General features: G+C 75.6%; 53 protein-coding genes (2 of these 53 running past the window's edge). 26 read left to right on the top strand and 27 right to left on the bottom strand.

From position 1 onward, the window contains the following. The 3 genes from OG335_RS11050 to OG335_RS11040 form a co-directional block, all read right to left on the bottom strand. On the bottom strand, nt 1-302 hold the 5' end (the start) of the coding sequence (locus OG335_RS11050) for a hypothetical protein (protein WP_405010902.1). The gene continues 460 nt to the left of window position 1, outside the view; the window shows 302 of its 762 coding nt (coding positions 1-302); its start codon is at nt 300-302; the stop codon falls past the left edge of the window. A gap of 82 nt (nt 303-384) precedes the next feature. Next, nucleotides 385-1170 (bottom strand): hypothetical protein, encoded by a 786-nt coding sequence (locus OG335_RS11045; RefSeq protein WP_405010901.1) that lies wholly within the window; start codon nt 1168-1170, stop codon nt 385-387. 134 nt (nt 1171-1304) lie between these two features. Continuing rightward, a complete protein-coding gene (locus OG335_RS11040; protein WP_405010900.1) occupies nt 1305-2714 on the bottom strand; it encodes a family 2B encapsulin nanocompartment shell protein in 1410 nt (469 codons plus the stop codon). A 368-nt stretch (nt 2715-3082) separates the two neighbouring features. Between OG335_RS11040 and OG335_RS11035 the strand changes: the two genes are divergently transcribed. The 7 genes from OG335_RS11035 to OG335_RS11005 all read left to right on the top strand — a co-directional run bounded on the left by OG335_RS11035 (nt 3083) and on the right by OG335_RS11005 (nt 13454). Beyond that, complete coding sequence (locus tag OG335_RS11035) at nt 3083-4270, top strand: 4-hydroxybenzoate 3-monooxygenase (protein ID WP_405010899.1); 1188 nt, start codon at nt 3083-3085, stop codon at nt 4268-4270. 38 nt (nt 4271-4308) lie between these two features. Then, nucleotides 4309-6009 (top strand): methyltransferase, encoded by a 1701-nt coding sequence (locus OG335_RS11030; RefSeq protein WP_405010898.1) that lies wholly within the window; start codon nt 4309-4311, stop codon nt 6007-6009. Between the two features lie 185 nt (nt 6010-6194). Then, complete coding sequence (locus OG335_RS11025) at nt 6195-6641, top strand: DUF6325 family protein (RefSeq protein ID WP_405010897.1); 447 nt, start codon at nt 6195-6197, stop codon at nt 6639-6641. Between the two features lie 36 nt (nt 6642-6677). Next, nucleotides 6678-6968, top strand: a complete 291-nt coding sequence (locus OG335_RS11020; protein WP_405010896.1) for an SHOCT domain-containing protein — start codon at nt 6678-6680, stop codon at nt 6966-6968. A gap of 317 nt (nt 6969-7285) precedes the next feature. Then, nucleotides 7286-11467 (top strand): molybdopterin-dependent oxidoreductase, encoded by a 4182-nt coding sequence (locus tag OG335_RS11015; protein WP_405010895.1) that lies wholly within the window; start codon nt 7286-7288, stop codon nt 11465-11467. A gap of 75 nt (nt 11468-11542) precedes the next feature. Next, nucleotides 11543-12034 carry a nucleotidyltransferase domain-containing protein gene (locus OG335_RS11010; RefSeq protein ID WP_405010894.1) on the top strand — a complete coding sequence of 164 codons (492 nt, stop codon included), beginning with the start codon at nt 11543-11545 and terminating at the stop codon, nt 12032-12034. A gap of 163 nt (nt 12035-12197) precedes the next feature. Beyond that, nucleotides 12198-13454 carry an SLC13 family permease gene (locus tag OG335_RS11005; protein ID WP_405015356.1) on the top strand — a complete coding sequence of 419 codons (1257 nt, stop codon included), beginning with the start codon at nt 12198-12200 and terminating at the stop codon, nt 13452-13454. Between the two features lie 20 nt (nt 13455-13474). On the opposite strand, the gene OG335_RS11000 is transcribed toward OG335_RS11005, so the two are convergent. Together OG335_RS11000 and OG335_RS10995 are read right to left on the bottom strand one after the other, a co-directional pair. Further along, complete coding sequence (locus OG335_RS11000) at nt 13475-14398, bottom strand: LysR family transcriptional regulator (protein WP_405010893.1); 924 nt, start codon at nt 14396-14398, stop codon at nt 13475-13477. A 73-nt stretch (nt 14399-14471) separates the two neighbouring features. Next, nucleotides 14472-14906 (bottom strand): hypothetical protein, encoded by a 435-nt coding sequence (locus OG335_RS10995; protein WP_405010892.1) that lies wholly within the window; start codon nt 14904-14906, stop codon nt 14472-14474. 194 nt (nt 14907-15100) lie between these two features. On the opposite strand from OG335_RS10995, the gene OG335_RS10990 reads away from it, so the two are divergent. Continuing rightward, nucleotides 15101-16486, top strand: a complete 1386-nt coding sequence (locus OG335_RS10990; protein WP_405010891.1) for a glutamate decarboxylase — start codon at nt 15101-15103, stop codon at nt 16484-16486. A 98-nt stretch (nt 16487-16584) separates the two neighbouring features. Further along, a complete protein-coding gene (locus OG335_RS10985) occupies nt 16585-17304 on the top strand; it encodes a pyridoxal 5'-phosphate synthase (RefSeq protein ID WP_405010890.1) in 720 nt (239 codons plus the stop codon). A 51-nt stretch (nt 17305-17355) separates the two neighbouring features. Here the strand turns inward: OG335_RS10985 and OG335_RS10980 are convergent, their stop codons facing one another. The 3 genes from OG335_RS10980 to OG335_RS10970 form a co-directional block, all read right to left on the bottom strand. Next, the gene (locus OG335_RS10980; RefSeq protein WP_405010889.1) at nt 17356-19362 is read right to left on the bottom strand and encodes a fructose-specific PTS transporter subunit EIIC; all 2007 of its coding nucleotides are present in this window, start codon (nt 19360-19362) and stop codon (nt 17356-17358) included. Between the two features lie 99 nt (nt 19363-19461). Further along, nucleotides 19462-20406, bottom strand: a complete 945-nt coding sequence (pfkB, locus tag OG335_RS10975) for a 1-phosphofructokinase (RefSeq protein ID WP_405010888.1) — start codon at nt 20404-20406, stop codon at nt 19462-19464. Next, nucleotides 20403-21164, bottom strand: a complete 762-nt coding sequence (locus OG335_RS10970) for a DeoR/GlpR family DNA-binding transcription regulator (RefSeq protein ID WP_405010887.1) — start codon at nt 21162-21164, stop codon at nt 20403-20405. The genes pfkB and OG335_RS10970 overlap by 4 nt, the downstream gene beginning before the upstream one ends. Before the next feature lie 176 nt (nt 21165-21340). Between OG335_RS10970 and OG335_RS10965 the strand changes: the two genes are divergently transcribed. Beyond that, the gene (locus tag OG335_RS10965; RefSeq protein WP_405010886.1) at nt 21341-21619 is read left to right on the top strand and encodes an HPr family phosphocarrier protein; all 279 of its coding nucleotides are present in this window, start codon (nt 21341-21343) and stop codon (nt 21617-21619) included. 20 nt (nt 21620-21639) lie between these two features. Here OG335_RS10965 and OG335_RS10960 read toward each other — a convergent pair whose 3' ends face one another. The 6 genes from OG335_RS10960 to OG335_RS10935 all read right to left on the bottom strand — a co-directional run bounded on the left by OG335_RS10960 (nt 21640) and on the right by OG335_RS10935 (nt 25373). Further along, nucleotides 21640-22278, bottom strand: coding sequence for a hypothetical protein (locus OG335_RS10960; protein WP_405010885.1), 639 nt, complete (start codon nt 22276-22278; stop codon nt 21640-21642). 82 nt (nt 22279-22360) lie between these two features. Continuing rightward, on the bottom strand, nt 22361-23314 hold the full coding sequence (locus OG335_RS10955; protein ID WP_405010884.1) for a pentapeptide repeat-containing protein: 954 nt from the start codon (nt 23312-23314) through the stop codon (nt 22361-22363). Nucleotides 23315-23364: 50 nt separating this feature from the next. Further along, nucleotides 23365-23538: a hypothetical protein gene (locus OG335_RS10950; RefSeq protein WP_405010883.1), complete on the bottom strand. Its 174-nt coding sequence runs from the start codon at nt 23536-23538 to the stop codon at nt 23365-23367. A gap of 63 nt (nt 23539-23601) precedes the next feature. Then, on the bottom strand, nt 23602-24132 hold the full coding sequence (locus OG335_RS10945; protein WP_405010882.1) for a DUF4240 domain-containing protein: 531 nt from the start codon (nt 24130-24132) through the stop codon (nt 23602-23604). 42 nt (nt 24133-24174) lie between these two features. Next, nucleotides 24175-24591, bottom strand: coding sequence for an HIT family protein (locus tag OG335_RS10940; protein WP_405010881.1), 417 nt, complete (start codon nt 24589-24591; stop codon nt 24175-24177). Beyond that, nucleotides 24588-25373, bottom strand: a complete 786-nt coding sequence (locus OG335_RS10935; RefSeq protein WP_405010880.1) for a sterol desaturase family protein — start codon at nt 25371-25373, stop codon at nt 24588-24590. Before OG335_RS10935 ends, OG335_RS10940 begins: the two co-directional genes overlap by 4 nt. 222 nt (nt 25374-25595) lie before the next feature. Between OG335_RS10935 and OG335_RS10930 the strand changes: the two genes are divergently transcribed. Continuing rightward, the gene (locus tag OG335_RS10930; RefSeq protein ID WP_405010879.1) at nt 25596-26855 is read left to right on the top strand and encodes an MFS transporter; all 1260 of its coding nucleotides are present in this window, start codon (nt 25596-25598) and stop codon (nt 26853-26855) included. Nucleotides 26856-26879: 24 nt separating this feature from the next. Here the strand turns inward: OG335_RS10930 and OG335_RS10925 are convergent, their stop codons facing one another. From OG335_RS10925 to OG335_RS10895, 7 genes are all read right to left on the bottom strand, one after another. Next, complete coding sequence (locus OG335_RS10925) at nt 26880-27758, bottom strand: helix-turn-helix domain-containing protein (protein WP_405010878.1); 879 nt, start codon at nt 27756-27758, stop codon at nt 26880-26882. 203 nt (nt 27759-27961) lie between these two features. Beyond that, the gene (locus tag OG335_RS10920) at nt 27962-28804 is read right to left on the bottom strand and encodes a class I SAM-dependent methyltransferase (protein ID WP_405010877.1); all 843 of its coding nucleotides are present in this window, start codon (nt 28802-28804) and stop codon (nt 27962-27964) included. Continuing rightward, nucleotides 28801-30270 carry a 4-hydroxyphenylacetate 3-hydroxylase family protein gene (locus tag OG335_RS10915; protein WP_405010876.1) on the bottom strand — a complete coding sequence of 490 codons (1470 nt, stop codon included), beginning with the start codon at nt 30268-30270 and terminating at the stop codon, nt 28801-28803. Before OG335_RS10915 ends, OG335_RS10920 begins: the two co-directional genes overlap by 4 nt. Next, a complete protein-coding gene (locus OG335_RS10910) occupies nt 30267-30806 on the bottom strand; it encodes a flavin reductase family protein (protein ID WP_405010875.1) in 540 nt (179 codons plus the stop codon). Before OG335_RS10910 ends, OG335_RS10915 begins: the two co-directional genes overlap by 4 nt. Beyond that, complete coding sequence (gene asnB / locus OG335_RS10905) at nt 30803-32632, bottom strand: asparagine synthase (glutamine-hydrolyzing) (RefSeq protein ID WP_405010874.1); 1830 nt, start codon at nt 32630-32632, stop codon at nt 30803-30805. The genes OG335_RS10910 and asnB overlap by 4 nt, the downstream gene beginning before the upstream one ends. After that, complete coding sequence (locus OG335_RS10900; RefSeq protein ID WP_405010873.1) at nt 32632-33420, bottom strand: hypothetical protein; 789 nt, start codon at nt 33418-33420, stop codon at nt 32632-32634. The genes asnB and OG335_RS10900 overlap by 1 nt, the downstream gene beginning before the upstream one ends. Nucleotides 33421-33751: 331 nt before the next feature. Next, entirely contained in the window at nt 33752-34666 is a 915-nt protein-coding gene (locus tag OG335_RS10895; RefSeq protein WP_405010872.1) for a LuxR C-terminal-related transcriptional regulator, read from the bottom strand. An 822-nt stretch (nt 34667-35488) separates the two neighbouring features. On the opposite strand from OG335_RS10895, the gene OG335_RS10890 reads away from it, so the two are divergent. From OG335_RS10890 to OG335_RS10855, 8 genes are all read left to right on the top strand, one after another. Then, nucleotides 35489-36439 carry an ABC transporter permease gene (locus tag OG335_RS10890; RefSeq protein WP_405010871.1) on the top strand — a complete coding sequence of 317 codons (951 nt, stop codon included), beginning with the start codon at nt 35489-35491 and terminating at the stop codon, nt 36437-36439. Further along, nucleotides 36436-37278 (top strand): ABC transporter permease, encoded by an 843-nt coding sequence (locus tag OG335_RS10885; protein WP_405010870.1) that lies wholly within the window; start codon nt 36436-36438, stop codon nt 37276-37278. Before OG335_RS10890 ends, OG335_RS10885 begins: the two co-directional genes overlap by 4 nt. Continuing rightward, nucleotides 37275-38054 carry an ABC transporter ATP-binding protein gene (locus OG335_RS10880; protein WP_405010869.1) on the top strand — a complete coding sequence of 260 codons (780 nt, stop codon included), beginning with the start codon at nt 37275-37277 and terminating at the stop codon, nt 38052-38054. The genes OG335_RS10885 and OG335_RS10880 overlap by 4 nt, the downstream gene beginning before the upstream one ends. Next, entirely contained in the window at nt 38051-38929 is an 879-nt protein-coding gene (locus OG335_RS10875) for an ABC transporter ATP-binding protein (RefSeq protein WP_405010868.1), read from the top strand. The genes OG335_RS10880 and OG335_RS10875 overlap by 4 nt, the downstream gene beginning before the upstream one ends. A gap of 59 nt (nt 38930-38988) precedes the next feature. Then, nucleotides 38989-40617, top strand: coding sequence for an ABC transporter substrate-binding protein (locus tag OG335_RS10870; protein ID WP_405010867.1), 1629 nt, complete (start codon nt 38989-38991; stop codon nt 40615-40617). A 72-nt stretch (nt 40618-40689) separates the two neighbouring features. Then, entirely contained in the window at nt 40690-41715 is a 1026-nt protein-coding gene (locus tag OG335_RS10865) for an LLM class F420-dependent oxidoreductase (protein ID WP_405010866.1), read from the top strand. An 87-nt stretch (nt 41716-41802) separates the two neighbouring features. Beyond that, nucleotides 41803-42897: an LLM class flavin-dependent oxidoreductase gene (locus tag OG335_RS10860; protein WP_405010865.1), complete on the top strand. Its 1095-nt coding sequence runs from the start codon at nt 41803-41805 to the stop codon at nt 42895-42897. A gap of 150 nt (nt 42898-43047) precedes the next feature. Continuing rightward, complete coding sequence (locus OG335_RS10855) at nt 43048-44016, top strand: PfkB family carbohydrate kinase (protein WP_405015355.1); 969 nt, start codon at nt 43048-43050, stop codon at nt 44014-44016. 40 nt (nt 44017-44056) lie between these two features. On the opposite strand, the gene OG335_RS10850 is transcribed toward OG335_RS10855, so the two are convergent. Beyond that, the gene (locus tag OG335_RS10850; protein WP_405010864.1) at nt 44057-44434 is read right to left on the bottom strand and encodes an HGxxPAAW family protein; all 378 of its coding nucleotides are present in this window, start codon (nt 44432-44434) and stop codon (nt 44057-44059) included. A gap of 113 nt (nt 44435-44547) precedes the next feature. Here OG335_RS10850 and OG335_RS10845 point away from each other — a divergent pair, with 113 nt between their 5' ends. Together OG335_RS10845 and OG335_RS10840 are read left to right on the top strand one after the other, a co-directional pair. Further along, the gene (locus OG335_RS10845) at nt 44548-45030 is read left to right on the top strand and encodes a MarR family winged helix-turn-helix transcriptional regulator (RefSeq protein ID WP_405010863.1); all 483 of its coding nucleotides are present in this window, start codon (nt 44548-44550) and stop codon (nt 45028-45030) included. Between the two features lie 104 nt (nt 45031-45134). Continuing rightward, nucleotides 45135-46481: a serine hydrolase domain-containing protein gene (locus OG335_RS10840; RefSeq protein ID WP_405010862.1), complete on the top strand. Its 1347-nt coding sequence runs from the start codon at nt 45135-45137 to the stop codon at nt 46479-46481. A 66-nt stretch (nt 46482-46547) separates the two neighbouring features. On the opposite strand, the gene OG335_RS10835 is transcribed toward OG335_RS10840, so the two are convergent. Further along, nucleotides 46548-46913 (bottom strand): hypothetical protein, encoded by a 366-nt coding sequence (locus OG335_RS10835; protein WP_405010861.1) that lies wholly within the window; start codon nt 46911-46913, stop codon nt 46548-46550. A gap of 95 nt (nt 46914-47008) precedes the next feature. Here OG335_RS10835 and grpE point away from each other — a divergent pair, with 95 nt between their 5' ends. Continuing rightward, entirely contained in the window at nt 47009-47455 is a 447-nt protein-coding gene (gene grpE, locus OG335_RS10830) for a nucleotide exchange factor GrpE (protein ID WP_405010860.1), read from the top strand. A 41-nt stretch (nt 47456-47496) separates the two neighbouring features. On the opposite strand, the gene OG335_RS10825 is transcribed toward grpE, so the two are convergent. The 4 genes from OG335_RS10825 to OG335_RS10810 all read right to left on the bottom strand — a co-directional run bounded on the left by OG335_RS10825 (nt 47497) and on the right by OG335_RS10810 (nt 51592). Further along, nucleotides 47497-47940, bottom strand: a complete 444-nt coding sequence (locus OG335_RS10825; RefSeq protein ID WP_405010859.1) for a hypothetical protein — start codon at nt 47938-47940, stop codon at nt 47497-47499. Nucleotides 47941-48103: 163 nt separating this feature from the next. Continuing rightward, on the bottom strand, nt 48104-49573 hold the full coding sequence (locus OG335_RS10820) for a phytoene desaturase family protein (RefSeq protein WP_405010858.1): 1470 nt from the start codon (nt 49571-49573) through the stop codon (nt 48104-48106). Nucleotides 49574-49673: 100 nt separating this feature from the next. Continuing rightward, nucleotides 49674-50561, bottom strand: coding sequence for an ABC transporter permease (locus OG335_RS10815; RefSeq protein ID WP_405010857.1), 888 nt, complete (start codon nt 50559-50561; stop codon nt 49674-49676). Beyond that, a complete protein-coding gene (locus OG335_RS10810) occupies nt 50558-51592 on the bottom strand; it encodes an ABC transporter ATP-binding protein (RefSeq protein ID WP_405010856.1) in 1035 nt (344 codons plus the stop codon). The genes OG335_RS10815 and OG335_RS10810 overlap by 4 nt, the downstream gene beginning before the upstream one ends. Before the next feature lie 262 nt (nt 51593-51854). Here OG335_RS10810 and OG335_RS10805 point away from each other — a divergent pair, with 262 nt between their 5' ends. The 4 genes from OG335_RS10805 to OG335_RS10790 form a co-directional block, all read left to right on the top strand. Beyond that, nucleotides 51855-52019 (top strand): hypothetical protein, encoded by a 165-nt coding sequence (locus OG335_RS10805; protein ID WP_405010855.1) that lies wholly within the window; start codon nt 51855-51857, stop codon nt 52017-52019. 99 nt (nt 52020-52118) lie between these two features. Next, nucleotides 52119-53489 (top strand): cytochrome P450, encoded by a 1371-nt coding sequence (locus OG335_RS10800; RefSeq protein ID WP_405010854.1) that lies wholly within the window; start codon nt 52119-52121, stop codon nt 53487-53489. 32 nt (nt 53490-53521) lie between these two features. Then, nucleotides 53522-54409: an acetyl-CoA carboxylase biotin carboxyl carrier protein subunit gene (locus OG335_RS10795; protein WP_405010853.1), complete on the top strand. Its 888-nt coding sequence runs from the start codon at nt 53522-53524 to the stop codon at nt 54407-54409. Between the two features lie 131 nt (nt 54410-54540). Then, a protein-coding gene (locus tag OG335_RS10790; RefSeq protein WP_405010852.1) for an ATP-binding cassette domain-containing protein crosses the window boundary here: on the top strand, nt 54541-56292 show its 5' portion. It continues 528 nt past the right edge of the window; the window shows 1752 of its 2280 coding nt (coding positions 1-1752); it begins with the start codon at nt 54541-54543; its stop codon lies beyond the right edge, outside the window.

The following is a 56292-nucleotide window of genomic DNA, read 5'->3' as shown; positions in this document are numbered from 1 at the left end:
CGGACCCGCGCCCGGAAGTCGGCGGGGTAGACCTCGGCGCGGGCGCTGACCTCGTGCAACGCCTGGGCCTCGTTGAGCAGTTCGTCCTGCGCGGCGCTGCGGGTCTCCCACACGCCGGCGATGGCGAGGCCGAGCACGATGGCGTACACGACGCCGATCATCATGGTGATGTACTCGATGACGTCCGGGGTCTCGGACGGGTCGTCGTCCTCGCTTACCCGGCGCTGGCGCAGCACCACCACGGCGACGACGACCAGGCAGGCCGCCGTCATGGCGATCGCCAGGGCGAGCCACTCCGACATGTCAACTCCTGTTCAGCACAAGACGACGGCCGCCCCGGCGGGGGCGGTCGGTGGGGCCGGCGGGGTACGGCCGCCGGGGTGGTCAGGACCGTCCGCGGCCACCCCGGCCACGGGCCTTGAACGCCGCGGCGGCGAGGACGGCGGGCACGGTGACGAGCATCATCGTGGTCACCGGCGAGGTGCTGCGGTGTCGCACCGGGGCGGCGGCGGGCGGCGACAGCGGCATGCGGATCCGGTGGGGCGGCGGTGTCGGCGCGGGGGCCGGCGGGGGCGGGGGAGCCTCGGGGGTGACGACCGGGGCGGGGGGCCTGAAGGAAGGTTTCGGCTGGGGAACGGGCGGGGGAGCGGCAGGCGGGACGACGGCCGGCTGCACCGGTTTCGGCGTCGGCTTCGGCGTGGGGGCCGGAGGCGTCGGAGTGGGACTCGGAGGCGTCGGGGTCGGGGTGGGAGTGGGGGTGGGCGTCGCGGTCGGCGTGGGGCAGGGGGTCGGCTTCGGCGGCGGGCACGGCTTCGGGGGCTTGTGGTGCTTCGGCGGCCGGTGCGCGGGGTGCTTCGGCGGCCGGGTCGGGTGCGCCGGGCGGTCGGGGTGTCCCGGACCGGTGTACGGCAGGTCGACCCGGGTGCCGGTGACGGTCTCCGTGTGGAGGTCGAGGAAGCCCTCGACGTGCACGTCGGTCACGCTCGCGGTGTCGACCGCGACGGCGGCGTCCGAGACCTCGACCGCCGCGGACGTGCAGGTGGTGACCTCGACCGCCGGCCCGTGGGGCACGCCGGCGGCGCCGGTCAGCAGCGCACAGGCCGCGGTCGCCCCCAGCACGGCCCCGGCCAGGCGGGCGGGGCGGCCCGTCGGCGTGAACGGTTCCGGCATGGTGTCCTTCGTGCCCTTCCGGGTCGGGGGATCGGGGTGTGCAGGGTGCACGGGCTGGTGCCGGGCGGCTCGACGGGGCCGCCCGGCACCAGGTCAACTCGGTTCGTGGCGGCCGGGTTACGGCCGCCACCCGGTCAGCTGCGGCCGTTCGCGATCTGGACGTTCTCCAGCACGCCGACGGCGTCCGGCACGAGGATGGCCGCCGAGTAGTAGGCGGTCACCAGGTACGAGATCAGCGCCTTCTCGTCGATGCCCATGAACCGCACCGACAGGCTCGGCTGGTACTCGTCCGGGATGCCGGTCTGGTGCAGGCCGATGACGCCCTGGTTGTCCTCGCCGGTGCGCATCACCAGGATCGAGCTGGTGCGCTCCTTGGTGATCGGGATCTTGTCGCACGGCAGGATCGGCACGCCGCGCCAGGCCGGCACCTGGTGGCCGTGCAGGTCGACGTGGTCCGGGTAGAGCCCGCGCGAGTTGAGCTCGCGGCCGATGGCCGCGATGGTCCGCGGGTGGGCGAGGAAGTAGTCCGAGTCGCGGCGGCGGCTGAGCAGCTCGTCGAGGTCGTCCGGGGTGGGCGGGCCCGAGTGGGTCTGGACGCGCTGCGCGAAGTCGGCGTTGTTGAGGAGGCCGAACTCCGGGTTGTTGACGAGCTCGTACTCCTGCCGCTCGCGCAGCGCCTCGATGGTGAGGCGCAGCTGCTGCTCGATCTGGTTCATCGGCTGGTTGTAGAGGTCGGCGACCCGGGTGTGCACCTTGAGCACGGTCTGGGCGACGCTCAGCTCGTACTCGCGGGGGCGCAGCTCGTAGTCGACGAAGGCGCCGGGCAGCTGCACCTCGCCGGTGTGGCCGGCCGACATGGCGATCTCGGCCTCGCCGCGGTCGTTCTGCCGCTGGTGCGGCAGCGAGAGGAACTCCCGCAGGTGGGCCTGCAGGCTCGGCGCGCCGTCGAGGACGGCCTCGAACTCGCGGCGGGAGAGCGTGAGCAGGGTGCCCGCGGTGGTGGAGGTGGCGGTGTACTCCCAGGCGGCGTCCGGGTCGAGCAGGGCGGACTCGCCGAAGCGGTCGCCGTCGCCCAGCACCTCCAGCGTGGTGGAGTCGCCGTACCGGCCGGTGCCGATCTGCTTGATCCGGCCGTGCGCGACCAGGTGGATGTGCTCGGCCGGGTCGCCCTGCTCGACGAGCACCTCGCCGGGGCCGAAGTCGCGCTGCACGCAGCGGTCGGCCAGCGCGGTCAGCACCTCGACGTCGTCGTAGCCGCGCAGCAGGGCGAGTTCGCCGAGCTCGCGGGGGATCACCCGGACCTGGGAGCCGGTCTTGACGAACTCGATCCGGCCGTCGCCGACGGTGTAGGTGAGGCGGCGGTTCACCCGGTAGGTTCCGCCCGAGGTCTGCACCCAGGGCAGCACCCGCAGCAGCCAGCGGGAGGTGATCTCCTGCATCTGCGGCGCGGACTTGGTCGTCGTGGCGAGATTTCGGGCGGCAGCCGTGGCAAGGCTGGACTGCTGCTGCACCTGCGGTGCCTCCGGGCTCGCGTCCACGGACATCGGCAGGGTTCTCCTTCGTGTGGTGCCGCCGCCCGCCCTTCCGGGCATGGCGCGGCGTCAGATGTGTTTCGGGGAAGGGAAGACGGCGTCCCCGGCATCGGCCGGGCCACCCAGACCGGAACACTAGATCGTCCCGGGGGCCTTGATCCGTCAGGAGGACGCGGCGTCACCCCATGGTGTGAAAACTCCGCCGCGGAGGATTGATCACTGATCTTCGACCGTTGACCGGGCGTGACCGAACCGGCCGTTCGGCGGACGTGCGGGCCGTCCGGTGGACGCCGGTTACCGGATTCCGGGCGGCACCTGATAGGAAGTCAGCAGTGTCGGGGGATGCGCCGTGCGGCGCGGTAGCGGGGGGACGGAACGGGATGGACGGCGAGGAGAGCACGGCCGTGGTGGTCGTCGGGGCGGGGCCGGCCGGCCTCGTGCTCGGCAATCTGCTGCTCGCGGCGGGCGTCGAGTGCGTGGTCGTGGAGCGGCGGAGCCGGGCCCACGTCGAACAGCGGGCGCGGGCGGGCTTCCTGGCCGCGCACACGGTGCGGGTGCTGACCGGGCACGGCCTCGCCGACGGCCTGGCAGCGGACGGGCGGCAGCACCACACCTGCACCTTCCGCACCGCCGCGGGCGCGTTCGACCTCGACTACGCGGCCCTCGGCCGGGGCGAGGTGCACACCGTGTACCCGCAGCAGCACCTCGTCCGCGACCTGGTCGCCACGTTCCTGGCCCGCGGCGGCGACCTGCGGTTCGACACCCCGGCCGAGAGCATCACGGGCCTCGACACCGACCGGCCGACGGTCACGGTGCGCACCCCGGGCGGCGGGAGCACCCGGCTGCGCGGCCGCTTCGTCGCCGGCTGCGACGGGCGGCACGGCACCGCCCGCGCCGCCGTGCCCGCGGGTGCGGTGCGCCGCTACCGCCGCGACCACGGCGTCTCCTGGCTTGCTCTGCTGGCCGAGGCCCCGCAGAGCATGGCCGCCGTCGCCTACGCGGTGCACGAGGACGGCTTCGCCGGGCACATGGCCCGCACCCCCGACGTCACCCGCTACTACCTGCAGTGCCCGCGCGGCGACGACCCGCAGGCGTGGTCGGACGACCGCGTCTGGGCGGAGCTGCACCACCGGATGCGCGCCGACCGCCACGGGCCGCTGCGGCAGGGCCCGATCATCGAGCGCCGGGTGGTCGACATGGGGTCCGACGTGCTGGACCCGATCCGGTACGGCCCGCTGTTCCTGGTCGGCGACGCCGCGAGCCTGATCAGCCCGTCGGCGGCCAAGGGCGCCAACCTCGCCGTCATGGAGGCCGAGATCCTGGCCGCCGGGCTCGTCGCCGGCCTGCGCGGCGACACCGGGCCGCTCGACCGGTACTCCGCCGACTGCCTGCCGAGGATCTGGCGCGCGCAGGAGTTCTCGCACTGGATGATCGGCCTCCTGCACGGGCCCGCCGGCGACGGCGACGAGGCGGTCTTCCTGCGCGCCCTCCAGCAGGCCCGGCTGGAGAGCCTGCGCACCTCGCGCCGCCACCAGGACCACTTCGCCGAGAACTACGTCGGCATCTGACCGCGCCGCCGTTCACCGATCGACCCACGGGGATCCGCATGACCACGCCGTACGGTGCAGCCCCGCTGCGCCTCGACCCGCCCGTCCTCGACCCGTCCGACCTCGGCCGCGTGCGCCGCGCCGCCGCGTTCGTGGCGGCCAACGACACCGCGAGCGTCCTCGCCGCGCTGCTGCCGGGGCTGGGCGGGGCGGAGCGCGACGCCGTCGCCGCCCACACCGCCTTCGCGCACGCCGCGGTGCTGGTCTTCCCGTCCGCACAGGACGGCCTGCCCGGGCTGTTGCGCGGGGAGGGCCTCGACACCGGGCCCGTCACGCCCAGCGTGGTCGTCCGGGAGCGCCTCGCCCGGCGCTACGGGCGGTCCGTCGACGCCCTGGAGGTCGGCATCCTCCGGGCGCCGGTGGCCGCCGCGGACGGCAGTGCGTGCGAGGTCGAGATCTTCGCGCTGTCCGTACCGCCCGGCTCCGGGCTGGACACCGTGGCCGCCGGCGAGCGCGCCCACGACCACGAGGCGCACCTCGCCTTCGAGGTCACCACCGCCGATCCGGTGGTCCTCGCCGGGCTGCGGGCGACCCTGCTCGCCGACGGCCGGACGACCGCCGACGGCGGCGGCCACAACGCGTACGAGGACTCCACGGTCCTCTACTTCCGCACCCCCGTGGAGCACGGCCACCTGCGGCTGGAGCTGACCGCGCGGGGCCACCACCCCGGGGTGCTCGCCGCGCACGGGCGGTCCGCCGACCGTCCCGCCGAGCAGTTGCTGCAGCTGATGACCGGGGCGTGGGCCACGCAGGCCGTCGCCGTCGCGGCCGAGCTCCGGCTCGCCGACCACCTCGACACCACCCCGCGGCCCACCCCGGAACGGCTCGCCGCGCTCACCGGCACCGACCCCGACGCCCTGCGGCGCCTGCTCCGCTACCTGGCGGCGCTCGGGGTGCTCGCCCCGGACGGCGACACCTACCGGCCCACCCCGGTCGGGCTGCCGCTGCGCAGCGACGGCGAGGGCTCGCTGCACCCGCTCGCCCTGCTGTACGGCGGCCCGTTCTACCGCTCGTTCGGCGAGCTCGGGTACGCCGTCCGCACCGGCCGGGACGCCTTCGTGCACACGTTCGGCGAGCACCACTTCCCGTACTTCGCCCGGCACCCCGGGCTGGCCGACCTCTTCGACCGGTCGATGGCGGCCGGGGCGGCGATGTTCGGGCCGGTCGCCGAGCTGGCCGACTTCGCCCGCGCCCGGACGGTCGTGGACGTCGCCGGCGGCAACGGCGAGCTGCTCGGCCGGATCCTCGGCGCGCACCCGCACCTGGAGGGCGTGCTGCTGGAGCGCGCCCACGTCGTCGAGGCGGCCCGCGACACCCTGGTCAAGGCCGGCTGCGCCGACCGCTGCCGCCTGGTGACCGGCGACTTCACCGAGGCCGTCCCCGAGGGCGGCGACGTGTACCTGCTCTCCCGGGTGCTGCACGACTGGGACGACCGGCAGTGTCTGGGCATCCTGCGGCGGATCGCCGGGGCGATGCCCGCGCACGCCGAACTCCTCGTCGTCGAACGCCTCCTGCCCGGCCCCGGCGAGGACCCGTCGCTGGCGGTGCCGTGGGACGTCCACATGCTCTGCAACGTCGGCGGCCGCGAGCGGACGGCCGGGCACTACGCCGCGCTGTTCGCCGAGGCCGGATTCACCCTTGCCGGTGTGGCCGAGCTGCCGCTCGGCGGGGCGCTCCTCACCGCCCGACGGGCCGGGTGACCTGCCGGTTCCGGGCGGCCGCCGCCCGGAACCGCCCGCCGGCCCGCCCGGCTCCGGTGGTGCGGCCCGGCCCGGCTCCCCTCACCCTGGAGGGGGAGTCCCCGGCCGCCGCGGCCGGCGACGGCTCCCCGGGCGGGCCCCGGATCGTCCGACGGCCGCCGGCACCGCACACCTGAGGAGCCGATGTGATCGACGAACCCACCGAGGCGGGACCGATCGACTACGTGATCGTCGAGTTTCCCGGCAGCCGCATGACCGGTGAGGGCATCCCGCTGCTCGTCGACCTCGTCGACCGCGGCATCATCCGGATCATCGACCTGATGTTCGTGAAGAAGGAGACCGACGGCTCGGTCGTCGGCATGGAGATCGCCGACATGACCGGCGACGGGCAGCTCGACCTGGCCGTCTTCGAGGGCGCCGCCTCCGGGCTGCTCGGCCAGGACGACCTCGACGAGGTCGCCGCCGTGCTGGAGCCCGGCAACTCCGCGGGCATCTTCATCTACGAGAACCTGTGGGCCGCCCCGTTCGCCACGGCCCTCCGCCGCGGCGGGGCCCAGCTCGTGGCCAGCGGCCGCATCCCGATCGAGGCCGTCGTCGAGGTGCTCGACTCGCTCGGCGCCGACACCGACTGACCCGGCCGCCCGTCCGCGACCAGTGAGGAGAGAGTGATGCCCGGACTGCTCAGAGGAGTCGCCCGTACAGCCGTCATCGCGGGTACCGCGACGTCGGTGTCCAACCGCGTGTCCCGGCGGCAGCAGGGCCGCTGGGCGCAGCAGGAGGCCCAGCAGGCACCGCCGCAGGAGGCCTACCAGCCCCCGCCGCCCCCGCCCGCCGCTCCCGCCGCGACCACCATGGAGAGCCGGATCGACCAGCTCAAGGAGCTGGCCACGCTGAAGGAGCAGGGTGTCCTCACCGACGCCGAGTTCCAGGTGCAGAAGGAGCGGATCCTCGCCGGCTGACGGATTCCCCCATTCGGCGGCGGCCCCACGGCGGGGTCGCCGCCGCGGCGCGTCCGTCCCGCCCGGCGAGGGGCCGTCGGCCCGCCGGGGCGGCCCGCTCGGGCGGCCGGACGACGGGCTCCGCGGGGGTGCGGCCCTCACAGGCGCGGCGATCACCGGTGCGGCAGGCGTAACGACCCGGGACCGGCGTACGTCACACATGCGCAACAGGCTCTTCCTACGTTGGACCCGGGTGGGAGCGACCCACCCGGCCGGCCGTGTCGGCCCCGTTCGTTGCTGACGGGGTCACGGGGCCGGCGGCCACGAGAGGGGCAGCCGTGACGGTGCCGGAGCCGCGGATCGGGAGCAGCCGTGTGAGGACGGTCTGCTCGTACTGCGGTGTCGGCTGCGGCATCGTGCTGGACCTGACGCGGGAGCCCGACGGCCGCCGGAGGATCGCCAAGGCCTCCGGCGACCCGGCCCACCCGGCGAACGCCGGGCGGCTGTGCACCAAGGGCGCGACCCACGCCGACATGATGGCCGCACCGGGACGGCTGGAGACCGCCCTCGTCCGCACGGACCGCAACGAGGAGCCCGTGCCGCTCGACGTGGACGCCGCGGTCGCCGCGGTCGCGGGCCGGCTGCGCGCGATCCTCGACGAGTACGGGCCGGACGCCCTGGCGTTCTACGTGTCCGGCCAGATGTCGCTGGAGGCGCAGTACCTGGCGAACAAGCTGGCGAAGGGCTTCGTGCGGACGAGCCGGATCGAGTCGAACTCGCGCCTGTGCATGGCGTCGGCGGGCTCGGGCTACAAGCTGTCGCTCGGAGCGGACGGCCCGCCCGGCTCGTACCAGGACTTCGACGCCGCGGACGCCTTCCTCGTCATCGGCGCCAACATGGCCGACTGCCACCCGATCCTGTTCCTGCGGATGATGGACCGGATCAAGACCACCGGCGCGAAGCTCATCGTCGTCGACCCGCGGCGCAACGCCACCGCCGACAAGGCCGACCTGTTCCTGCAGATCAGGCCGGGCACCGACCTGGCCCTCCTGAACGGCCTGCTGCACCTGCTGGTGGAGAACGGCCACACCGACCCCGCGTTCGTCGCGGAGTTCACCGAGGGCTGGGACGGCCTGCCCGAGTTCCTCGCCGACTACACGCCGGCCACGGTCTCCGCGATCACCGGCATCCCGGAGGCGGACATCCGGCAGGCCGCGCAGTGGATCGGCGAGGCCGGCGAGTGGATGAGCTGCTGGACGATGGGCCTCAACCAGTCGACCCACGGCACCTGGAACACCAACGCCCTGGTCAACCTGCACCTCGCCACCGGCGCCATCTGCCGTCCCGGCTCCGGACCGTTCTCCCTGACCGGCCAGCCCAACGCCATGGGCGGCCGCGAGATGGGCTACATGGGCCCCGGCCTGCCCGGCCAACGCTCCGTGCTCGTCGACGCCGAACGCGCCTTCGTCGAGGACCTCTGGGGCGTCGAGGCCGGCACGCTGCGCACGGAGGCCGGCGCCGGCACCGTCGAGATGTTCGAGCAGATGGCCGCCGGGGAGATCAAGGCGTGCTGGATCATCTGCACCAACCCGGTGGCCTCCGTCGCCAACCGCCGCACCGTGATCGAGGGCCTGGAGGCCGCCGACCTCGTCATCACCCAGGACGTGTTCGCCGAGACCGAGACCAACGCGTACGCCGACGTGGTGCTCCCCGCGACGCTGTGGGCGGAGTCCGACGGGGTGATGGTCAACTCGGAGCGCAACCTCACCCTGGTGCCCGGCGTCGTCGACGCGCCCGGCCAGGCCCGGCCCGACTGGCGCCTGATCGCGGACGTGGCCTGCGCGATGGGCTTCGCCGACGCGTTCACCTACGCGAGCGCCGAGGACGTCTTCGAGGAGCTCAAGCGGGCCTGGAACCCGGCCACCGGCTGGGACCTGCGCGGCGTCACCTACGAGCGGCTGCGCGCGACGCCGGTGCAGTGGCCCGCCCCGTCCGCGGACGGCCCGGACCGCAACCCGATCCGCTACCTCAACGACGGCGTCAGCCAGACCCTGCTGGAGCGCGAGGACGGCACCCGGCCCCGGCTCGTCTTCCCCACCGGGACCGGCCGGGCCCGGTTCTTCGCCCGCCCGCACCTGCCGCCGGCCGAACTCCCCGACGACGACTACCCGTTCGTCCTCACCACCGGCCGCCTCCAGCACCAGTGGCACACCCTGACGAAGACCGGCAGGGTCGCCAAGCTCAACAAGCTCAACCCCGGCCCGTTCGTCGAGCTGCACCCCGAGGACGCCGCCGCCCTCGCGGTCACCGACGGCGACCAGGTCGAGGTCGCCTCCCGCCGCGGCCGCGCCGTGCTGCCCGCCCGCGTCACCGACCGCGTCAGCCCGGGCGCCTGCTTCGCGCCGTTCCACTGGAACGACCTCTTCGGCGAGTACCTCAGCATCAACGCCGTCACCAACGACGCCGTCGACCCGATCTCCTTCCAGCCCGAGTTCAAGGCCTGCGCCGTCTCGCTGACCCGGGTCGTCGCCGTCCGCGCCGCCGCACCCGCGCCCGCCACGGCCGTGCACCCGGCCGCGGACGTCCGGAGCGCCGCGACCGCGCAGGGCGCTGCCGCGGGCGGCTCGGCGGTCGCCGTCCTCACCGAGCTGTTCTCGCTCACCGACTTCGCCCCGCCCGCGCTGGCCGACCACGAGCGGCGCTACCTCGCCGGCTACCTCGCCGGGCTGGGCTCCGCGACCACCGCCACCGGCACCGCGGTCGGCACCGTGCCGGTGCTCCCCGACAGCGCCCCGTTCGACCCGGCCCACGCGCTGTGGGTCGACGGCGTCCTGGCCGGCCTGTTCTCGCGCAGCGCCGCCCCGCAGCCGGCGCCCGCCGCCGACCCCGCCGCGGCCGCCGCACCCGGCCGCAGCCTGGCCGTGCTGTACGCCTCGCAGACCGGCAACGCCGAGGAGTTCGCCGTCGCCGCGGCGGCCCGCCTCACCGATGCCGGCCGTGCCCCCGTGCTGCTCTCCATGGCCGACGCCACCCCGGACCGGCTCACCGCCACCACCGACCTGCTGATCGTCACCAGCACCTTCGGCGACGGCGACGCCCCCGACAACGGCGCCGACTTCTGGGACACCCTCACCGCGGACGGCGCCACCCGGCTCGACGGCCTGCGCTACTGCGTCCTCGCCTTCGGCGACTCCAACTACGACGACTTCTGCGGCCACGGCCGCCGCCTCGACGAACGCCTCGACGAGCTCGGCGCCGCCCGGCTGATGCCGCGCGTCGACTGCGAACCCGACTTCGAGGAGCGCGCCGACCGGTGGCTCGACGAGGTGCTCGCCCTGCTGTCCGCCGGGTCGGCTCCCGCGCCCGCCGGCCCGCCCGCCGCTGCCGCCCCGGCCCGTCCCACCAAGGCCGCCCCCTACACCGCCCGCCTCAGCGGCAACCGGCTGCTCAGCCTGCCCGGCGCCGCCAAGGAGGTCCGGCAGTTCACCTTCGACATCGGCGACGGGCAGCTGGAGTACGAGGCCGGCGACGCCCTCGGCGTGTGGCCGGTCAACTGCCCCGAGCTCGTCGTCGAATGGCTGGAGGCCACCGGCCAGCACCCGGAGACCGAGGTCGACCTCGACGGCCACGGCCGGATCACCATCGGCGAGGCCCTGCACCGCCACCTCGACCTCACCCGGATCACCCCCGACCTGCTGCGCTTCACCGCCGACCGCACCGCCGACGACCGTGTGCTGCGCAAGCTGCTGCGCCCGGACAACAAGGGCGAGCTGGCCAAGTGGAGCTGGGGCCGGCAGGCGGTCGACGTCGTCGTCGAGTACGCGGTGAAGGCCACCGCCCAGGAGTGGGCCGACGTGCTGAAGCGGCTCCAGCCGCGGCTGTACTCGATATCGTCGAGCCCGCTCGCCGACCCGGCGAAGGTGCAGCTCACCGTCTCCGTGCTGCGGTTCGACAACCACCAGGGCCGCCGCCGCAAGGGCGTCGCGTCGAGCTTCCTCGCGGACGCCGCCCCCGACACACCCGTACGGATCTTCGTGCAGCGCTCGGCGCACTTCCGTCCGCCGGCCGACCCGGGCGTCCCCGCCATCATGGTCGGCCCGGGCACGGGTGTCGCCCCGTTCAAGGGCTTCCTCGACGAGCGGCGCGCCCGCGGTCACCGCGGCCGCAACTGGCTGTTCTTCGGCGAGCAGCGCCGCGCCACCGACTTCTACTACCGGGACGAGCTCGACGCCCTGCGCGAGCAGGGCACGCTCTCCCGCCTCGACCTCGCCTTCTCCCGCGACCAGCGCGCCAAGGTGTACGTGCAGGACCGGATGCGGGAGAACGGCGCCCAGCTCTGGTCCTGGCTCCAGGACGGCGCGCACGTCTACGTCTGCGGTGACGCCGGCCGCATGGCCAAGGACGTCGACCAGGCGCTGCGCGACATCGTCGCGGCCCACGGCGGCCTCGGCGAGGCCGACGCGGCCGCGTACGTGAAGCAGCTCGCGGTGGACAAGCGCTACGCCCGCGACGTGTACTGACCCCGGGACGGCACCGCGCCGTCCGCGCCCGCACCCGGCCGTGCGCGGCGGGGGTCCGGGGACGGGGAGCGGGACGTGCGGGGGGAACAGCTGACCGCCGTCGTGGAGGCGCTGCAGGCGTCCGCCGTACGGGTGTGGGTCGGCGGCGGCTGGGGGATCGACGCGCTGCTCGGCACACAGACCCGGCCGCACCGGGACGCCGACCTGATGCACGACGTGCGCGACGAGCCGGTGCTGCTCGCCGTGCTCGGCGCGGCCGGTTTCGTGCAGACGCTCGACCAGCGGCCGGTGCGGTTCGTCCTGGCGCACCCCGACGGCCGCGAACTGGACCTGCACCCGCTGGAGTTCGCCCCCGACGGCAGTGCCGTCCAGCGTTCCTTCGACCCGGACCGGCCCTTCCCCTACCCCGCGGACTGCTTCGTCACCGGCCTGGTGCTCGGTGTGCCGGTGCGCTGCCTGTCGGCCGCGCAGCAGGTCTTCTTCCACCAGGGATACGAGCCGACCGACCGGGACAGGGCGGACATGGCGCACCTGCGCCGGGCGTTCGGCATCGCGACGCACTTCTGACCGGCGCTCCGGAACCGCCCGCGCTCCCGGTCGGCGGACGGCTGCGGCCCGGGCGCGGCCGTGCTCGGGCGGAGCCGTGCCGGGCAGACGATCACCGCATGTCCGAGGGCCCGTCCGGGTCTGCTTCGATGGGGGCGAACCTCCGACCCGGAAGGACCCGGTGCTGAACACCCCGCTGGCCGAGACCGTCTCGGCCGCCCTGCTGCTGCTCGTGCTCACCTGTGCGGTGGTCCGGCCCTGGGGGTGGCCGGAGGCCGCCGCCGCGGTGCCCGCCGCCGGACTCCTGATCCTCCTCGGGGCGATCCCGCTGGAGGACGTCGCCGAGGAGGCGGCCCGGCTCGGGCCGGTCATCGGCTTCCTGGCGGCCGTCCTGGTCATCGCCGAACTCTGCGACGAGGAGGGGCTCTTCCGGGCCTGCGGCGCCTGGATGGCCCGCAGTGCCCGTGGGCGGCCGCAGCGGTTCCTCGTGCAGGTGTTCCTCGTGGCGTCGGTGACCACGGCGGTGCTCAGCCTGGACGCCACGGTCGTGCTGCTCACGCCGGTGGTCCTGGTGACCGCGGCCCGGCTCGGCGCCCCGCCCCGCCCGCACGTGTACGCCTGCGCCCACCTCTCCAACACGGCGTCGCTGCTGCTGCCGGTCTCCAACCTGACCAACCTGCTGGCCTTCGCCGTGAGCGGGCTCACCTTCACCCGGTTCGCGGTGCTGATGGCGCTGCCGTGGCTGGTCGCGATCCTCGCCGAGTACGTCGTGTTCCGGCGGTTCTTCGCGGCCGACCTGCCCGCGCCCGCCGAGGTGCCGCCGACCGGGCCGACGCCACCGCTGCCGCTCTTCGCGCTGGTCACGGTGGGCTGCACGCTCGCGGGCTTCGTGCTGACCTCGGCGGTCGGCCTCGACCCGGCGTGGGCGGCGGCGGCCGGCGCGCTGGCGCTCGCGGTGCGGGCGCTCGTCCGCGGCACCACCACGCCGATGGGGCTGCTGCGGGCGACGAGCCCGCTGTTCCTCGCGTTCGTGCTCGGCCTGGGCGTCGTCGTGCGGGCGGTGGTCGACAACGGGCTGGCGGACGGCCTCGGCCGGATCGTCCCGGACGGCACCTCGCTGGCCGCGCTGGCGGGCACCGCGGCGCTGGCCGCCGTGCTCGCCAACCTCATCAACAACCTGCCGGCGGTGCTCGTCCTGCTGCCGCTGACCGCGCCCACCGGGCCGGGCGCGGTGCTGGCCGTCCTCCTCGGCGTCAACATCGGGCCCAACCTGACCTACGCGGGCTCGCTCGCGACGCTGCTGTGGCGGCGCATCGTCCGGGAGCAGGACACCGACGTGCGCCTCGGCGAGTTCACCCGGCTCGGGCTGCTCACCGTGCCCGCGGCGCTGGCCGTCGCCGTCCTGGCGCTGTGGGTGTCGCTGCGGACGATCGGCACCTGAGGGCGCGGCGGCCGCCCGGCCTACCAGTTCCGGGCGGCGGTGAGGAGGCGGGCGCGGACGTCCGCGACCGGCCGGGGTTCGGGGCCGCCGGCCCGCCGCACCAGGTAGGCGGTGTTGATCGGCGGGTCGGCCGGGGCGAGCAGCGCGGTCAGCCGTCCGGCGGCCAGGTCCTCCGCGCACAGGTAGCGCGGCAGCACGGTGATGCCGGCGCCCGCCACGACGGCGGCGAGCACCGCGCGCAGGTCCGGCACGACGAGGGCGGCAGGCCCCGCCAGTCGGGTGCCGAAGACGTGCCGCCAGTAGCGCCGGGCGATCGGGAGGTCCTCGGCGTACGTCACCAGCGGCACGCCGTCGAGGGAGGCCGGCCCCTCGGCGGCGACCCGGCCGGGCCCGATCCGGCGGGCCCACGCGGGGCCGGCGACGAGCACGAACTCCTCGTCGGCGAGCGGCACCGCGTCGAGCGCCCGCCCGCGCGGCCGGGCGGTCGCCACCACGAGGTCGTACCGGGCGGCGCGCAGCCCGGCCAGCAGGTCGTCGGTGAGGCCGGTGGTCACCCGCAGCCGGAGGCCGGCGCCGACCAGCGGGGCGAGGGCGGGCAGCGCGCAGATGCTCAGGAGTTCGGCGGGTCCGGCGAGGTGGACGGGCCGCGCGGGCGCGGCGCCCTCGTGCGTGCCGCGTTCGGCGACCGCGGCGAGGGCGTCGAGCGGGCCGGCGACCTCGGCGGCGAGCAGGTCGGCGGCGGCGGTCGGGGCGACGCCGCGCGGCAGCCGTTCGAAGAGCGGATGCCCGGCCTGCTGTTCGAGGGCGCGGACCTGGGCGGTGACGGTCGGCTGGGAGAGCCGCAGCACCCGGGCCGCCGCCGTGAGCGAGCCGGCGCGGTGCACGGCGAGGAAGGTCCGCAGCAGGCCGAGGTCCAGGGGGCCGGCCGGTTCACCAGGGCGCATGGCAGCCCAGCCTAGACAGCGCGGCGGCCGCGGCACCCGGTGGGTGCCGCGGCCGCCGCCGGGTGTCCGTCCGTCAGTCCTGGCGGTAGACCGCCAGCGCCCAGATCACGAAGACGTCCAGGGCCAGCACGACCAGGGCCCACAGCGGGTAGTACGGCAGCCAGAGGAAGTTGACGATGCCGCTCAGCGCCGCGACCGCGATGCCCGTGTACCGGGCCCAGGTCATGCCGCGCAGCACGCCGATGCCGACGACGGCGAGGACGACACCCAGGGCGATGTGGATCCATCCCCACGCCGTGACGTCCCAGCGGAAGACGTAGTTCGGGGTGGTGACGATCAGGTCGTCCTGGGCGACCGCGACGATGCCCTGGAAGAGGTCGATCACCCCGTTCACCATCATGATCACGCCGGCGAACAGCACCAGGCCGGTGACCCAGGGACTGTTCTCCCGGCTCGGTGGCATGGTGCCCGCGGACGACGGGCCGGAGGGGGAGGCAGCGGAGGTCATGGTGTTCTCCCGTTCGGAGACGTACGGATGCTCCCGACGGTCCGGCCGCGGGGCGGGTGCGGCAAGCGGGACTGGGCCGTCGGAGTGTCACCCGCCGGAGCGGGCCCGCACGGCCCCGCCGCCCGGTGTCGCGACCCGGCCCGGCGACGTAGTGTCCCGAGGGCAGGGGGCCCGACCGTCAGGAGAGGTGTCTCGTGGCTCTTCACGAAGCGCAGGACCGGGGTGAGTACGACGCGACGGTGGACCTGTACGCGTCGCCGATGAGCGAGCACGTGCTCTCGAAACGGCGCATGCCCGACGACCACTCGCCGCCCGCCGTGGTCTACGCGCTCCTCCACAACGAGCTGCTCCTCGACGGCAACGCCGCCCAGAACCTCGCGACGTTCTGCACCACCTGGTCGGAGGACGAGGTCCACCGGCTGATGAACGAGTGCCTCGACAAGAACATCATCGACAAGGACGAGTACCCGCAGACCGCGGAGATCGAGTCGCGGTGCGTCAACATCCTCTCCGACCTGTGGAACGCCCCGCCCGGCAGCGGCGGCGCGGTCGGCTGCTCGACGACCGGGTCGAGCGAGGCCGCGATGCTCGGCGGCCTGGCGATGAAGTGGCGGTGGCGCAAGCGCCGGCAGGCCGCCGGACTGCCGGCCGACCGCCCCAACCTGGTCTGCGGCCCGGTGCAGATCTGCTGGGACAAGTTCGCCCGGTACTTCGACGTCGAGCTCCGCCAGGTGCCCGTCGAGGACGGCGCCACGGGGCTGCGCCCGCACCAGCTGCGCGAGTACGTCGACGAGAACACGATCGGCGTCGTCGCGATCCTCGGGATCACCTACACCTGCGACTACGAGCCCGTCGCGGAGATCGCCGCCGAACTCGACCGGCTGCAGGCCGAGACCGGCCTCGACGTGCCGCTGCACGTGGACGGCGCGAGCGGGGCCTTCGTCGCGCCCTTCCTGCACCCCGGCGTCGTGTGGGACTTCCAGCTGCCGCGCGTCGTGTCGATCAACGCGAGCGGCCACAAGTTCGGCCTGGCGCCGCTCGGCGTCGGCTGGGCGGTCTGGCGCGACCAGGACGCCCTGCCCGACGACCTCGTCTTCCACGTCGACTACCTCGGCGGCGACATGCCGACCTTCGCGCTGAACTTCTCCCGCCCCGGCGGAGAGATCGTCGCCCAGTACTACAACTTCCTGCGGCTCGGCCGCGGCGGCTACCGCCGCGTCCACCAGGCGTGCGCCGACACCGCGCAGTACCTCGGGCGGGAGATCGCCGCCATGGGCCCGTTCACCCTGCTCTACGACGGCGACGGCGGCCTGCCCGCGGTCGCCTACACCCTCACCGACCCCGCCGGCTCCCCGTGGTCGCTCTACGACCTCTCCGACCAGCTGCGGATGCGGGGCTGGCAGGTGCCCTCGTACCCGCTGCCGCCCGGCCGGCAGGACACCGTGATCCAGCGCGTGATGGTGCGGCACGGCATCGGCCGCGACGCCATCGCGCTGCTCGCCGACGACATGCGGCGCTCCATCGCGACGCTGACCGGCGGCGGCCCGGCCGACTCCGACCGGTCCTCCTTCCACCACTGACGGCGCCCCGGCCCGCCACGCCCGGGGCCGGGGTGCGCACCGCCTTCCGCCACTGAGTACGGTGGAAGGCGGGGACGAGGCGGCAGGAGGCGGCGGACGTGTCCGAGCACCGGACGAGCGACCACAGGACGGACGTCCACCGGCTGAGCCCGGTGGGGGAGCTGCTGCGCGACAGGCCACCGATGGTCAGGGTGCTGCCCGTCTTCGAGGCCGACGGCGCACCCGCGGAGCCCGGACCGCTCTTCGTCGACTGGCTGGTCAACGCCCTGGAGGCGGGCGTCCTCGACCCGCACGTCATGACGCTCTCCACGGTCGACGCCGACGGCGTGCCGGACGCCCGGGTGCTGGTGCTGCGCGACGTGGACGCGGCCGGGGGCGGCTGGGTGTTCGCCGCCGAGGCCGACAGTCCGAAGGGCCGCCAGCTGGCGCTCAGCCCGATGGCCGCGCTGAGCGTCTACTGGCCGCTGCTCGGGCGGCAGGTCCGGGTGCGCGGGGCGGTCGAACCGGCCCTGCCCGCCGTCTCCGCCGACGAGTTCCGGCAGCGCTCCCCGGGCGCCCGCATCGCCGCCCTGGTGGGGCGGCAGAGCGAGCCGCTCGGCTCCCTCGCCGCGTACGACCTGGCCGCCGACGAGGCGCAGCTGCTGCTCGACACCGACCCGGGGCTCGTCGCCACCGGGCACACCCTCTACACGCTGCGCGCCCACGAGGTGGAGTTCTGGCAGGGCGACGCCGCCCGCCGGCACGTCCGGCTGCGCTACACCCGCACCGGCCTCGGCACGGGGCGGGTCGCCTGGACGAGCACCCTGCTCTGGCCCTGACGGCAGGCCCGGCCGGCCGGGCGGCGTCCGGCCGGGCCAGGGGCGCGGCCGTCAGACGGCCGTGCCCGTCAGCAGCGTCCCGGCAGGGTCGGCCGCGTCCGCCGGGACGGACGGTCGGCCCAGGCCCTTCAGCAGGAGCACCAGCCCCGCCGTGACCACCGTGCCCGCCCCGACGGCCAGCAGGTACAGCGCGGGGCTGCCGATCAGCGGCAGCACCCAGATGCCGCCGTGCGGCGCCCGCAGGGTCGAGCCGAACGACATCGTCAGCCCGCCCGCCACCATGCTGCCCGCCATCGCCGACGGGATGACCCGCAGCGGATCCGCCGCGGCGAACGGGATCGCGCCCTCGGTGATGAACGACGCCCCCAGCACCCACGCCGCCTTGCCGTTCTCCCGCTCCTCGCGGGTGAACAGCCGGCCCCGTACGGCCGTCGCCAGCGCCAGCCCCAGCGGCGGCGTCATCCCGGCCGCCATCACCGCCGCCATCACCGTGAGGCTGCCCGCGTCCGGTGCGGAGCCCGCCGTGGTCAGCGCGCCCGCGGCGAAGGTGTACGCCACCTTGTTGAGCGGCCCGCCCAGGTCGAACGCCATCATCGCGCCCAGCAGCAGGCCCAGCAGGACCGCGTTCGTACCGGACAGGCCGTCGAGCCAGTCGGTCAGGGCGTTCATCGCGCTCGCGATCGGCGAGCCCAGCACCACGAACATCAGGAGGCCGACCACCGCCACCGACAGCAGCGGGATCACCACCACCGGCATGATCCCCGCGACCGACCGCGGCACCCTCCAGCCCGCCATCCAGCGCACCAGCAGGCCCGCGATCAGACCCGACACGATGCCGCCGAGGAAACCCGCCCCGACCGTCACCGAGATCGCGCCGCCCACCACGCCCGCCGCCAGCGCGGCCCGGTCCGCGATCGCGTAGGCGATGTAGCCGGACAGCACCGGCACCAGGAACCCGAACGCCGCCGCCCCCGCCTGGAAGAACAGCGCCGCCCAGCTCTGCTGCGACGTCCAGTCGAAGTGCCCGACCACCGACGGCGCCGACGAGATCTCGTACCCGCCGATCGCGAAGCCCAGGGCGATCAGCAGGCCGCCCGCCGCGACGAACGGGATCATGTAGCTGACGCCCGTCATCAGCCAGCCGCGCAGCCGCCTCGCCCAGTGCTCAGGACGGGCGGCGGGCGCCGGCGCGGCAGCGGCCCCCGGCCGGGCCGGGCCCGCGGCGGCGAGCGCCAGGGCCTCGGCGACCAGCCCGTCCGCCCGGTTCACCCCCGCCTTCACCCCGGCGTCCACGACGGGCTTCCCGGCGAACCGCGCGCGGTCGCGGACCTCCACGTCGTGCGCCAGGATCACCGCGTCCGCCGCCGCGATCACGGCCGGGTCGAGCGGCGTCGAACCGGCCGACCCCTGTGTCTCCACCCGGATCTCCGCCCCCGCCCGGGCCGCCGCCAGCTCCAGGGCCCGCGCGGCCATGTAGGTGTGCGCGATGCCGGTCGGGCAGGACGTCACGGCGACCAGCCGTGGGCCCGCCCCGGGCGCCGTGGACGCGGGGGACGCGTCGGGCACGGTGGCCGCCCCGGGCGCGGCGGCGGGGGCCGGCCCCGCCTCGCCGCCGTCGACGAGCGCGGCGACCACGCTCGGATCGGTCGCCGCGCGCAGCGCCCCGGTGAACGCCGGGTCCATCAGCCGCCGGGCGAGCGCGGCCAGGATCCGCAGATGGGCGTCGTCCGCACCGTCCGGCGCGGCGATCACGAGGACGAGGTCGGCCGGGCGGCCGTCCGGCGCGTCGAAGTCCAGGCCGCGGGAGCTGCGGCCGAGGGCCAGGCTGGGCCGGGTGACGTGCGCCGACCGGCAGTGCGGCACGGCGATGCCGTCGCCGAGCCCGGTCGGAGCCTGCGCCTCGCGGGCCGCCACGTCCGCGAGGAAGCCGTCGAGGTCGGTCACCCGGCCCTCGGCGACCAGCCGCTGGCCCAGGGCCCGCAGCGCCTCCGCCTTGTCGGCGGGGGCGAGGTGGAGATCCACGAGCGCGGGGGTGATCAGACTGCCGTTGTCGCTCATCGTGCGGTCCTTGCCTGTGGTGCGGGTGGTGCGTGGCGGTCCCCCCTGCCTTCTGCCCCTTCCGTCCCCTCCGTCACCCGCCCCCGGCTCGCCGTGGTGTCACCGGCCCAGCGGGAGCTCCCACGGGATGTCGGCGGTCACCGTGACGGTGTCCGGCTCCAGGTCGGCCGGGATCGGCATCACGCTGCCCGGCAGCCGCACGGCGGCCGCGCCGTGCGCGAGCGCCGAGGCCAGCGCCTTCGGCCCGGCACCGCCCGCACCCAGGAAGCCCGCGAGCGAGGCGTCCCCGGCGCCGACGTCGCTGCGCACCCGGTCCACCGGGGCGGTGCCGTACCAGCTGCCCTCCTCGGCCACCAGCAGCATGCCGTCCGGGCCGAGGCTGGCGAGCACCTGGCGCGCACCGAGGCGGCGCAGCTCCTGCGCGGCGTCGTACGCGCCGCCGACCGTCGTGACCGGGCGCCCGGCGGCCTCGGCGAGTTCCGCGCGGTTCGGCTTGACGACGTCCGGACCGGCGCGGAGCGAGGCCGCCAGCGCCGGGCCCGCGGCATCGACCGCGATCCGGGCGCCGCCGGCGTGCGCCTCCGCCACCAGGTCGGCGTACCAGCCGGGGGCGAGGCCGCGCGGCAGGCTGCCGCAGCAGGCCAGCCAGTCGACGCCGGACCCGCCGGCCTGCCGTCGGACGGCCGCCAGCAGGGCGGCCGACTCGTCCTCGGTGAGCCGCGGGCCGGGCGCGTTGACCTTGGTGAGCGGGCCGTCGCGCTCGACGATCGTCACGTTGATCCGGGTGTCGCCGCCGACCTGCACGGCCGTCACGTCGATGCCCTGCCGGCGCAGCAGGTCGCCGAGCAGCCGGCCGGGGTCGCCGCCGAGCGGCAGCACGGCCGCGGCGCGGAGCCCGGCCGCGGTCAGCGCCCGGGCCACGTTGACCCCCTTGCCGCCCGGGTCGAGCCGGTCGGCGGCCGCCCGGTTGACCTCGCCGACGACGAGCCCGGGCAGTTCGTAGGTGCGGTCGAGGCTGGGGTTGGGGGTGACGGTGACGATCATGCGCGGATCACTTCCGGTCCGAGGGCCTGGATCTCCGCGGCCTGCCCGTCGGTCAGGCCGGTGTCGGTCACCAGGACGTCGACCTCCGGCAGGCCGCCGAACCGGGCGAAGTGCCGGGCCCCGTACTTGGACGAGTCGGCGAGCAGCAGCACCCGGCGCGCGCCGGTCAGCATGGCCCGCTTCACCGCGGCCTCGGCGAGGTCCGGGGTGGAGAGCCCGCCCTCCGGGGAGAAGCCGTTGGCGGCGATCACGGCGAGGTCCGCGTGGACGTCGGCGAGGTCGCGCAGGGCCCAGCCGTCCACGGCGGCGTGCGTGCGGTGCCGCAGGCGGCCGCCGACCAGGTGCAGGGTCAGCGCGGGGTGGTCGGCCAGCCGGGCGGCGACGGGCAGGGCGTTGGTGACGACGGTCAGGGTGCTGTCCGCGGGGAGCAGGGCGGCGAGCCGGGAGACGGTGGTGCCGGCGTCCAGCAGCAGGCTGCCCTCCGCGGGCAGCAGGGCGAGCGCGGCGCGGGCGATCCGCTCCTTCTCGCCGGCGGCGGTGGAGTCGCGTTCGGCGAGGCCGGGCTCCAGGTGCAGCGCTCCGGCGGGCAGTGCGCCGCCGTGCACCCGCCGCAGCAGCCCGGCCCGGTCGAGGGCGGCGAGGTCGCGGCGGACGGTCTCCTGCGTGACCTGGAACTCCTCGGCGAGCGAGGGCACGTCCACCCGCCCGCGGGTCCGGGCGAGCTGCAGGATCTGCTGCTGGCGCTCGGGAGCGTACATGTGGGATCGGGTCCGTTTCGTGTCTGTTCACGCCTGGTTCGGTCGACGATACGCCGTCGGCCCGGGAAGGCAAAGGTCCGTTTTGGTGTGATTCATGCCCGAATGTGTTGACCGAGCGGACAAATCGGACGTATAACCAGAGGAACCCACATTCGCGTCGCCCGGCGGAGGAACCCATGTCCGAGCTCCAGGTCACCGTCGGCGTCCCGAACGGCCTCTGCGCCCGGCCCGCCTCGCGGTTCGTCCGCGCCGCCGGCCGCCACACGGTGCCGGTCGGCGTCGGCCGCCCCGACCGGGCCGCCGTCGACGCCCGCAGCCTCCTCGGCGTGCTCACCCTCGGCGCCGGCCACGGCGACACCCTCGTCCTCACCGCCGACGGCGACGGCCTCGCCGCCCGCGAGGCCCTGGACGAGCTCGGCGCACTCCTCGCCGACGGCCGCGACGCCGCCCGCTGACGGGCGGCCCGCCCCGGTCATCAGGCGCTCCTGCGGGACGGACGGGCGGTGGGCGGCAGCGCGCCGACGGCGGCGGCCGGGTGCCCCGGACCGAAGGCGCACCACCAGAGCGCCGCACCGTCGCGCTGCACCGCGTGCAGGCCCAGACGGTGGTCGGGGCAGAGCGGCCAGACGGCGCGGTCGCGCTCCATCACGCTCTCCTGCACGTGCCCGGCCACGGCGGTGACGGCCGCGGACAGCAGGTCTCCGGCCTCCGCGGGGAGGTCGCCGCCGTGCAGCCAGCCGTCCGTGAGGACGACCCCGGCGGACTCCGGGTACCAGTCCTCCTGCACGACCAGGTGCGGCTCGTCGGCGAACCCGCCCGCGCGCAGGTCGCGGGCGACGACGGCCAGCGCGCCGCGGAGCATCGCGAGGCGCTCCGGGGCGAGCGCGAAACCGGGGGCGAACGCGGCCTCGTCCAGCAGCCTCCGGGCGAGCGCGGGGAATTCCGCGGGCGGGACGTCGCCGGGGCGCCGCTCGACGGCCTCGGTGACCGCCGGGCCGTCGTGGCCGAGGTCGAGGAGCTCGCAGGCCAGGGCGGCCACGTCGGCGGGGTCGGGCCGACCGGTGCGCAGTGCGAGGTGCACGCGGGCGCAGAGCCGGTCGACGGGGTGGTCCATGATCCGCATCATGCCGGTGCGGCGGGCCGGGACGCACCCGGTTTCCCCGCCGCGCCCTGCGCCGGGTGGTCGGCGGTCGCGATCAGCGGGCGGCGGTCCAGTGGGCCGGGCGGTCGAGGGCGGCGGGGATCCTCGTCGCGGTGTCGCCGCGTGCCGCGTTCAGCTGGGCCTGGGTGAGGAAGACCGCGCCGGTCAGGTCGGCACCCCGCAGGTCCGCGTCGCGCAGGTCGGCCCCGATCAGGTCGGCGTTCCGCAGGTCGGCGCGGCCGAGGTCGGCGGCGATCAGCAGGGCACCGCGCAGGTTCGCCCCGCGGAGGTCGGCGCCCCGCAGCCGGGCCCCGGCCAGGTCGGCCCCGCGGTGGTTGCGGGTCCGGCCCGGGACGCCCGCGCGGACGAGCTCGCCCACCCGCACCAGCAGGGTGTTGACCTCCTGGCGGACGGCCGCGGTGTCGAGCGCGGCGAGCTCCTCGGCGGTGCCGAGGGAGAGGCGCTCCGTCCGCTCGTACGCGCGGTGCAGCGCGCCGTGCACCGGCCCGGCGGCGGGCAGCGACAGGCCCTCGGCCAGGTAGCGGAGCAGTTCCTGCAACTGCCGGACGACCGGGAAGACGGCGAACATCTGCCGGGCCTCGTCGGGGTGCCGGCGCCAGTCGCGGCCGCCGAAGGTGATCTGCGAGACCTTCTGGCCGGCGCCGAAGCACTCGAAGACGGTGCAGCCGCGGTAGCCCTCGTCGCGCAGGCGGGTGTGGATGCCGCACCGGAAGTCGCCCTGCAGGTTGGTGCAGGGCCGGCCGGCGCTCTTGTCCACCGCGAAGTCGGACGAGGCGGCGAAGGGCAGGGCGACGCAGCACAGCCCGAAGCAGCTCGTGCAGTCGGAGCGCAGCCCGGGGCCGTCCGGGGCGGGCACCGGGCCGGTGACGGGCGCCGGGGCAGGGACGGTGCCGGGTACGGGGGCGTCGGGCCGGCTGGTCACCGTGCGTCGTCTCCTCGGGCGGGTCGGGGGCCCGGGCGGCAGGGGCGCCGGCCGGAGCACCACCATTGTCCCCGATCGGGCGGCACCGGTGCGCCGGGCCCGCGGCCCCGGGCAGGTCACTCCCCGTCGAGGAGGACCTGCACCTGCTTGAGCTTGCCGGTGGTGCTGACGACGGCCGTGACGGGCTGGCCGCCGGACGCCCCGGCCTTCCGCGCGGCCTGGACGAACCTCTCCAGTTCGTCGAAGGTCAGGTTCTTCGCGGCGCCGCTGAACTTCATGAGACCTGTCATACCGTCATTGTGCGAAGGCGCGGGCCCGCGTCCCGGGATTCCGGGCGGTGTCCACCGGACGGCTCAGCGCTCCCCGTCGTACAGGGCGGCCAGGCGCGGCAGGCGCCGGGCGGTCTCCTCGGCGTCGTCGAAGTCCCACGTGAAGACGGGCTCCGGATACGTGATGGTGTAGCAGTCGCCGGACATCTGCTCGCCGGTGGCGGCGAGGTGCGCGTCCCAGGCGATGCCGAGGGCGTCCTCGCATTCGAGGTCGTCGCCGTCCTCGGCGGCCGCGCGCACGGCCGGCAGGCCGGCCAGCGAGTCCGGCGCGGCGACGGCGCGTTCGAAGGCGGCGCGCCCCTGCGTGACGAGCCAGCCGCGGAAGTAGTCGAAGCCGTCGTCGGAGCATCCGCCGTTGATCAGGTAGGCGGCGCCCCAGAGGTCGCCGCGGTAGGAGTCCGCCATCAGGTCCCAGAAGATCTGCTGGGCGGCGATGACGTCCTGCCGCGGCCGCCCCGCCAGGAGTGCGGTGGCGCGCCGGACGACCGCCTCGGCGTCGTCGGGGGCCGGCCGGCGGGCTTCCTCGATCACGTCCCAGAACTGCTGCGTGTCCATGAGCCGGAGCATGCCGCACGGCACCGACATCGGCCCGCTGCCTCAGCCCTCGGCGAGGGCGTCGCGGATCCGGGCCGCCGTCGCGGCGGCGTGCGCCTCGTCCTCGTAGCGGCTGCGCGGCCAGAAGAAGCCCCGCAGGCCGTCCTTGGGGTTGCGCGGCACCACGTGCACGTGGAGGTGCGGGACGGACTGGCTGACGCGGTTGTTGGCGGCGACGAAGCTGCCCGCCGCCTCCGTGCCGCGCTCGACGGCGGCGGCGAGCCGCTGCACCCGGGCGAAGTACGGCCCTACCTCCTCCGGCCGCAGGTCGGTCAGGGTCGGCACATGGCGCCGCGGCACCACCAGCACGTGCCCGGGGAAGAGCGGCCGGTGGTCGAGGAACGCGACCGCCACCCCGTCCTCGAACACCCGGTGGGCATCCGCGTCGCCCGCCGCGACCGTGCAGAAGAGACAGCTCACCCGGCCGATTGAAGTGCATCGGGCACGCCCGCGGCGGCAGGGTGGTCGGCGTGTCGCATCCGGTCGTACGCCGGGTCGACGGTGCCGAAGAGGCGGTCCCAGACGGTGGTGTAGAAGCCCAGGTTGACGGACGGGTCGAGGTGGTGGCCGACGTGGAACATCGGCAGCGCCACCCAGCGGAACACGCCCAGCCGCCGCGCCCGGGCCGGCAGCGGCTCCACCCCGAGGTGGCCGAGCAGGCCGAAGACGAGGTTGACGAGCACGTAGCCGCCGAGCGCGGCGGCCGAGACCTCCCGCACGAGCAGCACGGCCAGCCACGCGCCGCCGAAGCCGAGCACCTCCAGCGGGTGCAGGACGAACAGCGTCGCCGGGCGCGGTTCGACCTGGCGGTGGTGCGTCGCGTGGGCGAGCCGGTAGAGCCGGCGCCGGTGGGCGACCCGGTGGCCGGAGTACATCAGGGCGTCCATCACGAGGGTGAGGAGCAGCAGGTCGAGGACGGCGCGGAGCCCGAGCGCGCCCGAGAGGCGGATCCACCCGGCCTTCCACAGGGCCCACCCGGCCACCCCGACACCGCTGTTGAGCAGCACCGCGACGGCCACGAGCACCGCCTCGCCCACCGTCACCGGCCCCGGCGGCGGCGCCACCCTGCGGTCGCCGAACCGCCGCACCAGCAGCCCGCCCCCGAGCACCGTGGTCACCAGCAGCCCCACGTTGAACAGCAGTGCCCCGCCCACGACTTCGCCGGCGCCCAGGCGCCCGGCCCACCCCAGTAGGTCGTCCATCGCCCAAGCGTCCCACGGAGCCTGTGAGCCGGGGTCACAGGATGATCGCCTGCCTGGTCGGCCGCCCGGCCGGGCCGGAGGATGGCCGGGCCGGACGGCCCTGGCCGCCCCCTGCCCGGAGCCGCTCCTGCGGGCCGTCCGCCGCGTGCGCGCCGTGCACGGCCGGCCGCCGAGGGCTCGTGCGGGAGGGCTCCGGGCCCGAGACGGAAGGGTGTGACGGGTGTGAGCAGCATCAGCGGGACGAGCAGTGTGGCCGAGGGGGGACCGGAGCCCGCGGTGCCCCCGCCCGCCGCCGGGGAGGCCCCGCCGAAGTTCGAACGGTTCAGGTACGCAGGTGTGTTCGCCCTGCTCTTCCTGTTCGGCACGGAGACGTTCCTGGTGTCGCCGCTGCTGCCGACGATCGCGGACTCGATCCGGGTGAGCGAGGCCGCGGCGGCGTCCAGCGTGACGGCGTACGTGCTGGTGTACGCCGTCTTCGCGCCGTTCCTCGGCCTGCTCAGCGACCGCTTCGGCCGCCGCCGCACGCTCCTCGCGGGCACCCTCCTCTTCGTGGTGTCGAACGCGGCGGCCGCCCTCTCCACCGGGCTGACCCTGCTCGTGGTCTCGCGCGCGGTCGCCGGCCTGGCGGCCGCGGCGGCCGGCCCGGCGATCTGGGCGCACATCGCGGAGACCGCACCGGACGCCGTCCGCGGACGGGCGCTCGGCCTGGGCATGGCGCTGTTCTCCTGCGGCCAGGTCGTCGGCGTGCCGCTCGGCGGCCTGCTCGCCGGGCTCGCCGGCTGGCGGTCGGCGTTCTGGGCGCTGGCGGTCGGCACCGCACTGGCCGTGCCGCTGCTCCTCCGGCAGATCGGTACGACGGCGGTGGCCGCCCCCGCGGTCGGGGCGGCCCGGGCGGTGCTCGCCGGCTGGGCGGACCCCGCACTGCGCCGGGCCCTGCTCGTCAACACGGCCTTCCACGCGGCCAACCTCGGCGCCTACACCTTCCTCGGCGCGGTGCTGGTGCAGCGCTTCGACCTCTCGGTGGAGGCGCTCGGCCTGGTCGGGGTGCTGGTCGGCGCGGGCAGCGTGGCCGGCTCGCTGCTGGGCGGCCGGCTCGGCGACCGGGCCCGCGCCGCCGGGCGCTCCGACCTCGCGCTGCTGCCGCTGTGGGGCGTGCTCCTCGCCGTGGGCATCGCCCTCGCGGCGACCGGCCCCGGCCTGGTCCTGACGCTCGCGGGCGTGGTCGTCTGGTTCGTCGCCTCCGGCGGGTTCGTGACGGACCAGCAGACGCTGGCCGGCACGGTCGCCCCCGAGCTGCGGGCCACCTCCAGCGCCTGGCTGACCTCGACGATGTACGCGGGCACGGGAGTCGGCGCCTGGGCGGTGGGCGCGTTCGCGGACGTCGCGCACGGCACGCTGCTGACCGGTGTCGCCCTGGCGCTGGTCGCCGCGGCCGCCGGACCCCTCGTGGCCCGGGGCGTGCGGAAGCCCGCGGCCAGCTGAGGCCGCGCCGGGACCGCGGGGCCGTCAGCCGGCCCGGCGGTCCCGGCCCGGGGCCTCGGCGACGGTGCGCAGCGGGTGCTCGACCAGGTCGGTCATCCGCTCGCGCCCGGTGGCGTCCGCGGGCGTGAACAGCAGGACGAGCGCGGACGGGTCGTCCACCGGATGGAACGACGACAGCGTCAGCCGTACCGGCCCGATGCCCGCGGGCTCGACGGTCACCGTGCGGGCCGTCAGCTCCGCCACCGAGTGGCAGCCCCACCAGTGGCGGAGCTCCGGCGCGTCCGCGTCCAGGTGGCGGTAGACCTCGCCGGTGCGGGGGTGGGCGAGGGCCGGGCCGGCCTGCGCGCGGAAGTGCTGGAAGACGTTCATCGCGAGCGGCTCCCAGTCGTGCAGCACGCTGCGCAGCCGCCCGTCCGCGGCCATCAGCCACATGAGGTTGCGCCGGTCGGCGGGCACGGCCTCGGGCCGGCCCCACAGGGCGGCCCAGGCGGCGTTCCACGCGAGCAGGTCGAAGTGCCGGTCGAGGAGCACGGCGGGGCTGGCCGGCCAGGAGTCGAGGACGGGCCGCACGGCCTCGGCGAGCCGGCCGGCGCCGTGCCCGCCGTCCGGGGCGGCGGGCTCGTGGTAGCCGGCCAGCCGCATCGCGTGGCGCAGCCCGGCGGCGTCGAGCCGCAGCGCCCGGGCGACAGCCTCCAGCACCTGCCGGGAGGCGGTGACCCGGCCCTGTTCCAGCCAGGTGTACCAGGCCAGCCCGACTCCCGAGAGCGAGGCGACCTCCTCGCGCCGCAGCCCCGGGGTGCGGCGCCGGGACGTGGCGGTGAGACCGACGTCGGCCGGCTGGAGCAGCTCGCGGTGGGCGCGCAGGAACGCGCCGAGTTCCTGACTGGCTGCGGGAGTTGACACGGTGCGGCTCCTCGGCCGGAAGGCGGTGCGGCGCCGTCGCGGCGGCGCTCGCTTCCAGGGTAGGCGGTGCCCGCCGCGTCCATGGTGCTTCGGACGCGGCGGGCGGGTCGGATCGGTGTGGGGTCGGGCGGTGCAGGACGGTTGGTGCGAGCGGGCCGTGCGTGGCGACACTGGTCGTGCGTGCCGTGCAGGGCGGCCGCGGGTCAGTGTGCCGTCAACTGCCAGAGGTGGACCGGCATGTGGCTGACCCAGCCGCGCTCCTGCTGCCGGCGCCAGGCCGTCTCGCCGATCGCGCGGAAGAAGTCGGTCCGGCGGTCCGGCGGGACGAGGCCGGCGTAGTAGTCGCCGAACGTCGCGGCGTGGAAGTGCGCGTACTGCTCGGCGCCCTCCACGGTGACCACGGCGTCGCGCTCCAGCCGGTCGGCGACGGCGAGATGGGGGCTCAGGGTCTCCGCGAGGTCGTCGGGCGTGCGGGTGCGGGTCGCGATCGGCAGCACGTCGCCCCGCCGGAACACCCCCGGCACGAAGGAGGGTTCGACGCCGACGGCCGCCAGCGCCTCGCGCACCAGCTCGTCCTCGCCGCCGAACCCGTCGGCGTCCCGGGCCGGGTGGTAGGTGGTGAGCAGGAACTGCCCGCCCGGGGCGAGGTGCTGCGCCACCCAGGCGAACAGCCGCTCCTCGTGGGGGTAGAGCCAGTGCAGCACGGAGGTCGAGGTGATGACGTCGGCGCGGTACGGCAGCGGTTCGGGCGCGGTCAGGTCGGCCTGGTGCAGGGACACCCGGTCGCCGTACGGGCGGAGGCGTTCGGCGGCCTCGGCGATCCGGTGCTCGGAGCGCTCCAGGCCGACGGCGTGCTCCAGCGAGGGGAAGCGCTCCAGCGCGGCCTGCAGCAACTGGCCGATGCCCGAGCCGAGATCGACGAGGGTGCGCGGATCCCCGGTGAGCCGGTCGAGGACCCAGTCGCGGTCCTGCACCTGGCGGAGCCTGCTGGCGTCGGCGTACCCGGCGAGCGTGCGGGCCTGGATCTCGACGGCGGACGCGGTCACGGCTGGACCTCCTGGGGGTCGATGAGCTGCTGCAGCCTCGTGCGGGCGGCGCTCTGGTCGTAGCGGTGGTAGAGGTTGATGCGGTTACGGGCGAGGTCGCCGCGGTGCACGTACTCGTAGAGGTCCTGGCGCTGCCCGAAGGAGTCGCCGGTGAGCTCCCACGCGAGCCGGAACAGGCGGGACTTGCGTTCCGCCTCGATGCCGCGGCCGCGCATGTAGCGGTCGATGTGCGGGCGGAGCCGCGGGTTGGCGAGGTCGCCCTCGGTGGGCTGCATCAGCAGACCGGACGCGCCGATCCGCCGGACGATCTCGACGGCGCTGCCCGCCACCTCGGCCGACCAGACCCGGGAGGCGGCCGTGTCGCCGGGCGCGAACAGCCCGCCGTCGGTGACCCTGCCGCGGGCCTCGGCGGCGTCGAGGAAGTACTCGGTGAGCTCGGCGTACCCGGCGAGCCGGCCCAGGTCCTCCTGGATGTTGCGGAAGCCGCCCACCCCGATCGACTCGGCGACGAGGGTGGCGGTGGCGAGCAGCGTCCGCAGCCGCTCGCGGTACCGGATGTGGCCGACGTACGCGCTCCAGGCGTTGATCCGGCCCAGGCCCTCGCGGGCCAGGTCGGCGTCGCGCAGCAGGAAGACGCGGTCCCAGGGCACCAGCACGTCGTCGAAGAACAGCATGGCGTCCTGCTCGTCGTACTTCGCGCCGAGCGGGTGGGCGTGGCCCCAGGGGGCGCTGCCGAGCGGTTCGCGGGCGAGGGTGACCAGGCCCGGCGTGTCGAGGGGCAGCGCGAACCACACCACGAACTGCTCGCCGCGGCGCTGCGCGAACGACGCCGACAGGTAGACCAGCACCTCGTGCGCGAGCGGCGCCAGGGTGGTCAGCTGCTTGGCGCCGCGCACCACGATGCCGCGCTCGTTCTCCTCCAGCACCCGCAGGGCGAGGTCGGGTTCGTCGACCGGGTCGGCGGAGCGGTCGATCTGCGGGTCGCCGAGGGCGTGCGAGAGCACCAGGTCGTTGGTGGCGCAGTGGCGGTACCACGCTTCGGCGTTGGCGCCGAAGCGGGGGTCCGCGGAGGCCAGCCGGTGCCGGAAGTCGTACACGCCGACGGCGATCGAGGCCATGAACGCGGGGGAGCGGCCCTGCTGGCCGAGCGCCTCGGCGTGCCACAGCTCGGCGCTGCGCCGCTGCACCTGCAGGTCCTCCAGGGTGCGCGGCGGTTGGTAGGCGCGGGCGAGCCGCTGCCCGGTCTCCGGGTCCTTCCAGGTGAGCAGGTCCCGGTGCTCCGGGTCGTGCTGCAGGTCGATCAGCCGGGCGAGTTCGTCGGCGGCGGGCTTGAAGGCCGGGTGCTCGGCGGGGTTGCCGACGCGCTTGCCGTCGAGGTAGAGCTCGCGGCCGTCGTCGAGTTCGGCCCGGTACCGGTCGCCGGTGAGCAGGCCCCGCGTGGTGGCGGGGGTGTCGAGCAGGGTCATGCGCCAACTCCATGGTCTCGGGGGGCCAGTGCGCGGTAGTGGCCGTCGTGGTAGAGCAGCGGTTCGCCGGGGCGGGTGTCGGCGGCGGTGACCCGGCCGACCACGATCGCGTGGTCGCCGCCGGACAGCACGCCGTGCAGCCGGCAGTCGAACCAGGCGAGCGCCTCGTCGAGGACGGGGGCGCCGGTGGCGAGGGCGCCCATCGGCACCGCGGTGAACGTGCCGAGGGCCCGGCCGGCGCCCGGCGTCGCGAACCGGCGGGCGACGCCCGCCTGGCGGGACGTCAGCACGGAGACGGCGAACCGGCCGCTGTCGCGGACCGCCGCCACCAGCGGGCTGTGCCGCACCACGGCCACGCTCACGAGCAGCGGGTCGAGGGAGAGCGTGCAGAAGGAGGAGACGGTCTTCGCGAACACCTCGTCCTGCGCGCGGGTGGTGACCACGGCGACCCCGGTGCTCCACCGGCGCGCCGCGGCCCGGAAGGCCGCCTCCAGGACGCCGGCCGCGGTCGCGGTGCCGGCGGGTGCGGCGCTCACCGCAGCCCCACCTTGTAGGCGCGCAGCCAGTCGTCGACCTGCACGAGGTGGTCGAGCCCGCCGACCGGGTTCGGTGCGGTGCGGGGGCTCGGCAGCGGGCGGCCCTCGGCGAGGTGCTGCCGTACGACGGCCCGGTCGACCAGGTCGAACACCGGCGCGTGCGGGTCGGCGAGCAGGTCGTGCGCCCGTGCGGTGAGCACCTCGGTGTAGCGCAGGGCGGGGGTCGAGGGGTACCCGCTCTTGGGCCGGTCGGCGACCTGCGGCGGCAGCAGGTCGCGGACGGCGTCGCGCAGCAGACCCTTGCTGCGGCCGCCGGGCGCCTTGAACTCCCAGGGGACGTTCCACAGGTACTCCACCAGCCGGTGGTCGCAGAACGGCACCCGCACCTCCAGCCCCACCGACATCGACACCCGGTCGACCCGGTCGAGCAGCGGCGGCAGCCAGCGGGTCAGCGCCAGGTGGAACACCTCGCGCACCCGTGCGGCGCGGCCCGTCTCGCCGTCGAGCCGGGGCACGGCGGCGAGCTCGCTGCGGTACGCGTCCGCGGTGTACTCCTCCGGCCGCACGCGGGCCCGCACGTCCTCACGCAGCAGCGCCGCGGGGGTGGTGCGGCCGTGCAGCCACGGGAAGGTGCCGGAGGCGAGGGCGGCGGCGTCGTGGAAGTACGGGTAGCCGCCGAAGATCTCGTCCGCGGCCTCGCCGGAGAGCGCCACCGTCGAGCGCCGCCGCACCTCGCGGAAGAGCAGGTGCAGCGAGGCGTCCATCTCGCCCCAGCCGGGCCGGTCGCGGGCCCGCAGCACGGCGTCGCGGGCGTCGAGCAGGTCGTCGTCGGGGACGAGGACCGAGGTGTGCAGGGTGCCGATGTGCTCGGCGGCGGCCTGCACGTAGGGCGCGTCGAGGCTGGTGCGCCAGGCGTCGGGGGTGCGGTCGGCGCTGCCGGGGAAGTCCACCGAGAAGCTGGTGATCTTGCCGTGGCCGGCCCGCTCGCGGGCGGCGGCGGCCAGCGCGGTGACCGCGCTGGAGTCGACGCCGCCGGAGAGCAGGGTGCACAGCGGCACGTCGCTGACCAGCTGGCGGTCGACGGCGTCGGCGAGCAGCTCGCGGACCCGCGCCCGGGTGGCCTCCTCGCTGTCCTCGTGCGGCCTGGACTCCAGGGCCCAGTAGCGGACCTCGCGGGTGGCGTGCCGGGTGACGGACACCAGGTGGCCGGGCCGGACCTCGTGCAGGCCGCGGAAGAGGCCGTGGCCGGCGGACGGCGCGGCGGGCAGGGCGAAGAGCTCGGCGACGCCCTCCGCGTCGAGCTCCGCGGGGAGCAGCGGGTTGGCGAGGACGGCCTTCGGCTCGGAGCCGAACAGCACCCCGCTGCGGTGCGCGTGCCAGTACAGCGGCTTGATGCCGAGGTGGTCGCGGACGAGCAGCAGCTCCTCGGCACGGGTGTCCCAGAGGGCGTACGCGAAGATGCCGTTGAAGCGGCGCGGCGCGTCGCGGCCCCACTGGAGGTGGGCGCGGAGCACCACCTCGGTGTCGGAGCGGGTGCGGAACACGTGCCCGAGCGACTCGAGTTCGCGCCGCAGCTCGGTGTGGTTGTAGAGCTCGCCGTTGTAGCTGAGGACGGCGCCTGCACGGTCGGCGTCGGCCTGCGGCTGGATGCCGCCGTCGAGGTCGATGACGGACAGCCGGCGGTGGCCGAGGGCGGCGTGCCGGGAGAGCCAGACGCCGTCGGCGTCCGGGCCGCGGCAGGCCAGCGTGGCGGTCATCTCACGGAGCAGGCGCTCCTGGTGGCGCAGGTCGGTGTCCCAGTCGAGCCAGCCGGTGACTCCGCACATCAGGGCTCCCGGGGGTGGTCGGTGGTGGTGGCGGGTGCGGTCGGTGCGGTGGCCTCCCACCGGCAGCCGTGGCCGGTCGGGCCGCTGCGCAGCCGGTGCGCGGGCCGGTGGCCCTTGGCGCGGATGTTGGCCGAGAGCGCCTCGGTGCAGTACGTGCACGGGGAGGCGAGGGTGATCCGGACGCCGCTGCGGCGGGCCTTCTCGCGGTAGTCCCAGATCGCGCAGTGGGTGATGGTGAGCGCGGCGTGCTCCGCGGACGGCGGCGCATCGTCGTCGAACTCGTAGTCGGAGCCGTAGAGTTCGGCCTGGCGGGCGATCCGGCGGATCGGGTCGGCGGCGCCGCCGCCGTGGTCGGGTTCGACGTCGCGGTGCACCTCGGCGTTGGACGCCGCCCAGGCGGGCAGCACCTCCTCGCCGTAGCGGGCGACGAGGAAGCGCTCCATCAGCGCCTGGCCGCGGAAGAACACCCGCTGCCAGGCGGCCGACGGCGCGGTCGGCTCGGGCAGGTCGGCGAAGATCTCCGACTGCAGGGCGAACCAGTCGGTCAGGTGGAGCTCGTCGCCACGGGTCACGAGGTAGCGGGTGAGGCCGGCCTCGGCCTCGTGGAGGCGGCGGCGCCAGAGTGCGGAGCGCTCGCCGTCCGGCATCGAGCGGTACGGCGAACGGGGCTGCTCCTGGACGCCGTCGCGGGGTGCGGCGGCGGCGAGGACGGCCGTCCCCGCGGGTGCGGGTGCGGGGCCGGCCTGGTCGCCGGAGTGTGCGACGGGGCCGTCGGACGCATCGCCCATCGGGTTCTCCCTTCGGCTGCGCGGGCCCGGGTACGGGGCGCGGTGGTGGCTCGTCTCGGTCGGGCGGTGGGGACTTCGGCCGGCCCGGTGCAGGGCCGCTCCGACGTTCGCCCACGCTACGGAGCAGGGGCGAGCCCCCAGAAGCTCCGAACGGAGCCGCCCGGGGCGACGATCGGCGCCCCCGTCTACGCCGAAGGTCGCCCCTCCCTCCCGCCTGCGCCCGGCTGGCTACCCGCCCGCCTGCCCGTCCGTCCGCGGTCGTGCGGACATGCCGGAGGGCGGGCCCCGGGGCAGCCGGGGCCCGCCCTCCGGACGGGCGGGGTCGCGCCGGTCAGCCCGCCAGGCCGTGCCGGTTCGCGTAGAGGGCGGCGCGCAGCCGGTCCGACTGCCCGGTCTTGCGCATCGCCTGGGTGAGGTGCTTCTTCACCGTGGCCTCCGCCAGGGAGAGTTCACGCCCGATCTCGGCGTTGCTCAGGCCGAGCGCGAGCTTCGCCAGCACGTCGCGCTCGCGCGCGGTGAGGCCGACCTGCTGCGGCGGCGGCTCGGCCGCGTGCCCGGGGTGGCCCGCGGTGTGGCTGCGGGCCGGGGGCGGTGCCGGCAGGAACACCGACGCGCCCGCCGCGGCGAGCTGGACGGCGCCGATGATCCGCTCCTCGGCGAGGTCGAGCGGGAAGCAGCCGCTGGCGCCGGCCAGCAGGATGCGGCTCGCCTCGGCCGTCGACTCGGCCCGGCGCAGCAGCAGCACCCGGGCGTCGGGTGCGGCGTCGGGTCCGCGCAGGGCGACCACGGCGGCGAGGTCGTCGCCGAGGCTCGCGCCGCGTCCGAGCAGCACCACGTGCGGCCGCACCCGCCGTACGGCGGGCACCGCGCGCAGCGCGTCGGTGGCGGAGCCCACCACGGTGAGCCCCGGCACGGTGGTCAGGACGGAGCGCAGCCCGGCGCTCGCCACCGGGTGGCGCTCCACCAGGAACACCCGGACGGTGGTGCGGTGGCTGTCGCCCGCGCACATCGGGTGGCCGCAGGTGCAGTCGGCGACCACGGCGAGGGGCGGCCCGGCCGGCGTGGGCTCGGCGAGCAGGTGGTGGCCGGCGAGGAGGTCGAGCGGGTTGTCGATCTCGGCGTGCAGTGCCTCCACCGGGGCGGGGGATCCCGCGGCGGCGCCGAGGGGGTTGCGCGGGTTGCGCCGGAGCGGGTGGCGGCAGTTGCGCGGGCCGGCGGATGCGGCGGTCTGGGTCAGTGCTCCCATCGCGGACCCCCCGGTGCGGAGGGCGTGTCGGTGTGGTGCGGCATCGCGGTGCGGTCCCCTCGGAGATGGCGGGCCGGGCCGGTCGGACGGCGCGGCGGCAGAGGCCCTGCGGCGTTCGGCCCCGTTGGCGGGGGCACGGACGGGCGGGCGGAGTACCGGAGTTGAGGAGGTCGCTGACCCGGCGGTGGAGAGGGCCGGACGGTCAGCGCACAGCGAGCGGTCGACACAGCTCGTCGAAGCACCTGCGGTGCCAGGAGCCGCCGATCCCGACCAGGGTGAAGTCGGTCCGCCGATAAGCCATATGAGCAGGTTAGTTCCGGTCGTCGGAGCAGGTCAAGGACAGCACCGGGCCGACGGCACCCCGGACGCACACGCCCGGTCCCGCGGATCCCGGGACCGGCGGGCCCGCCCACTCCTATGACCAGGACTATCAGCATGAATGCCTGACTGGCTGTCCGGCGCCGACCTGCGCACCCTTCCTCAGGTGACGGTTTCCGTCCACCGCGTCCGCAGCCCGGACCGCCCGGGCGTCGGACCCGGTCCGGCCCGCCGCAACCGGCCGCCCGGGCAGCGGCCCGTCCGCCGCCGCCACGCTCCGTCACCGTCCTGCCGTCCTGCCGTCCGCCGAACCACGCCACCCTCCCCGCCCCCGCCGAACCGCGCAACCGTCACCCTCCAGCGCCGGGGCGCACCGGGGCACCCGCCACCGCGGAACCCGCACCCGCAGCCGCACCACCTCCGGAAGGACACCCCGCACATGCCCGCCCCCGCCGCCCGGCACACCGCCGGCCCGCCCGGCCCACCGCGCCGGAGGGCCGACGGGTGAGCCGGTTCCTGCTGCGCCGGCTGCTGCTCGCCGTGCCGACCCTGCTCGGCGTGACCGTGGTGGTGTTCGCGACCGTCGCCCTCGTGCCCGGCGACCCGCTGGCGGCCTTCCTCGGCCCCGGCGCCCCACCGGAGGCCCGTACCGAACTCGCCGAACGCCTCGGCCTGAACAGCCCGCTGCCCGTCCGCTACGCCGTCTGGCTGCGCCACGCGTTCGGCGGCGACCTGGGCACCTCGATCTCCGGCCAGCGGCCGGTCGCCGACCTGCTGGTGCCCGCGCTCGGCCAGACCCTCACCCTCACCGCCGCCGCCTTCCTGCTCGTGGTCGTGGGCGGCGTGCTGCTCGGCGGGGCCGGTGCGCTGCGGCCCCGCGGCCCGCTGGGACGGGCCTCCGGCGCGCTCTCCACGCTCGCCGTCTCCGCGCCGCAGTACTCCGTCGCGCTGCTCCTGATCGCGGTGCTGTCGGTGAAGCTGCGCTGGCTCCCGGCGGGCGGCACGCACGACGTCTTCGGCGACGGCGGCCCCGCCGACCTCGCCCGGCACCTCGTGCTGCCCGCCGTCGCCGCCGCGCTGGTGCCGCTCGGCCTCACCGCCCGCGTGTTCCGGGCCGCGCTCGGCACCGTGCTCGCGGGCGACCTCGCCGACGGCCTGCGGGCCCGCGGCCTGGGCCGGGTCGCCGTGCTGCGGCACTGCGTGCACAACGCGCTGCCCGCCCTGCTGACCATCGGCGGCCTGCAACTCGCCTACCTGCTCGAAGGGGTGGTCTTCGTCGAGACGCTCTTCGCCTGGCCCGGCCTGGGCCGGCTGCTGTACGACGCGCTCGCCGCCCGCGACCTGCCGCTGATCCAGGGCGGGGTGCTGGTGGTGGCCACCGCGTTCGTCGGCGTCAACATCCTCGTCGACACCGCCCACGCGGCGCTCGACCCGCGCACCAGGAGCCGGCGGTGAGCCGGGCCGCGCTGCGCCACGCGGGCGTCGCCGTGCCCGCCGCCCTCGCCGTGCTGCTCCTCGTGCTGGCCGTCGCCGCGCCGCTCGTCGCGCCGTACGACCCGGCGGCCGGGCACCTGCAGGACCGGCTGCTCGACCCGGGCAGTCCCGGGCACCTGCTCGGCACCGACGGGCAGGGCCGCGACCTGCTCAGCCGCCTGCTGTGGGGCGCCCGCACCTCGCTCACCGGCGGTCTGGTGCCGGTCGCGGTCGCCACCGCCGCCGGCACCCTGCTCGGCATCGTCGCGGGCCTCGGCGGCCGGGTCACCGAGCACGCCCTGCTCCGCTCGCTCGACGTGCTGTACGCCTTCCCCGGCGTGCTCCTGGCGATCGCGGTGGCGACCCTGCTCACGCCCGGCCTCGGTGCCACGGTGCTGGCGCTGTCCGTGGTGCTCACGCCCGCCGTCGCACGGGTCGCGTTCACGGAGGTGCAGCGCATCCGCACGGCGGAGTACCTGGAGGCCGCCCGGGTCAGCGGCGCCGGCCGGCTCGACCTGGTGCTCCGCCAGGTGGTGCCGGTGGTCGCGCCGGTGGTGCTGGTGTACGCGTCGTCACTGGTCGGCCTGGCCGTGGTGTACGCCGCCGGGCTGTCGTTCCTGGGCCTGGGCGTGGCGCCGCCGGCCGCCGAGTGGGGCGCGATGCTCGACGAGCTGCGGCCGAGCCTGTTCACCCACCCGTGGGTGGCCGTGCTGCCGGGGCTGGCGATCCTCGCCGTCTCGGTCGTCTTCAACACCCTCGGCGAGTCGCTCCGCAGCCGGATCGGCGACAGCGGCGCCCTGCTCCCGGAGGGCACCCGATGAGCCTGCTGGAGATCGACGGCCTCACGGTCACCCACGGCGGCGGCGTCCGCGCGGTGGACGGCGTCTCGCTGGCCCTGGAGGCGGGCGGCGCGCTGGTGCTGCTCGGCGAGTCGGGCAGCGGCAAGACGACCGTCGCCCGGAGCGTCCTGGGCCTGCCCGGCCGCGGCGCGACCGTCACCGGACGGGTCCGGCTGGACGGCACCGACCTGCTCGCCCTCGACGAACGCGCGCTCTCGCGGGTGCGGGGCCGCCGTATCGGCTACGTCCCGCAGGACCCGGCCGCCGCGCTCGACCCGCTGCGGCGGATCGGCCCGCAGATCGCCGAGGTGCTGCGCCGCCACGGGGTGGCCGGCACCCGCAGGGCCGCCCGGGCGGACGCCGTGCGCCTCCTCGCGACCGCGGGCGTGCCCGACCCGGAGCGGGTGGCCCGGGCCTACCCGCACGAGCTCTCCGGCGGCCTGCGGCAGCGGGCGGCGATCGCCGTCGCGGTCTCCTGCGGGCCCGAGCTGCTCATCGCCGACGAGCCCACCACCGCGCTGGACGCCCTCGTCCGCGGCCGCATCCTCGACCTCTTCGCGACCCTGCGGGCCGACTGCGGGATCGCGGTGCTGCTCGTCACGCACGACCTCGCGGCGGCCCGCCGGACGGGCGGCGAGGTGGCGGTGATGCGCGACGGCCGGATCGTCGAGCACGGGCCCACCGACCGGGTGCTGGACGGCCCGGGGCACGCCTTCACCGCGGCCCTGGTCGCCGCCGAACCGGGAGCACGCCGATGACCGACCACCACGGCGCCGGCCTGCTGCCCCGCCACGCCGACGGCAGCGCCCCGCTCCACGACGCCGACGGCACCGCGCTGCCCCGCCGGCCCGACGGCAGCCCGCTGCTCCGTGTCGACAAGGCGACGAAGCGGTACGGCTCCGAGACGGCCCTCGACGGGGTCAGCCTCACCGTCGCCCCCGGCGAGACCGTCGGCCTCGTCGGCGAGTCCGGCTCCGGCAAGTCGACCCTCGCCCGGCTCGCCCTCGGACTCCTCGCCCCCGACGGCGGCTCCGTGCGCTTCGCCGGCCACGACCCGTACCGGCTGCGCGGCCGTCGCGACCGCGCCGTCCGCGCCCGGCTGCAGTTCGTGCCGCAGCACCCGCGCGGCTCGCTCAACCCCGCCCTGCGGGCGGGCGAGGCCGTGGCGTCCGCACTGCGCCTGCACGGCACCCCGCGGGGCGAGCGCGCCGAGGGCGTCGCCCGGCTCCTGCGGCAGGTCGGCCTCGACCCGGCGCTCGCCCGCCGCTACCCGCGCGAGCTCTCCGGCGGCCAGCTCCAGCGGGTCGCCGTGGCCAGGGCCCTGGCCACCCGCCCCGACCTGGTGGTCTGCGACGAGCCGACCTCCGCCCTCGACCGCAGCGTCCAGGCCCGGCTGCTCGACCTGCTCACCGAGCTCCAGGAGAGCCAGGGCCTCGCCTACCTGTTCATCTCCCACGACCTCGCCGTCGTGCGGCACCTGGCCCACCGGGTGCTCGTGCTGCGGCGCGGGCGGGTGCTGGAGGAGGGCCCCGCGGCCGACCTCTGGGACGCCCCCGCCCACCCCTACACCCGGGCGCTGCTCGACGCCGCGACCGGGCGCACCACCGGACACACCGGCACCACCCTCACCTGACACACCCGCACCGCCGTCACCCGGCACACCGGCACCACGAGACCGAACGAGGAATCACCATGACGCACCACCCGCTCCGCGCCGTCCGCTCCAGAACCGCCGCGCTGCCGGCCGCCGCAGCCCTGCTGCTCGCGGCCACCGGCTGCGCCTCAAGCGGCACGGCCACCGGCGCGGGCGACGCGGCCGGCGGCGACCACGGCGGCACCCTGGTCGTCGGCGCCACCGGCAAGCTGCCCAACCCCGACACCGTCATCGGCGGCGCCGGGTTCGAGGGCAAGCGGCTCGTCAGCTTCCAGATCTACGAGGGCCTCACCCGCTACGAGCTGCTCAAGGACACCGACAAGCCGCCGGCGGTCACCGGCGCCCTCGCCGAGTCCTGGCAGGTCGCCGCCGACGCGAAGACCTGGACGTTCACCCTCCGCAAGGGCGTCACCTTCCAGGACGGCACGCCCTTCGACGCCGACGCGGTCGTCTTCAACCTCGACCGCTACCTGAACAAGAAGAGCCCCGAGTACACCGACGCGCTCGGCGCCGCCGCCAAGGAGTACGCCGGCGGCATCACCTCGTACCGCAAGACCGACGCCGAGCACATCGAGCTCGTCACCAAGGACCCCAACGGCCACTTCCCCGAGGACCTGGCGCACGTGCTCATCGCCAGCCCCACGGCGGTGAAGAAGACCGGCTCGGCGAACTTCTCCCAGCACCCCGTCGGCACCGGCCCGTTCGCCTTCTCCTCGCAGACCGAGGGGCAGCAGATCGAGCTCGTCGCCAACAAGACCTACTGGCGGGGCGCCCCCAAGCTCGACAAGCTGATCGTCAAGTCGCTGCCGGACGCCGCCGCCCGCACCGCGGCCCTGCGCTCCGGCGGCGCCAACTGGATCGAGTACCCCAACCCCGACGACATCGACAGCCTCAAGGCCGACGGGGTGCAGATCGCCACCAACAGCTACGACCACCTCTGGTACTGGATCCTCGACACCACCAAGGCGCCGTGGAGCGACCCCCGGGTGCGCCGGGCCGCCAACTACGCGATCGACCGCAAGGCCATCGCCGAGAAGCTGCTGCACGGCACCGCCGACCCGGCCTACCAGGCGGCGCCCCGCGCCACCGGCGCGTACGACCCGGCGGGCGACACCTACTCCTACGACCCGGCCAAGGCCAAGCAGCTGCTCGCCGAGGCCGGAGTCGCGGGCGGCTTCTCGACCTCGGTGACGGTGCCCACCGGCGGCTCCGGCAACCTGCTGCCGGTGCCGATCGCCGAGGCGCTCCAGCGTGACCTCGCGGCCGTCGGCATCAAGGTGGAGCTCCGCACCACCGACTGGTCGACGCTGATCGGCGCCGAGGCCAAGGGCCAGGTGGCCCTCGGCTCGGACGCCATCGCGCAGTCCACCACACTCTTCCAGTCGGAGGCGCTGCTGCCGCTCTTCATCGGCTCCAAGAGCCCCTTCTGGACCGGCCACTACGCCAACCCGCAGGTCGACACGCTGCTGCAGACCGCCGCCGCCTCGCCCGACCGCGACAAGCGCCAGGGCGACTACCGCAAGGCGCTCGGCCTCGTCACCCAGGACGCCCCCTGGCTGTTCGTCGTCAACGACCGCAACCCGCGGGCCCTCTCGCCCAAGGTGCAGGGCCTCGTCCAGCCGCAGTCGTGGTTCCTCGACCTGACGACGGTCAGCGTCAAGGCCTAGGCCCCGGACGGCAGTTCCCGCCGGGCCCAGGCCCGTACGCACCCCGAAGCACCCAGGAAGGACGGCCGACCCGTGACCGCCCCGTACGCACCCCACAGCCGCACCGAGGCCGCACCGCCGAAGTGGGGCATCACCCTCCCGCTGCCGGGACTCACCATCGACCGGCACCGCTTCCTCGTCGAGCGGCTCCCCGACCTCGGCTACACCGACGTCTGGAGCGCGGAGGGCGGCGGCACGGACGCCTTCACCCCGCTCGCCGCCACCGCCGCGTGGTCGCCGTCGCTGCGGATCGGCACCGGCATCGTGCCGGTGCACACCCGCGGCCCGGCGGTGCTCGCCCAGACCGCCGCCACCCTCGCCCAACTCGCGCCCGGGCGGCTGCTGCTGGGCATCGGCGCCTCGGTGCCGGCGCACGTCACCGACATCAACGGCATCCCGTTCGACGAGCCGTTCAAGCGCACCCGGGACGTCCTGCGGTTCGTCACCCGTGCGCTGCGCGGCGAGCACATCGCCGGTGACTTCGACACCTTCTCGATCACCGGCTACCGGCTCCCGCACCCGCCCGCCGACCCCGTCAAGGTGATCCTCGGTGCGCTGCGGCCCGGCATGCTGCGGCTCGGCTTCAACGAAGGGGACGGCGCGATCACCAACCTGCTGTTCCCGCACGACGTCCCGAAGATCCTGGACGCCGTCGGCCCGCAGCCGCCCGGCAAGGAGCTCGTCGTCAAGGTCTTCGTCTGCCCGACCGAGGACACCGACTACGCGCACCGCGCCTCACGGCCGTTCCTCGCCTGGATCCTCAACCGCGAGCCCTACCGGAAGTTCCACGAGTGGCTGGGCCACGGCGAGCTGCTCGCGGAGACGCACCGGCTCTGGGCGTCCGGCGACCCGGAGGGCGCACAGAAGGCCCTGCCCGACGAGGTCGTCGACGGGCTGTTCATCAGCGGCTCCCCGGAGGAGTGCCGCGAGCGCATCCTGCAGTACCACCGGCCCGGCGTCACGACGATCCAGCTGTACGTGTCGCTGCCGCCGGAGGTCTTCGTCAGCCGGGCCCGGCTGCTCGACACCCTCGCCCGGCTGGGCCCCGCCGCCGGCTGACCCCGTCCGGGCAGCCCGGCGGCCACCCCTCGCCGCCGGCCGGGCACACCCCGGCCGGCGGCCCCCACGACGTGCGGAGGCACACCCATGGACCTGGAGATCCGCGGCGGCGTCCGCGCCGCCCCCGTACCCGGACGCACCCCGCAGGAACGGCAGGCCCTGCGGTACGCGCCCGACCCGCGCGACCGCACCGCCGACCCCGGCCACGTGGCCCGCAGCGCGCGGGAGAACGAGGAGGACGGCTTCGACAGCGCCCTCGTCGTGCAGTCCAGCTCCTGGCCCGACCCCTGGCTGGTGGCCGGCTGGGCGCTCGCCGCCACCGAACGGCTGCGGGTGTCCGTCGCCCACCGCGCCGGCACCACCGCGCCCACCGCCGCCGCCCGCTCCCTCGCCACCCTGGACAGGCTCTCCGGCGGCCGGGCCTCCGCCCACGTCATCGTCGGATCCAGCGACCTCGACGTCGCCCGCGACGGCGACCTGCTCGACAAGGCCGACCGCTACCGGCGGGCCGGCGAGTACCTCGAACTCCTGCACCGCTACCTGACGACCCCCCACGGCATCGACTTCGACGGCGAGTTCTACACCCTCCGCGACGCCCGCCCGGGCCTCCGCCCGGCACCCGGCGGCGAACTCCTCTCCTTCGGCGGCTCCTCCCCGCAGGGCGTCGAACTCGCCGCCCGCTGGGCCGAGGTGTACGCCGTGTCGCCCCTGCCGCTGCCCGACACCCGCCGCCGCATCGCCGAGGTCAGGGCCGCGGCCGCCGTGCACGGCCGCACCCTGCGGATCTGGCGGCACGTCACCGTCGTCCTCGACGACACCGACACCGCCGCCCGCGACCGCGTCGGACGGCTCCGCCGCGACGCCCTGCGGCTCACCTCCGGCGCGGACGCCGCCCGCTGGACGGACGGCGTGGCCCTCGACCGTGACCGCGAGCGCGGCCGCTCCGACCCGCAGGCCGGTGCCGCCCAGGTCGCCGCGTACGTCCGCCGCTCGCTCGCCGCCGCCTACACGGGCTCGCCGGAGACGGTCGCCGCGCGGATCGGCCTGCTCCGCTCCGCCGGCGTCGACATCGTGCAGCTCGACCTGCCGACCGAGACCGAGCACGACCGCGCACTGCGCCGGGAGCTCGTCGCCCGGCTCCGGCACGGCGCCCGCATCCCCGCCGTCCGCCGCGGCTGGTAGCCCCGGCCCGTCCACGCCGCCGAACCAGGAGCACCCATGCCCACGCCCACGCCCCCGTCGACGCCCTCGCCCGACGCCCGCCGTCCCGCCCCGCTGCACGACCCGGAGGGGCGCATCGTCGTCAGCGGGTCGATCGCCACGGACCACCTGATGACCTTTCCCGGTGCGATCGCCGAACAGCTCCTCCCCGACGAGCTCGACCGGGTCTCGCTGTCGTTCCTCGTCGACGGCCTGGAGATCCGCCGGGGCGGGGTCGGCGCCAACATCGCGCTCGGCCTGGGCCGCCTCGGCCTCGCCCCGGTGCTCGTCGGCGCGGCCGGATCCGACCACGCCGGCTACGACGCCCTGCTGCGGGACGGCGGTGTCGACACCTCCGGCGTGCTGACCGTGCCCGACCTGCTGACCGCACGGTTCCTCTGCACCACCGACCGCGACCAGAACCAGATCGCCTCGTTCTACCCCGGCGCCATGACCCGGGCGGCGACCATCGACCTCGCGGACGTCCTGGCCCGCACCGGGCCCGCGCGGATCGTCCTGGTCGGCCCCGACGACCCGGAGGCGATGCGGGTGCGCACCGAGGAGTGCCGGGCCGCGGGCATCCCGTTCGCCGCCGACCCCTCGCAGCAGCTCGCCCGCCTCACCGGCGCGGAGGCCCTCGACCTCGTCCGGGGTGCGGAGGTGCTGTTCACCAACGCGTACGAGCGGGAGCTGCTCCTGCAGAAGACCGGCCTCGCCGCGGACGAGGTGCTGCGGCAGGTCGGCAGCTGGGTGACGACCCTGGGGGCCGACGGCGTGCGCATCGAGCGCCGGGGCGAGCCGGACGTCCGTACCTCCCCGCCCCCGGAGCGGCTGAGGGCCGACCCGACCGGGGTCGGCGACGCCTTCCGCGCCGGCTACCTGGCCGGGACGGTCTGGCGCCTGCCCACGCTCGTCGCCGCCCGGGTCGGCTGCCTCCTCGCCACCCTCGCCCTGGAGGCCGTCGGCACCCAGGAGTACGTCCTCGATCCGGCGGACTTCCTGCGCCGCCTCGCCGACGCCTACGGCCGCGACACCGCCGATCTCGTCGGCCCGCACCTGGCGTCCGTGCGGGTGCCGGAGGCGCTGCCCGCAGGGCGCTGACGCAGGCCGGCCGGCGCTGCCCGGCACGGCCGGCAGCCCCTCAGCCCCGTACGGCCCGCCCCGCGATGCGGCGGCGGGCCGTCGCCGTCCGCGGCCCGGGTGCCGCCTGCGGGCGGGGGCGGCGCCCGGCGAGGCGGCAGCCGAGGCAGTCGGGGTGACCGTGCCGGGCGGCGGTGTCCCGGTGGCGCCAGTGGCGGCCGGCGGCCGGCCGGGGGCCGGTGGGCTTGCCCCACCCCGCGAGGTGCAGCAGCCAGCTCGCGAGGGCGGCGGCCGGGAGGGCCGCCAGGCCCAGGAGGAGCCAGGTGGCGGAGCCGGCCGCGAAGGCCGTGCCGGCCACCGCCGTGCCGGCGATGGCGAGCAGGGATCCCGTCCAGCCCGCCACGGTGTGCCCCATGTCGTGGTCGCCGTGTGCGCTCATGTGTCCTCGTTTGGTGTGATGGTGCCGCTGCGGTCCGTGCGGGCCCGTACGGGGTGCCGCGGCGAAAGGTTTATCTCACGTCCTAAGTAACTTAGATGCTAAGGAGATGTGCCGTGGAGGGCAAGCCCCGCCCGACGGCAACCCCCGAGCAGGCGCTGTACGCGATGGACCGGCTGATCGCGCTCGCGCAGTTCGGCCAGCAGGACATCGCGGCGCGGCTGGGGCTCAACGTCACCGACCTGACCTGCATCGGCTTCCTCATGGAGGCCGAGGCGGCCGGGCAGTCGCTCGCCGCCGGCGACCTCGCCGAACGCGCCCACCTCACGACGGGCGCCGTCACCGGCGTGCTCAACCGCCTGGAGCGCGCCGGCTACGCCCGGCGGCAGGCCGACCCCGCCGACCGCCGCCGCGTCCGGGTGGTGATGGAGCCCACCGCGCAGCAGCGCATCCTCCAGGTCTACGGCCCGTTCTACGCCCGACTCGGCGGCCTCGTCGCCGACTACGGCCCGGACGAGGTCGCCGTCCTCGCCGACTGGTTCGGCCGGGCGCGGGCCCTCATGCAGGAGTCGCTCGACGAGATCCGCGGCGACGGCTGACCGCGCCGGGCAGCGGCCGGGGGCCGTCGGACAGGGCCAGCGGCATGACGGGGACGGCCTCTGGGCTGGAGCCCGGCAGGGCGGTCGGGGAGGGGCGGGACGGCATGGTGCACGGGCTCGACGAGGTCTGCGGCCGCGCCCTGGCCGAGCACGGCTGCCCGTCCGTCTCCGTGGCCGTGGCCGAACGCGGCAGGGTCGTCCTCGCCCGCGCGTACGGCACGGCCGACCCCGCCACCGGACGCCCGGCCACCCCCGGCACCGCGTACCCGCTGGCCTCCGTGACCAAGCCGATGACCGCCACCGCCGTCTGCGCCGCCGCCGACGACGGCCTGCTCGACCTCGACACCCCCGTGCCCCGCACCCTCGGCGAGTTCGGCGACGGCCCCGCGCCGACCCCGCGGCAGCTGTTGCAGCACCGCGGCGGCCTCGGCGCGTACTACGACTGGGACTACGGCGACGGCGCCCCGCTGCCCGACGCGGACCGCTACACCGTGCTGCACCGCGCGCCCGGCTCCGGCTTCGAGTACGCCAACCTCGGCTACCGGGTGCTCGGGCGGCTGCTGGAGCTGCGCACCGGACGGCCGGCGGCGGCCTTCGTCCGGGAGCGGGTCCTCGCCCCGCTCGGCCTCACCGGCAGCCACCTCGGCCGGACGTACCCCGGCCCGGCGCCTGCCGCCGCACGGCACACCGCGGACGGCCGCCGCTACCCCGACACCCTCGACTGCAGCCACCCCGGCGCCACCCTCGGCTGGGCGCCCGCCGGCGAACTCGCCCTCTTCGCGCAGACCTACCCGCGGCTGCTCGCGCCGGACACCGCCGCGGCCGTGGCCGACGCGCCCCCGATCACCGGCCACGTCGGCTACGGGCTCGGCTGGGTCGTCTCCACCGCCCCCGGCCCGGTCGTGCACAGCCACGGCGGCGGCGGCCCCGGCACCGCGGCGATGCTGGTCTCCGTGCCCGCCCGCGAACTGTCGGTGGCCGTGCTGACCAACAGCACCGACAAGGGCGCCCGCGACGCCGTCCTCCGGCACCTGCTCCCCGCCCTCGTGCCCGGCCACCGGCCGGAGCTGATCCAGCCGTACGCCGCGGACCCGCCCCGCCCGCACCGACTGCCCGAAGGCACCTGGACCGGACGCGTCGCCGCCCCCGAACGCGACGTGCCCGCCCGGCTGCGGGTGCTGCCCGGCGGCCGCATCACCCTCCGGCTGGACGGCCCCGGCGGCCCGGAGGCCACCGCCCCCGCGACCGCCTCCGCGACCCGGGACCTCCAGGCGGCCCTGCCGCTCCAGCTCCCCACCGCCGACGCCCGGATCAGCAGCCCCTCCCTGCTGCTGGCCCTGACCCTGCACGAGGGACGGCTCACCGGCACCGCCTGCGCCTACAAGGACGGCGACCGGGAGGGCCGGCTCGGCAACCTCATCGGCCAGCCGTGCGCGTTCCGTCCGGAGTGACCCCGGGTCGCTGCCGGGGTCGGTGCCGGGTCGGCGCCGGGGTGCGGCGAGACGCTCCGTCGCAGGTCAGGTCCGTTCGGTGTGCCTCTCCTGCAACCGCGCCGAACTCGGCAGCGGTGGTGCGGCGTGCCGCTCCGGACGGTGGGCCGCCCGGTCCTCGACCCGGTGCCGCGGCTCCCCGGCCGGGCCCGGGGCGACCGGCACCAGCCGCCGGGCCACCAGGTGCCCCACCCAGTGGCGCCCGCACTCGGGGCACGGCGCCCCGCCGTCCGGGGTGTAGGGAGACGTCGCGCCGATGCCGTCGTGGGAGAAGTACTCCCAGTCGGTGCCGTCGTCGTCCTGGTAGTGCTGCACCTCGAAATCGACGCTCCAGTGGTGCCAGCACTGTCCACAGGTGAACTCGACCCGCTCCACGGCCAGTTCGGTGATCATCGCGCCTACCTCCCTGCCTCGGCCCTTGACAAGCACTCTCACCCGAATTATCCCGGTTTCAGGGGCTGTGGTCACCGTCCGGAGGAGATCCGCCCGTGGCACACTCGGCCGGCGACGGCGAAGGCCCGTCCGACGGGCCCGGAGCCGACCTGCGCCGGATCAAGGCCGAGTACGACAACTACCGCCGCCGCGTCCACCGCGACCGCCTCGCCGTCCGCGAGATCGCCGTCGTCAACGTCCTCATCCGGCTCCTCCCAGTCCTGGACGCCCTCGACCGCGCCCGCGCCGCCGGCGAGGTCGTCGACGGCTTCGGCGCCGTCGCCGACCTCCTGGAGGAGGAACTCGCCTCGCTCGGCCTGGAGTCCTTCGGCGAACCCGGCGAGGCCTTCGACCCCGTGCTGCACCTCGCCGTCGCGTACACCCGCTCGATGGTGGTCACCGGCCCGGTCTGCGTCGAGATCGTCCGCGCGGGCTACCGCGTCGGCGAGCACCTGCTGCGCCCGGCCGAGGTCGTGGTCGCGGAGCCGCCCCCGACGGGGTGAGCCGGCCGGGCGGCACTGCGTCCCGGGCGGGGCCCCTCCCGTCAGGCCCGGCCGACGGAGGTGCCCCGGACGGCCGCCCGCTCCGTACGGCGGATCGCCCAGGCGGCCGCCAGGGCGACGGCCGCACCCCCGAGGACGGGCACGGCGACGTACCACGTCCGGAACAGCATGTGCTCGCTCGCGGGGCTCATCAGCGCACTGACGAACCAGTACTGGACGGCGACCGCGGCCACGAAGGCCACGGCCGGACCGGTGGTCGTGCTCATCGCGAACCGCCGCGGCAGCACGCACAGCAGCAGGGCGGCGGCCAGCGAGACGACCGCGCCCGGAAGCGCCATGACGACCGCCCCCAGCGGTACTCCGCCCAGATCGCCGTAAACGACGGCAGCCGTGACCGCCCCCCAGGCCGCTCCGGCCGGTGCCCCGGCGATCATGGCCCGCCGTACCAGGTCTCCCCGCCAGGAATCGACCGGTGCTGCCGTCACGCCACCGACAGAAGACTCCGCCATTGCTCACTCCGATTCGTACGTACGGCCGGGTGGTCGTCGAACGGTACTGCGGCCGTCCGGCGGGCGACCGTCGGACAGCCCGTCGGATCGGCGCCGCCGGGTGCGTCGCGGTACGTCCCGCCTCGTCGCCGATGCGGCATCAGGCTCGCAGCAGCGCCAACGGGTCGGCGGTGATGCCGAAGCGCTGCCGCAGGGCGCGGCGTGCCGCGTGCAGGCCGGACATGCCGTGCACCCCGGGGCCGGGCGAGGTCGAGGAGGAGCACAGGTACACGCCGTCCAGCGGGGTCGCGTACGGGTCGACGGCGGGCAGCGGGCGGAACACCGTCTGCCGGAGCGACATCGCACCCCCGCCGATGTCGCCGCCCACGTAGTTCGCGTTGTACACCTGCTGGTCGGCGGCCGTGGTCACCGCCCGGGCCAGGACCAGATCGCGGAAGCCCGGGGCGAAGCGCTCGATCTGCCGCTCCACGGCGTCCCCCGCGTCGACCGTCGAGCCGTGCGGCACGTGCGCGTAGCTGTACAGCGTGTGCCGCCCCTCCGGCGCCCGGGTCGGATCGACCACGCCCGGCTGCACGGCCAGCACGTACGGACGGTCCGCGTGCCGGCCCGCCGCCACCTCCCGCTCGGCGGCCACCGTCTGCTCCCGGGTGCCCGCGAGATGCAGGGTGCCCGCCTGCGCCAGCGCCGGATCGGCCCACGGCACGGGCCCGGCGAGCGCGAAGTCGACCTTGCACGCCCCCGAGCCGTACCGGAACGACCGCAGGCGGCGGGCGTAGCCGTCCGGCAGGGAACGGCCGGCCACCCGGAGCAGGCCGGCCGGGGTCAGATCGAGCAGCACCGCCCGGGCGGGCGGCAGCTCGGCCAGCGATCCGACCCGGCGCCCGGTGACGATCCGGCCGCCGCGCGCCAGGAGTTCGGCCGCCATCGCGTCCGCGATCGCCTGGCTCCCCCCGCGGGGCACCGGCCAGCCGACGGCGTGCGCGAGCGAGGCCAGCAGCAGCGCCGCCCCCGCCGGGGCGAACGCGCGCGGCGGCGCGACCGCGTGCGCCGCGACCCCCGCCAGCATCGCCCGCGCCACCGGGCCGCGGAACCGCGCCGACCAGGCCGGGGTGCCGAACTCCGCGATCCTCAGACCCAGCCGGACCGCCGTGAGGGGATCGGCCGGCAGCGACCGCTGGTCCGACAGGGCGGCGTCCACCAGGCCCTGCCAGCGCTCCACGAGCGGGCCGAACAGCGAACGCCACGCCCGGCCGTCCGCGCCGAGCCGCTCCGCGGTGCGGTCGAGGTCGCGGTAGGCGATGCCCGCCGGGGCGCCGTCCAGCGGCTGCGCGTACGGCGCCTCCGGCTGCAGCAGTTCCACCCGCCCGGCCAGCCCGAACGCCCGGAAGAACGGCGAGGCCAGGGCCATCGGATGCGCCACCGAGCAGACGTCGTGCCGGAAGCCGGGCAGCGTCAGCTCGGCGGTTCGGGTGCCGCCGCCGACCGTGCCCGCCGCCTCGTACACGACGACCTCCAGCCCGGCGGCGGCCATCAGCAGCGCGGCGGCGAGACCGTTCGGTCCGGAGCCGACCACCACCGCGTCCACCCGGCCGCCCGCTGCCCGCCCCACCACGGCCACCTCGTCCCTCGTCGCGCGACCGGTGCGCCCCGGCCCCCGACCGCACTCTGTCACACCGCCAGGAACGCCCCGTGGACGTCCCCGGCCGCACTCACCCGTGGCGGGGCTCCCAGCGGAACAGCCGCCGGCCCAGCACCGTGGCGGCCGCCACCCACGCGGCGATCATCAGCAGCGAGGGGGCGGCGTGCAGCCACCCGTGCAGCAGGTCGAGCTCGGCGGGCGCCACGCCGCCCCAGGTCTCCGAACCGAACTCCCGGCCGAACCACGCCGTCCGAAGCCCCTCGACGACCGGGGCCAGCGGCAGCACGTGCGCAGGCCCGCGCAGCCACTCCGGCAGCGAGGCGAGCGGCGCCACGACACCACTGCCGAACATGCACAGCAGCAGCACCGGCGTCGCCACCATCGGCGCCGCCTCCGCACTCGGCGTCAGCCCGGACATCGCCACCGCCAGCACCGCGAAGAGCAGGTACCCGCCCACCAGCACCAGCAGGAACAGCAGCGGATCCGCCGGCAGCCGGGTGCCGAACCACAGCACCGACACGCCGCCCAGCACCAGCACCTGGAGCAGCACCACCGCGCCGCCCGCACCGATCTGGCCCGCGAAGATCGCCGTCGGCGGCACCTCGGTGCCGCGCAGGCGCTTCAGCACCAGGTCGTCCCGGCGCGCCACGACACCGTTCAGCAGGTTGATGAACGAGGTCACCAGCGCCAGGCCGATGAACCCGACCGTCGTGTAGCCGGCCGCGTCCACCCCCGCGATCTCCTTCCCCCGCAGCGGCGCCGCCACCACCAGGTTGAGCAGCACGGGAAGGAGGAATCCGATGAAGGTCGACCGCCGGTTGCGCCAGAACACCCGCCAGGACAGCAGGAACTGGCCGCGCGCGTAGTGTGCCCAGCCGATCGGGGCGTCGCCGCGCGCGTCCCGCGCGGTGCCCGCCGGGCGGGCGACGCCCGCGCCGGTACCCGTGATGCCGCTCATCGTGCGACCGCCCTTTCGTGTGCCGCCGGCACCGGCGCTTCCTGCGCCGGTGCACCCTGTCGCGATGCCTTCTGCTGCGGGGCCTTCAGCTGCGGGGCGGTCCCGCCGTGCGCCGCCAGCTCCAGGAAGACGTCCTCCAGGGAGGCGGAGCGCACCTCGATGCCGTCCAGCTCCACCGCCCGGCCCGCCGCCCAGGCGTGCAACGCGGCCAGCGCGGGCGCCGTACGCGGCACCGTGTAGACCGCGGTGGCACCCGTCAGGGTCGCCGACTCGCCCGTCACTGTGGGGAGTTCGCCGACGCGGACGCCCTCGGGCAGCGGGAAGGCGATCCGGGTGCCGTGGCCGGAGAGCACGTCGTCCACGGTGCCCGCGGCGGCGATCCGGCCCTGGTCCATGATGGCCACCCTGTCGGCCAACTGCTGTGCCTCGTCCAGGTAGTGGGTCGTCAGCAGGACGGTCGTGCCGGCCGCCTGGAGCTCCTTGACGAGACGCCAGGTCGTCCGCCGCGCCTCCGGGTCCATGCCCGTGGTGGGCTCGTCCAGGAAGAGCAGGTCCGGGCCGTTGAGCACCGCGAGCGCGAGGTCGAGGCGGCGCCGTTCACCACCGGACAACTGCCCGACCCGGGTGCCGGACCGGCCCGTCAGGCCGACCTGCTCCAGCACCTCCCCGGCCGGCCGCGCCCCGCCGATGAACGTCCGCCAGGAGTCGACCGTCTCCTGCACGGTCAACTCCTTGAAGAACCCGCCCTCCTGGAGCATCACCCCCGTGCGCCGCCGCACCTCGCGCCCCTGCGCGTACGGATCCAGACCGAACACCCGCACGGTGCCGGAACTCGGCCGGCTGTAGCCCTCCAGCACCTCCAGCGTCGTGGTCTTGCCGGCGCCGTTGGTGCCCAGCAGGGCGAAGAGCTCACCGCGGGCGACGGTGAAGGACACACCGCGCACCGCCTCGTAGTCGCCGTAGCTGCGGCAGAGGTCCCGCACTTCCACGGCCGGTTTCCCCGGAATGTTGGAGCTGATGGTGGATGTCATGGAATACAGCGTGAGGGTGCCGCTCTTTGAATGCAAGAGAGCAAGAAACCGCAGGTCAGAAGGTATTCAAAATGTCATGCCCGGGGGTGTGTCATTTTCCACCGGTGAATTCCTGACATCCCGTACTGTCGAGCCCCCGAGCCCCGGGTGCATATTTATCTCGTCGCCAGGAGCGGACCGGAGAAAAGGCCGGGAAGCGAAAGCGGCACCACGGCGAACCAGCCCCGTCGGGGCCGGCGCCACACATCGGAGGGAGACCACCATGGCCGAGAACGAGATCGTCGCGAACGAGCAGTTCGACATCGAGGTCGAGGAGCTCGACACCGTCAACGGCGGCATCAGCGTCAGCTCGCTGGCCAGCGTCGCCTGCCCGGTCTCCAGCTTCTCCTCCGTGTCCAACTCGGTGGCCGAGGTCGCTGCGGAGTAACGGGTTCTGTGCCGCGGTGGTCCCGCTCCGGCGGGCCCACCGCGGCACCCCTGTTTCCCCACCATCCATTCGTCCTTCAGCAGTTGAGGAGAGCCGGGCATGGACAGCCTCCGGCACGAGCTGACGCGGTTCATTCAGCAGCCCGCCGCGCAGCAGGACCCACCCGCGCTCTACCGCCGGCTGCTGGCCGAGGCCCCGGTGCTCGACCTCGGCCGCGTGCACGTCGTGTCCGGGTACGAGGAGATCGTCACCGTCCTCATGCACCCCGGGACCGCCGTCGACCCGACCACCGTCGGCCTGCCCCGCGCGGGCACCACGGCGCTCGCCCGCGTCGTCAACCGCATGCTGCCGATGCGCGACGGCGCCGACCACACCCGCCTCAAGCGGCTCGCCACCACGGCGTTCAGCGCCCGCCGCCTGGAGCAGATGCGCCACCGCATCGAGACCACCGCCGACCGCCTCCTCGACCCGCTGATCGCCTCGGGCTCCTTCGACGTCGTCGCCGACCTCGCCGTGCCGCTCCCGGTCGCCGTCTCCTGCGCCATCCTCGACATCCCCGACTCCGAGCAGGAACGCGTCACCGGCTGGGCCCAGCTCGTGGCCCGCTCACTGCTCGACGACTACGACAGCGGCGGAAGCGGTGCCACCGGCGGCACCCCGGCCGCCACCGTCGCCGAACTCGACGCCGAGTTCGAGGACTTCCGCGCCTACGTCGAGCAACTCTGCGCCGAACGGACGGCCTCGCCCGGCGACGACCTCATCAGCAGGCTCGCCGCCGCCCGCACCGAAGGTCGGCTCGACGACGACGACCTGCTCGCCTTCGTGGTGATGCTCCTCGCCAACGGCCTGGAGACCCTCACCTCCGGACTCGCCCTCGCCGTCTGGCAGTTGCTCCACAACCCCGGACTCGCCGAACGCCTCCGGGCCAGGCCCGCCGACGCGGCCGCCGTCTTCGACGAGGCCCAGCGCCTCGGCAGCCCCGTCCGCGCCAGCGCCCGCGCCCTCACCCGTGACGTCGAGGTCGCAGGCACCGTCATCCCGGCCGGCCGGGTCACCCTCCTGCTGTACGCGGCGGCCAACCGGGATCCGCGCCGCTTCACCGACCCGGACGCCTTCGACCCGGACCGCGCCGAACTGCGCCACCTGGCGTTCGGCCACGGCCCGCACCACTGCCTGGGCGCGCCGCTGTCGCTGATGGCGGGCGCGGCGGTGCTGCGCCGCCTGGCCGCGGCGGGCGAGAGCCGGGAACTCGGCACACCGCTCACACCGCGCACGGCGCCGTGGAGCACACAGTTCGTGTTCGGCGGCATGCGGGAGCTGCCCCTGCACTGCCCGGAACGGGTCGGTGCCGGTGCGGCGGGCGGTGCTTCGGCGGTTGCCGGGGCCGGTGCTGCGACCGCTGCCGCGGCCGACGAGGCGTCGGGTGCCGTGACCGGCGGCCCGGCGCTGGTGGGGGCGGTGCGCTCATGAGCCGCACGGCCACGAGGAACGCGGAGGCGGTCGTGAGTGACGCGCAGGACGTGGAGGTTCCGCCCACACCCGTGCCCGAACCCGTACCTTCATCCACCCCCGAACCTGTTGTGGCACCGGCCCCAGCTGCGCCCTCCGGCGCAGGCGCCGGTGCCGTCGCCGTCGACATCGGCCGTGCCGCCGCCGTGCTGGAACCCGGCCTCGACCGCCCGGTGAGCCTGGTCGGCGCACGCCTGTCGGCCGCGGCCGCGGCGCTGCTGCTCGCCGTCGGCGCGGGCGTGACGTGGTCCGTGTTCGGCGTGCTGCCGCACACCCTCGCGCTCGACGCCGTCGTGGCGCACGGCACCGCCCCGGTGACGGTGCGGGCCGCGGTGCCCGGTGCGGTGGTGTCGCTGCGGGTGCGTCCCGGGGCGCAGGTCACCGCCGGTGAGGCGGTGGCCGTGCTCCGTGGGGCGGACGGCCGCGAGACCGACGTCCGCGCAGCCGAGGCGGGCACCGTGACGGCGGTGCTCACCGAGCCCGGCAGCGTGCTGGCGCCGGGAGCGCCCGTGGTCGCGCTCGACGCGACCGGCCGTCCGGCGACCGTGCGGCTGTTCGCCACGAGTGCCGCGGAGGCGCGGGAGCTCGTGCCGGGCCGTACCGTGTCGGTCCCCGTGCCCGGTGTGGGTACGGTGCGCGCGGTCATCACGGCCGTCGACCTGCTGCCGGTCCGCGCCGATTCGCTGGACGGCACGCTGGCGGTGCCGCTGCCCGGCCTGCCCGTGGGAGCCGCGCCGGTCTGGACGGCCTACGCCGACCTGCCCGCCGTCGCCGGCCGGCCCGGCCCCGTGCTGCCGGGTCCGCTGCCGGTGTCGGCCGCGGTCGACCTCGGCGCCCGCCATCCGTACCAGGCCGTCCTCGGCAAGGGGGCCGCGCGATGAGCCTCGACGTCCGGAACACCTCCGCACGGCCCCGGCCTCCCCACGCCCCTGACCCTGGAGCTCCTGACCCTGGAGCTCCTGACCCCGAAGCTCCTCACCTCGAAGCTCCGGACCCCGAAGCCCCTGCTGCGGTGACGCCGGAAGCCCGGCCGGAGCGGCGCCGGCGGGAGTCCCGGCCCCGCCGCTACCTGCGCACCCCGGTGGTGCCGCAGATGGAGGAGCAGGACTGCGGGGCGGCCTGCCTCGCCGTCGTCCTGGGCGCGTTCGGCCGCCGGGTGACGTTGCAGGAGGCGTCGCGGGCGTGCGGTGTCAGCCGTGACGGTGTGAGTGCGGCGGCGGTGGCCAGGGCGGCCGGCCGGTACGGGCTGGTCGCGCGGGGCCGTCGGGTGGTGCGCTCCGAGGAGGGGCGGCTGCTGGGTCTGGAGAAGGTGCCGGTGCCGTCGATGGTGCTCGTCACCGGCCCGCACTTCGCGGTCTTCGAGGGTGTGCGGCGCGGCCGGGTCCACGTGAACGACCCGTCGCTGGGTTCGTACTCGGCGACCCCGGCGGAGTTCTGGGAGTCGTTCGCGGGGATCGCGGTCGGCTTCGAGCCGGGGCCGGAGTTCGAGCCGGGCGGGCGCAGGTTCCCGTTGCTGCGGTCGTTGGCCGGGCGGATGCGCCCGTTCGCGGGGCCGTTGGCGCTCGCGGTGGTGCTGGCGGTGCTGCTGGCCGTTCCGGGGGTCGCGGCGGCGTTCCTGCTGCGCGCGTACCTCACGTCGGTGACCGTCGGCGGTACCACGGCGTGGGCGCTGCCGCTCACGCTGACGGCCGCTGCGGTGGCCGCCACGGTGCTGCTCGGCACCTGGCTCCAGCAGACCGTGGTCAACCGGGTGCTGGAGGCGATGGCGGCCCGTTCGTCGTCGGGGTTCCTGTGGCGGATGCTGCGTCTGCCCGGTTCGTTCTTCCACCGGCGCCAGTTGGGCGGCCTGGTGACGCGGGTCCAGATGAACGACGGTCTGGCGACGCTGCTCTCGCACCGGGCGGCGGGTGCGGCTGCCTCGGCCGCGGCGGCCGCCGTGCACCTGGGGGCGCTGGTCTGGCTGGAGCCGCGGCTCGCGGCGGTGCCGGTGGTGGTGGCGGGTCTGGACGTGCTGGCGCTGCGGACGGCCGACCGGCGGCGCGGCGGTCTGGTGCACCGGCTGCACGCCGAGCAGTACAAGCGCGACGGTGTGGCGTTCGCCGGGATCTCCGCGATCGAGACGGTGAAGGCCGAGGGCGCCGAGGACTCGTTCTTCCGGTCGTGGGCCGGCTGGCAGGCGCGGGCGATGGAGACCGGGCAGAAGGTGACGTCCGCCGTCATCGTCCCGCTGTCCCTGCCGGGCGCGCTCAACGCGGCGGCCAGTGCGACGGTGGTGGTGGCCGGCACGTCGATGCTGCTCGGCGGCTCGCTCTCGATCGGCACGCTGCTGGCCTTCCTGCTCCTGCTGAACGGCTTCCTCCTGCCGGTCGGCCAACTCGTCTCGGCGGGGTCGGAGTTCACGGTGGCCCGGGCGCAGAACGCGCTGCTGGAGGACGTCGAGACCACCGAGCCCGACCCGTACCTGGTGCCCGTGCTCGACACCCCCGCCGAACCGGCGGTGCTCACGGGTGCGCTGGAGCTGCGGGACGTCGCCTTCGGGTACGACCCGAACCGGCCGCCGACGCTGTCCGGCATCTCGCTGACGATCCGTCCGGGGGAGTGGGTCGCGGTCGTGGGCACCAGCGGCAGCGGCAAGTCGACGGTCGCCCGGCTCGCCGCCGGCGTGCTCCGGCCGTGGAGCGGCGAGGTGCTGCTCGACGGACGGCCCCGCGACGACTGGCACCGCGCCGTGGTGACCGGCCAGGTCGCCTACGTGGAGCAGCAG

The sequence above is a fragment of the Kitasatospora sp. NBC_01539 genome, assembly GCF_045040525.1.
Classification (GTDB): Bacteria; Actinomycetota; Actinomycetes; order Streptomycetales; family Streptomycetaceae; genus Kitasatospora.
The sequence above is the reverse complement of the archived record's forward strand: the minus strand, read 5'-3'. Positions and strand labels throughout refer to the sequence as shown.

Excerpts from the sequence above, each read along its gene's own strand:
- OG335_RS11035 (WP_405010899.1), top strand. The coding sequence starts at position 3,083 with ATGGACGGCGAGGAGAGCACGGCCGTGGTGGTCGTCGGGGCGGGGCCG.
- asnB (WP_405010874.1), bottom strand. The coding sequence starts at position 32,632 with ATGTGCGGAGTCACCGGCTGGCTCGACTGGGACACCGACCTGCGCCAC.
- OG335_RS10915 (WP_405010876.1), bottom strand. The coding sequence starts at position 30,270 with ATGACCCTGCTCGACACCCCCGCCACCACGCGGGGCCTGCTCACCGGC.
- OG335_RS10800 (WP_405010854.1), top strand. The coding sequence starts at position 52,119 with ATGGACAGCCTCCGGCACGAGCTGACGCGGTTCATTCAGCAGCCCGCC.
- OG335_RS10935 (WP_405010880.1), bottom strand. The coding sequence starts at position 25,373 with ATGGACGACCTACTGGGGTGGGCCGGGCGCCTGGGCGCCGGCGAAGTC.
- OG335_RS10810 (WP_405010856.1), bottom strand. The coding sequence starts at position 51,592 with ATGACATCCACCATCAGCTCCAACATTCCGGGGAAACCGGCCGTGGAA.
- OG335_RS10880 (WP_405010869.1), top strand. The coding sequence starts at position 37,275 with ATGAGCCTGCTGGAGATCGACGGCCTCACGGTCACCCACGGCGGCGGC.
- OG335_RS10980 (WP_405010889.1), bottom strand. The coding sequence starts at position 19,362 with ATGAGCGACAACGGCAGTCTGATCACCCCCGCGCTCGTGGATCTCCAC.
- OG335_RS10860 (WP_405010865.1), top strand. The coding sequence starts at position 41,803 with ATGGACCTGGAGATCCGCGGCGGCGTCCGCGCCGCCCCCGTACCCGGA.
- OG335_RS10995 (WP_405010892.1), bottom strand. The coding sequence starts at position 14,906 with ATGACCTCCGCTGCCTCCCCCTCCGGCCCGTCGTCCGCGGGCACCATG.
- OG335_RS10805 (WP_405010855.1), top strand. The coding sequence starts at position 51,855 with ATGGCCGAGAACGAGATCGTCGCGAACGAGCAGTTCGACATCGAGGTC.
- OG335_RS10840 (WP_405010862.1), top strand. The coding sequence starts at position 45,135 with ATGGTGCACGGGCTCGACGAGGTCTGCGGCCGCGCCCTGGCCGAGCAC.
- OG335_RS10875 (WP_405010868.1), top strand. The coding sequence starts at position 38,051 with ATGACCGACCACCACGGCGCCGGCCTGCTGCCCCGCCACGCCGACGGC.
- OG335_RS10850 (WP_405010864.1), bottom strand. The coding sequence starts at position 44,434 with ATGAGCGCACACGGCGACCACGACATGGGGCACACCGTGGCGGGCTGG.
- OG335_RS11030 (WP_405010898.1), top strand. The coding sequence starts at position 4,309 with ATGACCACGCCGTACGGTGCAGCCCCGCTGCGCCTCGACCCGCCCGTC.
- OG335_RS10870 (WP_405010867.1), top strand. The coding sequence starts at position 38,989 with ATGACGCACCACCCGCTCCGCGCCGTCCGCTCCAGAACCGCCGCGCTG.
- OG335_RS10970 (WP_405010887.1), bottom strand. The coding sequence starts at position 21,164 with ATGTACGCTCCCGAGCGCCAGCAGCAGATCCTGCAGCTCGCCCGGACC.
- OG335_RS10895 (WP_405010872.1), bottom strand. The coding sequence starts at position 34,666 with ATGGGAGCACTGACCCAGACCGCCGCATCCGCCGGCCCGCGCAACTGC.
- OG335_RS11045 (WP_405010901.1), bottom strand. The coding sequence starts at position 1,170 with ATGCCGGAACCGTTCACGCCGACGGGCCGCCCCGCCCGCCTGGCCGGG.
- OG335_RS10950 (WP_405010883.1), bottom strand. The coding sequence starts at position 23,538 with ATGACAGGTCTCATGAAGTTCAGCGGCGCCGCGAAGAACCTGACCTTC.
- OG335_RS11000 (WP_405010893.1), bottom strand. The coding sequence starts at position 14,398 with ATGCGCCCTGGTGAACCGGCCGGCCCCCTGGACCTCGGCCTGCTGCGG.
- OG335_RS10855 (WP_405015355.1), top strand. The coding sequence starts at position 43,048 with ATGACCTTTCCCGGTGCGATCGCCGAACAGCTCCTCCCCGACGAGCTC.
- OG335_RS10960 (WP_405010885.1), bottom strand. The coding sequence starts at position 22,278 with ATGGACCACCCCGTCGACCGGCTCTGCGCCCGCGTGCACCTCGCACTG.
- OG335_RS10965 (WP_405010886.1), top strand. The coding sequence starts at position 21,341 with ATGTCCGAGCTCCAGGTCACCGTCGGCGTCCCGAACGGCCTCTGCGCC.
- OG335_RS10815 (WP_405010857.1), bottom strand. The coding sequence starts at position 50,561 with ATGAGCGGCATCACGGGTACCGGCGCGGGCGTCGCCCGCCCGGCGGGC.
- OG335_RS10900 (WP_405010873.1), bottom strand. The coding sequence starts at position 33,420 with ATGGGCGATGCGTCCGACGGCCCCGTCGCACACTCCGGCGACCAGGCC.
- OG335_RS11040 (WP_405010900.1), bottom strand. The coding sequence starts at position 2,714 with ATGTCCGTGGACGCGAGCCCGGAGGCACCGCAGGTGCAGCAGCAGTCC.
- OG335_RS10945 (WP_405010882.1), bottom strand. The coding sequence starts at position 24,132 with ATGGACACGCAGCAGTTCTGGGACGTGATCGAGGAAGCCCGCCGGCCG.
- pfkB (WP_405010888.1), bottom strand. The coding sequence starts at position 20,406 with ATGATCGTCACCGTCACCCCCAACCCCAGCCTCGACCGCACCTACGAA.
- OG335_RS10955 (WP_405010884.1), bottom strand. The coding sequence starts at position 23,314 with ATGGTGGTGCTCCGGCCGGCGCCCCTGCCGCCCGGGCCCCCGACCCGC.
- OG335_RS10835 (WP_405010861.1), bottom strand. The coding sequence starts at position 46,913 with ATGATCACCGAACTGGCCGTGGAGCGGGTCGAGTTCACCTGTGGACAG.
- OG335_RS11020 (WP_405010896.1), top strand. The coding sequence starts at position 6,678 with ATGCCCGGACTGCTCAGAGGAGTCGCCCGTACAGCCGTCATCGCGGGT.